Origin of the sequence: Cognatishimia sp. SS12, from assembly GCF_028369055.1 — a bacterium.
Taxonomy (GTDB): Bacteria; Pseudomonadota; Alphaproteobacteria; order Rhodobacterales; family Rhodobacteraceae; genus Cognatishimia.
In genome coordinates this window covers 224,704-278,058 of record NZ_JAQNCZ010000005.1, presented here as the reverse complement: position 1 = coordinate 278,058, position 53,355 = coordinate 224,704, and the positions used below count along the sequence as shown (strand labels likewise).

Below are 53,355 nucleotides of genomic sequence, written 5' to 3'. Positions count from 1 at the left end.
TAATTGCTGCCCAGATAGCGCACGATGACGTCGTGAAACGCATAGTTGGTGAAGGCCGCAAGCGAAAGCAACGCGCCTTTGATATTATTTGAAACTGCCATATGTGGCCTCATGTGGTGCTAGCGCTATCGGTCGGTCTAGCACAGCGCGTGATACAGGCAAGGCAGGCGCATGAATTATTTGTGAATTCTGGGTCATATCGGGCTGGCGCAGGGTCATATGCGCCAGCCCGAAAGCTTAGAGGGAGGCGTCGAGCGCAGCGATGATCGCGTCACCCATTTGGCTGGTGCTGACGGGCTGCGCGTCGTCGGCCTGCATCAGATCACCGGTGCGTACGCCATCTGCCAGAACCTGCTCAACCGCTTTTTCAAGACGGGTGGCTTCGTCGCCCTGATCAAAGCTGTAGCGCAGTGCCATGGCAAAGCTGAGGATACAGGCGCACGGGTTGGCTTTGCCCTGACCTGCGATATCCGGCGCAGAGCCGTGCACGGGCTCATAGAGCGCTTTGGGGCGGCCGCTTTCCATCGGCGCACCAAGAGAGGCCGAAGGCAGCATGCCAAGCGAGCCGGTCAGCATTGCCGCGCAGTCCGAGAGAATATCGCCAAAGAGGTTGTCGGTCAGGATGACGTCAAACTGCTTTGGCGCGCGCACCAGCTGCATCGCGCCGTTGTCAGCGTACATGTGGGACAGTTCGACATCCGCATAATCCGCGTCATGCACCCGCTGCACAACTTCGCGCCACAGAATGCCAGACTCCATCACGTTGGCTTTTTCCATCGACACAACTTTGTTGCCACGACGGCGCGCCAGTTCGAAGGCCGAACGCGCAACGCGGTCAATCTCGGCTTCGGTGTAGCGCTGGGTGTTGATGCCAACGCGCTGACCATCCTCTTCGAAGATGCCGCGCGGTTCACCAAAATACGAGCCGGAGGTCAGCTCGCGCACGATCATGATATCAAGGCCCGCAACGATGTCTTTTTTCAGGCTCGAAAAATCTGCCAGGGCGTCGAAACATTGCGCCGGGCGCAGGTTGGCAAAAAGGTCCATTTCCTTGCGCAGACGCAGCAGGCCGCGTTCTGGTTTCACTGCGAAATCCAGATCATCATAGGCCGGGCCACCCACCGCGCCGAGCAGAACAGCGTCCGCTTCTTGGGCCTTGGCCATCGTGTCGTCGTGCAGCGGCACGCCATGGACGTCATAGGCCGCGCCGCCAACGAGGTCCTCGCTGACGTCAAATTTCAGGCCGCGTTTGTCGCCGTACCAGTCGATGATACGGCGCACTTCGGTCATTACTTCCTTGCCGATGCCATCGCCGGGCAAGATCAGAAGCGACGGGTTGCTCATGATGTGGGATCCTTCGTGAATTTTCTTGCTGCTGCCTAGCGCTCCGCGCAAGAAAGATCAAGAAATGAAGGGGTATTCTTGCGCACTGCGCCCTAGGGGGCGGGTTCAAACGCCAGATCAAGCCAGATCAGAGCATGCGGGTGCGCCCGTAGGGGCGGCTGCGCTGGCGCGAGCGTTGATCGCCCGCCCGCCAGCACTTTGAGATCGGGGGAGGGCAACAGATAAGACAGGCGTAGATCACCTGTCGTGCTCTCAGGCCAGCGCGAGGTCACGCGATGAGACGGCGCGATGTTCCGCGCAGGATCGACAAAAGCTGGGCTGTCCAAAAGCCGCCGCATCGCGCCGTGCTGGCCCGCGCCGCGCCAAGGGTCTAGATTGGTCATGGCCGCCAAGATCAGCGGCGTAGGCGGCGGGGGGCCGAGCGTGCCATCCAATATATAGAGCCACAGCAGATTTTCGGCGGCATTGCGAAAGCCATTGCGATCCTCGGGGCCATCGAAAATCGGCGGCGTGGCGTGGTGCGTCAGCAGCGTCAGGCTTTTCCCATTGATACGTATCGGCACGGCCACATGCGCCACCGAACTGAGGCGCTGAACCTCTTGCGCATTATCTGTCAGCAGTCTGTCGAGAATGACACGTTGGGCAAATAGGTCGGCGACCTCTGCCCACAAATGATCCGTATATATCTGCGCCGCATCGCCGGCGATGGGGTAGGTGGACAGTATCGCCAGACCGCGCTGACCGGGGAAGCGCCCATAGCCCTGCGCATCCCGCGGGCCAAAGGCCGTGCCATCGCCATCCAGGTCCAGGCCCGTCGGCCAGCCGCTGTTGGGTTCGGGGGCATAGAGATAGCCCATCTCGTGCCCTTGTGTCGCAATAAGGTCGCGCAGCGCGGTCAGGCCATGATGCTCAAAATCATAGTCTATGTTTTGCAGCACAATCACATCTGGTTTGGCATCTGCGATCAGCGCCGCGACACGCATCGGGTGGGGCTGTTGCGCCAGGATATCGCGCAGCATAACGCCGGGGCCGGTGCCATGCAGGTTGGTGTTAAATGTGGCGACCCGAAAGCTGTCTGCGCCCGCGAAAGACGCCCAAAGGGCGATTAGACCGGCTGCAAGCCCTGCGCGACGGCATAGGCGCGCTTGCGGTTTTCGTCGATCATCGCGGCAATGCGGATCATGGCGACGCCGCGCATCACCAGCCCGGCCGGGAAAAACGCCCATAGGATCACTGTCCAGATCAGGGTCTGCGGATGGGTCAATTGCAGCGTATTGAATAGGTCCGAGATGGTGTGAATGAATGCTGGGAACAAAAATGGCAGCAGAAACCCTAAGGCAATGTTAAGACGGCCGTCGCGGTTAAGCCGCGGCAAGACATCGCCACCGGCGGTCGGGTCAAACAGTGGCAGGTTGACCCAAACGTTGAACGCGCCATTTCGGGCCGGCCATTCCAGCACGCGGACCATAAAGTAAAACAGCAGCAGGCTGAGCAGAGACAGCGCATAAGACAGGCCCGCGGCGGCGCGTACGAAACTGATCTCTGCTAGATCGGTCCCGGCGGGCAGCGTGGCCAGCACAAGCCGGACAGGCGAATAAGGAAAATCGAGCGCCGCGCCAACGAGCTGGCCGAGCGACGTCAAAAGGCCGGTCCATAGGCTTGGATCGGTGCCGTTGCGCGCAATCGAGGCGAGAACAAACACCGTCAGAAACACCGACGCATACCGCAGGCGGTTGAACGGCGGCGCATAACGAAATTCGATGATGCTGGGGTAGGTTGCGAAATATTCGATAAAAACCAGCGCGGCGGCAAAAAGCGAAATCAGCAATGCAATCTGCGCACTATCAGAGCTCACGCCCGGCAGAATCATGGCAGGCATCGCCACCAAAACAACCATTAAGATCGCGCGCGTGAATGCGCTGACAAATTGTGCGAGCACTGCTCTTTTCCCTTCAAACTGGACCGCCACGATTCGTTGCCGCGTGCTGTTTCCAACTTGATCCGCCCGATTTCTCAGGGCGGTCTGCCTCATTCTTGCCTTAATTCTGTCTGGGAACGAAAAAATGCTCAAGGTTTAGTTGCTGTCGCTGAAAAATTCCAAGGCGCGGGAATGAATGTGATGCCCGTTTGCATCAATTTCCGCGAAAAATCGTTTCGAAACCATGAATTTACCGGCGAGAGTTCATGCGAAAAATTTTGCAAAAACTCCACTTTTGGTAGATCTATCCGTGGTTCCGATGCCGCAAAAACCATACGGCGCGGGGAGTTCTTCGCCCGCGCCGTACAGAATAAATTGCAAATATGGCCAAATTCGGGCGGTGCGCCCGCTGGCCTGTTGCGTCACACCCAGGGGCGCACCGCAGAGGCTGTGGCCTCAAAGCTGTCGATCGCGGCAGCCTTTTCCATGGTCTGGCCGATGTCATCCAGCCCGTTCAGCAGGCAGTGCTTGCGGTGGCTGTCGACGTCAAAGGTGATGACCTCACCGTCCGAGGTGGTGATTTCCTGCGTTTCCAGGTCCACGGTCATACGCGCGTTTGCGCCTTTTTCCGCGTCTTTCATCAGCAATTCGACCTGCTCTTTGGGCAGAACGATTGGCAGAATGCCGTTCTTGAAGCAGTTGTTAAAGAAGATGTCGGCAAAGCTGGTAGAGACGATGCACTTGATGCCAAAGTCGGCAATGGCCCAAGGCGCGTGTTCCCGCGAAGAGCCGCAGCCAAAGTTGTCGCCGGCGATCAGGATCTGCGTTTCGCGGTATTGTGGCTGGTTCAGCACAAAGTCGGCAATCTCGTTGCCTTCGCGATCAAAGCGCATTTCGTCAAACAGATTGGCCCCAAGGCCAGAGCGCTTGATGGTTTTCAGGAAGTTCTTGGGGATGATCATATCGGTGTCGATATTCACGAGTGGCATCGGCGCTGCGATGCCGGTCAGGGTGGTAAACTTGTCCATAGTGTAAGCCTCCTTGCAAACTGGCTGGATATGGAATTCTCAATTCGGTTTCAGGTCTCGTGATGCCCGCAGGCGCTGTGCGATCGCGCGCGATAGGCTGGCCTGATGGCCGGACATCGGTTCTGGTTTTGGGATGCCCTCCAGCACCCAGCGATAGATCTGGCTGATCTGCTGGGCCTTGGCGGACCATGTGAAGTGTTCTTGCACGCTTTGACGCGCGGCTTGGCTTTTTGCCGTTAGCTGCGTGGGATCGGCGCAAATCTCTGTCAGCTTCTGCCGCAGGGCCTGCACGATACGGTCCCGAGGCCCCATCGCAATCTTATAGCCCGTGTGATCTGACACCAATTCTGCCGGGCCGGCATAATCGCAAATCACAGGCACCAATCCGAGGCTCATCGCTTCGAGCACCACGCCGCCGCCAAATTCCCGGATGGAGGGGAATGTGAACAGCTGTGCGCCTTTGGCGATGTCTTGAACTTTGGCATGATCGACCCAGCCATGAAACCGGATCGCGTCGCTGACCCCGGCTGCTGCCGCTTGCGCCTTGAGGGCGGGCAATTCAGGTCCGTCGCCAAGAATATCAAGCGCCAGCTTGCCGTCGGCGAGCAACGGCACCGCCGCCTCAATCAACATGTCCGCGCCTTTGTAGGGCACAAGCCGACCGATGAAACAGCTGCGCAATGGGCCGTCACCATAGGGCGCATTGCTGCCGTCAAACCGGGACGGGTCAATGGCGATCTCTGGCACAAAGAATGTCTTATCCTGATAGCGCGCCGGAATTTCGGACCGCGTTTGTTGCGATCCGGCAATGATGGCCTGGGCGTTTTTCAACGTCCGCCCTCGCGCTGGGTTCAGCTTGAAGGCGGCGCGCACAAAGGACAGGAACTCGCGCTCGCGCAGTTGCGCGCCCCGGAAGTCCCGGGGCCATGGCACGCCGCCATTCAGCGGCCCCATCACAAATGGCACACCGGCCCGCTTGCACTTGCCCGCGATCAGACTGTTGGCGGTTGGGGTCAGGGGCGTGACGCGATGCACGATGTCAAACTCCCCGGCTTTGATCCTTGCGCCAAACTTCTGCCAGACCTTGCGTTCAAAAAAGGGATACACAAGGCTTTCGATCAGCCGCACCGTTGTCCAGCCGCGGTTCTTGCCCATGCGCAGGCGTTCGGCCAGCTTATAGGCGAAAGCCGCGGTGGTTTCGGTGTCGATGACGGTGAAATCTTCGCCCTCTGTCAGCCCTGCCCGCAGGATCGCATCGGGATTGCGCACCTGTGTGACCAGATGCACATTCGCGACTTCGCGCAAGGCCTGCGCCAACGTCCAGCCAACCAGCGGAACGCTCACCCATTCAGGGTTCGCGGCTTCCGCCAGCACGAGGACACGGAGTCGTCGTTGGCTGGGCGTTGGCGTCATCTTCAGATCACCTCGCGCACGTCGGTCAAATGGCCGGTCAGGGCAGCGGCTGCTGCCATACCTGGGCTGACCAGGTGGGTGCGGCCTTTGTAGCCTTGGCGACCCTCAAAGTTGCGGTTGGAGGTTGCGGCACAGCGCTCGCCCGGGGCCAATTGGTCCGGGTTCATCGCCAGACACATGGAGCAGCCCGCAAGGCGCCATTCAAATCCGGCCTCTTTGAAGATGTCGGCCAGGCCTTCCTCTTCGGCTTGCGCACGCACCAGGCCAGAGCCCGGCACGACCATGGCCCGCAGACCATCCTTGATCTTCTTGCCTTTCAGGATCGCGGCCGCCGCACGCAAGTCTTCGATGCGCCCGTTGGTGCAGGAGCCGATAAAGACGGTGTCGATCTCGATATCTGTCAGTTTTTGGCCGGCGGTCAGGCCCATATAGTCGATGGCGCGCTTCACAGCGTCGACCTTGCCACCCTCGAAATCTTCGGGATGGGGCACGGTCGCGGTGATGGGCAGCACATCCTCAGGCGAGGTGCCCCAGGTCACAACCGGCTGAATGTCTTCGCCTTTGAGGGTGATCACCTTGTCAAAATGCGCGCCTTCATCGGTGAAGAGCGTTTTCCAGTATTCCAGTGCCTGTTCCCATTCTGCGCCTTTCGGGGCATGGGGGCGGCCCTTGCAATATTCAAAGGTCTTTTCGTCCGGGGCGATCAGGCCCGCGCGCGCGCCGCCTTCGATGGCCATATTGCAGACGGTCATGCGGCCTTCCATCGACAGATCGCGGATCGCTTCGCCGCAATATTCGATGACATAACCTGTCCCGCCGGCCGTTCCGGTTTCGCCGATCACCGCAAGCGTGATGTCCTTGGCGGTCACGCCCGCGTTCAACTTGCCGGTGACTTCCACCTTCATGTTCTTGGATTTCTTCTGGATCAGCGTCTGGGTGGCCAGAACATGCTCAACCTCAGAAGTGCCGATCCCGTGCGCCAATGCGCCAAACGCGCCGTGGGTCGCGGTATGGCTGTCACCACACACAACCGTCATGCCAGGCAGGGTCCAGCCTTGCTCTGGGCCAACGATATGCACGATGCCCTGACGGATGTCAGACACTGGGTAGTAATGCACGCCAAATTCCTTGGCGTTTTTGTCCAGCGCATCAACCTGAATGCGGCTTTCCTCGTTTTCGATACCTTTTTCACGGTCCAGCGTGGTTGGCACGTTGTGGTCAGGCACAGCGATGGTTTTTTCGGGCGCGCGCACTTTGCGGCCGGCCATGCGCAGACCTTCGAAGGCCTGCGGCGAGGTCACTTCGTGAACCAGGTGACGGTCGATATACAGCAGGCAGGTGCCGTCATCGGCCTCATGGGCGACATGGGCATCCCAGATTTTGTCATAGAGTGTTTTGGGGGACATGGGTCCTCTCCGTATTGTTTGAAATGGCGGTATGGCTGCAATACGGGCGCACAGAGGTGCGCCGCGCCCTTATAGGGCGGCGATGACAGTCTTGGACTGACCGTGAAAGCGCCAAGGCAGAAAGGCGCGGTCGTCAATGTCATGAATGCGTTTCATGCAGCCCAGATAGACGGAGTCGCGCGACAGAGCAAGGGAAATGGGTTGTTTCGTCCCGCGTGCCTGTGCCACCTTGATGAAAAGAAGGGGCGGGTATGACGGAACACACCTCGACATTGCCAGAGGATACGGCCGCCGCCACGAACACGGCGGACGCGCCAACGGTGCAAGATATATCCCTGAGCCTGTGGGAGCAGACCGAAGTCTTCCTTTCGGGGCTGATGCGTCCCTGGAATGCCTATCAACTGGCGATTGCCTTTGGCATCTTGGTCCTGTCCTTCCTGCTGTCACGCTATTTTGGGCCCAAATTGCGCGAGTGGATGCGCGAGCGCGAAGGATGGCCGAAATGGCGCTATCGCTACATGTTGCTGCTGCAGCGGCGCATGGCGCTGATATTCTTTGTCATCCTGATCTGGATCACCGTCGCAGTGATGCGCGAGCTGACCTGGCCCAGCCGATCTTATCTGCTGTCGATCTTTGGAAACCTGACAGCGGCCTGGCTGGTGATCGCCTTGGCCACACGGCTCATCCACAATTCCTTTTTGCGCTCGATGCTGCGGTACGGGGCCTGGGCCTGGGTCACTCTGGCGCTGATCGGCGTCGGCGAAGAGGTGCAGCAGCTATTGGATTCTGCTGCGCTTCAAATCGGATCGGTGCGCCTGTCTCTTTGGACCGTGCTGCAAGCGGCGGTGATGCTCGCCGTGACGCTGGCGATCGCGCGGTTTGTGGCGGGCACCTCTGCGGCGCGTATTCGCAGCAATGAAGATATCAGCCCCTCGATGCAGGTTCTGGCAATCAAGTTTTTGCAGGTGATCCTTTACGGTCTCGCCTTCTTTATCGGGCTGCGCATCGTTGGTGTAGATCTGACGGGGCTTGCGGTTCTGTCCGGTGCGATTGGTGTGGGCCTTGGTTTTGGTCTGCAAAAAGTGGTCTCAAACCTCGTGTCGGGTGTGATTATCTTGCTCGACAAGTCGATCAAACCCGGCGATGTGATTTCGCTGGGCGATACCTTCGGCTGGATCAATTCGCTGGGCGCACGCTATGTTTCGGTGGTGACGCGGGATGGGCGGGAATACCTGATCCCAAACGAAGATCTGATCACCGGACAGGTGGTGAATTGGTCGCATTCCAACGATTTCGTGCGGCTCGATATTTTCTTTGGGACTGCTTATGGCGACGATCCGCATCTGGTGCGCAAGGTCGCCATTGAGGCCGCGCAAAATGTGGAGAGGGTCCTAAGCACGCCCAAGGCCCCAGTCTGCCATATCGTCGGATTTGGCGACAGTTCGGTGGATTATATCCTGCGGTTCTGGATTTCCGATCCAACCGGCGGGCTGACCAATATTCGCGGCAATGTCTATCTGGCGCTGTGGGATGCCTTTAAGGATGCCGGCGTCAATTTCCCGTTCCCGCAGCGCGAAGTGCGCGTGCTCAACGAGGAACCAACCCGGATCGACCCTGAACAGACCCGGCAAGCGCGCAAAGCCGATGGCGTGGAAGACTAAGCATTTTTGGCCGCAACTGCAGCCGCCGGGCGCGAAATGTGATACTTATTACCGCAAATTTACCAATGCCAGCGGCATTTCGCTTGCGTTTCATTGGAAATTCATAGAACGGGTGCTATCTTAAAGTTAGGCCCAGTGCCGGGGCAATGCGGCACGTTGCTAAGGAGGGCAGATCTCTGTCTTTAAATATGGATGTGGCAACTGCCACGACTGGTGACAAAATCGCGGAGACACCGAACCCCGGTATGACCGCTTCCGAGCTGCTAGAGCTCATTCTTGATTCTCTTGAAAACGACAAGGCCGAAGACATCGTACAGGTGGACCTGCGCGGGCGTTCTTCGATTGGCGATTACATGGTGATCTGCTCCGGCCGTTCGTCGCGCCAAGTTGCGGCAATGTCCGAAAAACTGGTTGAGCGTATCAAGAAGGCAACCGGTCGCACCAGCAAGATCGAAGGTAAGGATACCGGCGATTGGGTGTTGATCGATACGGGCGATGTGATTGTGCATGTGTTCCGTCCGGAAGTGCGCGAGTTCTACCAGCTCGAAAAAATGTGGATGCAGGGCGGCACCGCCTAAGCACAACCAAGGGCAATGGCCCTGAAAGGCACTTGTGGCACTGCGACTGCATATCTGCGCAGTGGGCCGCCTGCGCGCAGGCCCAGAGCGGGATCTGATCGACGATTATCTGAAACGCTTTGACAAAGCGGGCCGGGCGCTGGGCCTCGGCCCTGTTCGTGTGCATGAGGTCGAGGATCGCAAGGGCGGCGGCATGAGTGCAGAGGCCGCATTGTTGTCAGACGCCATTCCCAAGGGGGCCGTGATCTGCACCTTGGATGAACGCGGCAAATTGATGAGTTCACCAGATTTTGCAAACGAGTTGGGCCGCCGCCGCGATTTAGGGGTGAGTGATCTGGCTTTTGTAATCGGGGGTGCGGATGGCATCGACCCGAGCCTACGCGCCCAAGCTGATTTTTCGCTGAGCTTTGGCAAGATGGTCTGGCCGCATATGCTGGCGCGCGTGATGCTGAGCGAGCAGATCTATCGCGCTGCCACGATCCTCGCCGGGTCCCCCTATCACCGGGTGTAATGCGGCGCAGACAGAGCCAGCGCAATCACCTCGGTGGCCCAGCCATCTACGTTGCAACGGGCCTGAATGCCGACTTCTGAAATACCGTCTGGCAGGACCACACCGCCGAGGCTGCGGGTAAACGGTTGCTCGTTGACATGCGGATGATAAAGGACGCGCAGCGCCAGTTCATTGCCATCCGGGTCCAAGATCCGCCAGCCATCTGCATAGTGTTCAGTTCCGGTATCCGGGTGGCTCAGCGTCACATCAAAGCGCCACGTAGTACCTTGCAGCGTGGCGCGCACCTCTTCGATCACCGGCGGATCGGCCAGCGCCGGCGCGGCCAGCATCGTGAGCAATGCGCTGATCAAAAGATGTCTCATAGACCAAGCTTAGGCGATTAAAGCGGGGATTGCATCAACGACAGGCGTGAGCGGCTGGCAAACTCGCGCCGCCAGACAATGAAAACCGTCAGCAGGCTGCCGACAATCAATGTCCAACCGCCGCCCAGCCAAGCCGCCGCCGCAAGACCAAAATAGACCGAGCGCAGGCCGCGATTATAACTGCGGGCCGCGGTAATGTTGATCTCTCCGGCTTTCTCTGCGCGGGGCAGGCATTGCGGATCTTTCGCGTCGACAGGCACGGCCGACATGATGACAGCCGCATAGCCAAACAGACGATGCGCCCAGACGAATTTCAAAAACGCATTGGCCACGAAGAACAGCATGACGATCAGTTTGATTTCCCAGACGATGGTCGGGGCGCTGACCAATGTCAGGTCGGTCGCAACGCCGGTCAGGCGCTCGGCATTGCCAATCAGCGCCAGCCCACCCCCGATGGCAATCATCGAGGCCGACGCGAAAAACGCCGTGCCTTGGCGCAGGTTGCCGAGTATCTGCGCATCGTAAATACGCGGATCGCGCAAAACAAATTGCCGCATCCATTCCTGGCGATAAAAAACCATCAGGCTTGAAACCGATGGACGGCCTTTCGGAGGGTTCTCGGTGAACCAGCCGACGATCAGCCAGCCGGATATCAACAGCGCCAGCCCAACAAAGTCGAGCGTTGAAAAAAGTGTAAGTCTATCAGCCCATTGCATGGGCGCACCCTAGCCAGCGGCCCGCAGCTTGTCATGGGAAATCATCAGGCAGGGCCGCGTATTCTTCGCCAGATGGCCCAAGAGGCGCCCCATTTTCGCCTTGTGGGCCCATCAAGGTTGGCACAATGAATTTTGGGGTCTTTATGCTGCGCGCCTTACTTACACTCTCCTTTGTCATCTCCGCCCTTGGCTGGGCACAGCCTGCCATGGCTGACGTGCAAGTGACCGAAGCGGCACTGGCCCCGACGGATGTTCCGGCGGTCGGGCGCATTGATCTTGCAGGACGGGGCTATTGTACCGGCACTTTGGTGGCGCCGGATTTGGTTCTGACGGCAGCCCATTGCTTGTATGACAAGGACACCGGCGCGGCCTTTGCGGCCCATCAGCTGGTGTTTCGCGCCGGGTATCGAAATGGCCGTGCGCTTGTGGATGCCCCCGCGGCACGTCTGGCCGTTGCCCCGGAATATGATCGCCTGCAACGGGCGCAGATTGGCACGCTGCGCCATGATGTGGCGCTCTTGCAGCTCAGCCATCCGATTTCCCGCAGTCTGGTGCCGCCGCTTGCGATGGGTCAGCCCGACCTAAGCGGTGCCACCGCCGGCGTGCTTTCTTATGGGGCGGGCAGTTCTGAACAATTGCAGCTGCAGCAGGGCTGCGATCTTGCCGCCCATCCGGAAGGGGTCTTTGTGACCCGCTGTCTTGCCAGCCATGGGGCCAGCGGGGCCCCGGTATTGCAATGGCAGCGCGGGCAATTGCAGATCGTCTCGCTGGTATCGGCGATGGCGCGGGCTGATGGTGCCCCGGTGGCGTTGACAGTTGCGCCTGCCACCCTGGTAGAGGGGCTGATCGCGCGGCTGGCATTGGGGGATACCTGATGCGGGGCCTGCGGCCCGCCCTTGTGATCGCGCTTTTGGCGCTGACCCCGGCAGTGGGACAGGGCGGATCCGCGCTCGAGAAATTGGACACGCGCGGCAAGCTGCTGGGCTGGGAGGCCGTGGGGCGCGTCGACCTCAAAGATGGCGGGTTCTGCACCGGCGTTCTGATTTCGGCGGATTTGGTGCTGACCGCAGCGCATTGTCTGATCGATACCCAAACAGGTCTGGCCCGTGATGCGCAAGACGCCGTGTTCCGCGCCGCCTATCTGGACGGCGCGGCCCTTAGTGAGCGGCGGGTGGACAAGCTTCTGCTGGCCGAGGGCTATGTGTACGAAGGGCCAAATGTCAGCGCACGCAGCATTCCGCATGACGTGGCGCTGCTGCGGCTTGAAAAGGCCATTCATAGCGCCGAAGCCAATCCGTTTCTCATCCATGAAACGCACGGCACGGAAAGCGATGTGCAGTTCCTGTCCTACGGCCGTGGGCGCGCCGAAGCGATGAGCTGGCAGCGCCAGTGTCGCCTGACCGGCCGCTATCAAGACATCTACAGCTTTGACTGTGACGGCACTTATGGCTCCTCCGGTGCCCCGGTTTTTGTGCGCCATGGCACGCGGGTGCGCATCCTGTCGCTGGTCTCTGGCGGGCACAAAACCGCAGAGGGTCGCACGGTGATGTACGGCATGGCACTTGGCCGTGTGGTTGATGATCTGCGTCGCCGCATGCGCGGGCAAAATGCGATCACGCAGCGGGTGGGGCAGGGCGCAAAGCGCATCCGCGTTGGCACACAGCCCGCAGGTGGGGGTGCGAAATTTTTGAAAGCGCCCGCGCATTAGACCTCTTGAATCCGGTTTTTTGCCGCATATCTAATTTGCACCGGACGCCAATCATGGGTCCGGCTGAACCGCCTGTCCCCTTTGGGAAGGCCTGAACATATGTTGTCGCTTAGAAAAGGATGACCCTATGCGTAGCTTTGATTTCGCACCCCTCTACCGCGCGTCGGTAGGTTTTGACCAAATCGCAGATCTGATGGATCGCGTGCTGACACAGGATGCCGCCGCATCCAGCTACCCTCCCTATAACATTGAGAAAACTGCAGATGATGCCTATCGCATTTCTCTGGCGGTTGCCGGCTTTTCTGCCGAGGACCTTGGCATCGAAGTCAAGGAAAACGCGCTGATCGTGACCGCGCGCAAATCCGAAGACGCTAAAGAGCGCAGCTTCCTGCACCGGGGCATCGCCACCCGCGCGTTTGAGCGCAAATTCCAGCTGGCGGACCATGTGCGCGTGACCGGCGCAAGCCATGAAGACGGCATGCTGCACATCGACCTGCTGCGCGAAGTGCCCGAAGCGCTGAAACCGCGCCGGATCGAAATTGCCAGCGGCTCCAAAAAACTGGAAGCCGATGTGGTCGACGCCAAAGCCGTCAACTGACCTGACGCGCTGAAATTTGACCGCTGAAAATGGCCCCGCTCTCGCATGAGAGCGGGGCTTTCTTTGGCGCTGAAGCCTGATCAATCAATCTGGCGAATGCGCAGCATCAAAAGATCGTCTTCAAGGATGCGATCTTGGTTCTTGAGCGCCGCATCAAGGTTGTCTTTGACATGGATGAACCGCCCACCGAATGCGTCAGCCTCCCCCATTGCAATGCGTTCAATCAATCGGGTGACGGTTTCGACCGGAAAGATCATGTCCTTGTCAAAACCGGTCCAGTCCGACCGCGTCTCTTTGAAGACCTGGTCAAAATGGTCAAGCATATCTGTTTCCACCACGCCAGGGCTGACGGCGATGGACAAAAGCCCCTGCGTGCCAATTTCAGAGGCAAGGCTTTCGTTGAACCGAAGCAGCGCGGTTTTTGAAACCGAGTAATCTGTGACCCCGGTGCCGGCAAGGTTGCCAGCATTTGACCCCATGTGAATGATCCGCCCACGTCCCCGTGCCAGCATGCCGGGCAGCACGGCTTTGGAAGCGAGCAGCACGCCCATGACATTGATCTCAAGCGTGCGCCACCAGGCCTGGGCATCAACATCGGCGATATTGCCCGGCGTGCCCGTCACGCCCGCATTGTTGACCAAGAGGTCTATGGGGCCAAAAGTTTCCTCCGTAGTTGCGACCGCAGATGCCAGGGCCGCGGCGTCGGTCACATCTGCCACGATCGGAAGCGCGTTTGCGCCGATGGCTTCTGCCGTTTCTCTGACCGAATTTTCCGTTCTGCCAAGCAGCGCAACCTTAGCGCCGCAGGCCGCCAGATGCGTTGATATCGCCGCACCAATCCCGCGACCGCCGCCCGTCACCAACGCGACCTGGCCGGAAAGTGTTTGTTTTTGCATGGTATCCTCATCCCTAAGAGCCGCAGCTAGGAAACTGCTACTGGCATCGATACCATAGACAATAATTTGGAAAGAGAAAGATATGGTGGAGCCTAGGGGGATCGAACCCCTGACCTCTTGCATGCCATGCAAGCGCTCTCCCAGCTGAGCTAAGGCCCCAAAGCGACAGTGTGTTGCTGTCTGTGCGCGCTTAATTAGGCGCTTCGTTGGGCGGGATCAAGTGCAAAATCCCGCCCGAAAACGATTAATTTTCGTCATCCTCAGAGGCGACATCAGCGATCTCGTCGAGAGACACATTCTCATCGTCATCTTCGTCCAGAACATCATCTTCCAGATCCAGATCGACGTCTTCTTCTTCCAGCACGTCGCCATCCTCTAGGTTGGCGGCCTTGGCTTTCAGTGTCGCGGCGTCTTCATTGTCGGCGGCAATCATGCGGCCTTTGTTCTCGTCAATCTCCACGACCTCGCCCGTATAGGGGCTGACGATCGGGTTCTTGTTCAGGTCATAAAATCGTTTGCCCGATGTCGGGCACAGGCGCTTGACGCCCCATTCTTCTTTGGGCATGGGAATCCCCCTAATCACGTGAGTCTTGTCGACAGTCCGGGCCAACTGCCATAAGTGATCGGGCAAGTCAAAGGGTATCGCGCAAAGGGGCGGCAGAGAGTGGTGGCGACAGAACATATCTTGCCGGGAAACCCTGAAATCCGGGTGTCGCTGCGGCAGAGCGCACGCGCTCGGCGCATCAGCCTGCGGGTGTCGCGCCTGGATGGGCGCGTGACCTTGACCATGCCGCGCGGGGTCCCTGTGGGCGAAGCGCTGGCCTTTGCGCAATCCAAACAGGACTGGCTGCGACAGCAGCTGGCGGCACGGCCTGAACCCGTTGCGATTGGCTTGGGGGCAGAGCTGCCGGTGCAGGGTGAACTGCGGACCGTGACCCGCGCGGAGGGGCGGGTCGGCCATATCGCTGAGGGGGCTTTGTATGTGCCTGAAAACCATCGCGCGGTGCCGCGATTGGTCGAAGAGGTGCTCAAGCGCGAAGCGCGCACGCGCCTGACCGATGCAGCCATGCGCTATAGCGCATCTCTGGGTCGCCCCTATGGGAGGCTCAGCCTGCGCGACACGCGCTCGCGCTGGGGCTCCTGCAGCTCTGAGGGCAATCTGATGTTCTCATGGCGGCTGATCATGGCCCCACGCGAGGTGCTGGAGTATGTCGCCGCGCATGAGGTTGCGCATTTGGCGCAGATGAACCACTCGCCCGCGTTCTGGGCGGTCGTGGACCGGCTTTATGGACCGCATGCGGCCGAGAGGCGCTGGCTCCGGCAGCATGGGGAAAAGTTGCACCGCTACCGGTTTGACACTGCGCAGAATGGTGATTGACGGCGCGGCGATTTGTGATCACATTCACGCCATGCTTTCGCAACCGCGCCCCACCGAATATGCCACATCTGCCCATGACCGGGTCTATCGCGGATTACGCTCGCGCATCATGCATGGTGAGATTGCCCCAGGGCAGGCGCTGACACTGCGGGGCATTGGCGCGGAATACGAGGTCTCGATGACCCCGGCGCGAGAAAGCGTGCGGCGGCTTGTCGCCGAGGGTGCGCTGACGCTCTCAAGCTCGGGCCGGGTGGCGACGCCAGAGCTCAGCAATGATCGAATCGAAGAGCTTGCGGCCCTGCGCGCCTTGATCGAGGTGGAGCTGGCCAGCCGGGCGCTGCCCCGCGCGCATATGGCGTTGATCGATCGGTTGCAGTCGATCAATAACGCTGTGGCCGATGCTGTCGCCCAACGCGATGCGGTGCGCTACATCCGTACCAATCTGGAATTTCACCGTACGCTCTATCTCAGGGCGCAGGCCCCGGCGATGTTGGCCATGGCAGAAACGGTCTGGCTGCAATTGGGGCCGACCATGCGGGCGCTTTACGGGCGTATGCGCAAGAACGAGCCGCCGCAATATCACCGGCTGATTCTGGCGGCGCTCAAGGCCGGAGATGAACCCGGCCTACGCCTTGCTGTGCGGGGGGATGTGACGCAGGGGTTACGTCACTTGGCGGTTTAGGCCGCCAGACCTTTGGAGCCCATTTTCAGGAATTTCTCGCGACGCGCCTTGATCAGCGCCTCACGGTCCATGCCGTCCATCTCAGCCAGCATGGCTTCGATCGCGTGGCCCACGCTGGCAATGGCAGCGGCGCGCCCCCGGTGAGCCCCGCCGGTGGGTTCCGTGATGCTGCGGTCCACAACGCCCAGCTGCAGCAGGTCATTTGCGGTCAGGCGCAGCGCTTCGGCCGCTTCGCGCATCTTGTCGGCGTTCTTCCAAAGGATCGAGGCACAGCCTTCCGGCGTGATGACCGAATAGACAGAATGTTCCAGCATCGCCAGTTTGTTGGCCGTCGCCAGCGCCACCGCGCCGCCAGAGCCGCCTTCGCCGATGATGACGGAAATGACGGGCACACCAACCTCAAGGCATTTTTCGGTGCTGCGCGCGATGGCTTCGGACTGGCCGCGCTCTTCGGCACCTTTGCCTGGATAGGCACCGGGAGTGTCCACAAGTGTCACAACCGGAATGTTGAATTTGTCAGCCAGCTCCATCAGGCGGATGGCCTTGCGATAGCCTTCGGGGCGCGCCATGCCAAAATTCCGCTCAATGCGGGATTTGGTGTCATTGCCCTTTTCTTGGCCGATCACCATCACCGGGCGGTCATTGAACCGCGCTAGGCCGCCCATCACCGCGTGGTCATCAGCAAAATTGCGGTCGCCCGCCAGGGGCGTGAATTCTGTGAACAGTGCATTGATATAATCCTGACAATGCGGCCGATCCGGGTGGCGGGCCACCTGACATTTGCGCCAAGGAGTCAGGTTCTGGTACAGCTCTTCCAGCAGTTCACCTGCTTTTCGGTCCAGCGCAGTAGCCTCGTCCGAAACATCCATTTCCTCATTTTGCCGGGCCATCGCCCGTAATTCTTCGGCTTTGCCTTCAATTTCGGCCAAAGGTTTTTCAAAATCGAGGTAATTCGTCATTTGTCACTCCGCGCACTGTGCGTCTGCGTATATGACCTTGCGTTCAGAGAAATGCAACTAATGCTGTGCGATTAGATGCCGGGAAATGTCAGCTCAGAAAGCTGGGCAGCAGCGACAGGATCAGCAGCGCGGCCATCGTCCAGTTGAACGCGCGCAGTCTGGATGCATTTGTCAGCACCCGCTGCATCTCTTGACCCAGCAGCGCCCAGGCGCTCACAGAGGGCAGGTTGACCGCCCCGAAGACGCCGGCAACCACCAAAACAGCAGTCCATTCGCGACCCGGCGCATAGAGCGTGATTGCGGTCAGGGCCATGGTCCAGGCCTTGGGATTGACCCATTGAAACAGCGCGGCCTGCAGAAAGCTCATTGGGCGCGCATTGCTGTTGCTGCGCTCTGGCGCACTGGCAGTGGCGATTTTCCACGCCAGCCAGACCAAATAGAGGGCGCTGACCGCTTTGAGAATATGATAGCTGGCAGGCCAAAGATCAAAAATCTGCATCAGCCCGCTGCCAACCAGCACAATCATGATGGTAAAGCCAATGCCAATCCCCAGCATATGCGGCACGCTGCGGCCAAATCCAAAGTTGGCCCCAGAGGCCAACAGCATCATGTTGTTTGGCCCCGGCGTGATGGAGCTGACAAAGGCAAAGAGCAAAAGGCCAAGCAGAATTTCATAGGTCATCTTGCAATAATGATCCATTCTTACGAAGGTGTTGTTGCAAAGTGCTGCGAATTTTTGGGAAAAATGCAATTAATGGGCAAGAGGGATCAAATATCCGAGCGAATATTGCAGGTGCTTTCGGATGAAGGCCGGATCAGCAATATTGAACTGGCTGAAAAAGTGGGGCTCTCGCCCTCGGCCTGCCTGCGCCGTGTGCAGGAGCTTGAGCGCAGCGGCGTCATCACCGGGTATCGCGCGGTGGTGGATCGCAGCAAACGCGGCATAGGGTTTGTCGCCTATGTGACTGTGGGGCTAAACCAGCACACCAAAGCCGCGCAGCAAGCGTTTGAAGTGGCGATTGCCGATGCGCCGGAAGTGGTGGAATGCCATAACATCACCGGCGCGGTTGAATATCTGCTGCGCGTGGAGGCGACGGATCTGGTCGCCTATAAGACTTTTCACACCGACGTTCTGGGCGTTCTGCCGCAAGTCAACGCCATTACGTCCTTTGTCGTGATGGGCAGCCCCAAGGACCTGCGGGCATAGCGCGCACAGCCCGAGCGATGGCCGGGGCTGTCCTGCCGATTCTCAAAATTAACTATTCGCTGCGATCAGCTCTGACTGGGCGACAATCACCTCTGCCTGCTTGATTGAGGCGATATCAACCAGACGACCCTTGTAGACAGTTGCGCCTTCGCCCTTGGCTTTGGCGTCCTCCATGGCAGCCAGAATTTCGCGCGCTTCGGCGAGGGCCTCCTCAGAGGGGGTAAAGACCGTGTTGGCCAATGCGATCTGTTTGGGGTGAATGGCCCATTTGCCGACCATCCCAAGTGTGGCCGAGCGCGCGGCCTGGGCGACATACCCTTCGTCATCCGAAAAATCACCAAAGGGTCCATCGACCGGCAAGACGCCATGCGTGCGGCAGGCGGCCACAATCTTGGCCTGTGCCCAGTGCCACGGATCAGACCAGTGTTTTTCGCCATTACGCAGCATGTAATAGTTTTCCTGCGTACCGCCGATGCCGGTTGTTTGCATGCCCATCGAGGCCGCAAAATCCGCAGCCCCAAGGCTCATCGCCTGCAGGCGCGGGGAGGCGGCGGCAATCTCTTCGGCATGGGCAATTCCAGCCGCCGACTCGATGATCACCTCAAAAGAGATTTTCTTTTGTCGCCCCTTCGCGGTTTCAATGGCGGTGACAAGCGCATCAACCGCATAGACGTCTTCGGCGCAGCCCACTTTGGGGATCATGATCTGATCAAGGCGCTCGCTGGCTTGTTCCAGCAGGTCAACCACATCGCGATACCAATAAGGCGTATCTAGCCCGTTGATGCGCACGGACATGTATTTGTTGCCCCAATCGACCGTGTTCAATGCCTCGATGATATTGGCGCGCGCACTGTCTTTGTCGGACGGGGCGACGCTGTCTTCCAGGTCAAGGTTGATGACATCAGCGGCAGAAGCAGCCATTTTTTCGAAAATCGCAGGGCGAGAGCCGGGGCCAAACAGTTGGCAGCGGTTCGGGCGGCTGGGCGCGGCGGGTTGAATGCGGAAGCTCATCAAATCCTCCAGGTAAGGAAATTTCAGATTTATGTTTGTTTGAGTTATTAAGTTGCGCCAGAGCCGCGCGCAATAACTTTTGCACGCGCGGCAAAATAACGCTGCGTTGCAGCGCCATTTCTGCTGCCGACGCGCAAGAATCCAGTGTTAGCGCATGACATTGCGGGATATTTCATCGAGAAGTGGGAAATGAGTCGAAGAAAATTCGAATTTGGCCCGGTTCTCATGTCATTTTGGTAAGAAATTCGGACCTTCTTCGCAGAGTCTTCGAATGACGCTGTAATTCTGCTTAGAAAGTGACTGCCATGATTGAGACCCCATATCTGCTGTTCCTCGGCGATGCGCCTGACATGCTGGCTGCGAAAGTTGCCATCGGCATTCGTGACTGGCGCCCGGAAAACGCGGTTGGCCAGATCAGCCTGCCAGATTGTGGTGCAGATCTGGGTCTGACCGAGATGACGCTGCAAGAAGGGTTGGATGCCGGGGCCAGAACCCTCGTGATTGGTGTGGCCAACCGGGGCGGTATCATCTCTGCGGCCTGGAAAGAGGTGCTCGTGCAGGCACTTGAGATGGGCTATGATATTGCCTCCGGGCTGCACAACCTGCTGCGGGACGAAGGCGAGCTGGTTGCCGCGGCACAAATGCATGGTCGCACCCTTCATGACGTGCGCGTACCGACCGTGGCTTACCCGATTGCGACCGGCGTGCCGCGCCGCGGCAAACGCTGCCTTGCTGTCGGCACCGATTGCTCTGCGGGTAAAATGTATACGGCCATGGCGATGGACGCCGAAATGCAGAAACGGGGTCTTAAATCGACCTTCCGCGCCACCGGCCAGACCGGCATTCTGATCACAGGCCAAGGGGTTCCACTGGACGCCGTGATCGCAGATTTCATGGCGGGTGCGGTTGAATATCTGACCCCGGACAATGACCCCGATCACTGGGATTTCATCGAAGGGCAGGGCTCTCTGTTTCATGTGTCCTATTCTGGTGTGACGCTTGCGCTGGTGCATGGTGGTCAGCCAGATGCGCTGATCCTCTGCCACGAGCCAACCCGAACCCACATGCGTGGCCTGCCGGGCTTTAAGTTGCCAAGCCTCGCGCAGCTGCGCGACACCGCGCTGACATTGGCCCGCGTGTCCAACCCGGACGTGGTTGTGGCCGGCATTTCGATCAACACCCAGCATCTCAGCGACGAAGAGGCGACAGCCTATTGCGCCCAAGTCGAAGAAGAAATGGGCCTGCCCACCGTGGACCCATACCGCCATGGCGCGGGCCGTCTGGTGGACGCGCTGGCTGCGATCTGATCTAAGCCGACACGAACAGAGATCGCGGCTTGTCGCGGTCTTTTTACATTGATCTTCCAACACCGCACTGGCTGGAGAACCGTTTTGAATATCACCGTGACGCATGATGTCTTCCGGCTTGCCCAAGTTTTCACCATTTCGCGCGGCTCTCGTACCGAAGCCAAGGTGGTGACGGTGCACATCTCGCGCGGGGGGAAAACCGGTCGCGGTGAATGCGTGCCCTACGCGCGGTATGACGAGAGCCTTGATAGCGTGACCGAGCAGATTCACGGCCTGCCCAAGGATTTCACGCGCGATGAGCTGCAGACCTTGCTGCCCGCCGGGGCCGCCCGCAACGCGGTGGATTGCGCGCTTTGGGATCTTGAGGCCAAGCTGGCTGGCAAGCCGGTCTGGGACCTCGCTGGTCTGCCCGCTCCGACACCAGAGATCACGGCCTATACGCTCTCGCTTGATACACCCGAAAACATGCAGGCGCAGGCCGCAGAAAACGCCCATCGCCCGCTCCTGAAAATCAAGCTGGGCACCCCCAATGATATGGAGCGGCTCGAGGCCGTGCGCGCCGGCGCGCCAAGCTCAAAAATCATTGTCGACGCCAACGAGGGCTGGAGCGCTGAGGTCTACGCAGAGCTTGCGCCACATCTGGTGCGTCTGGGGGTCGAGTTGGTAGAGCAGCCGCTGCCTGCGGGCGATGATGACGCCCTGATCGGCATGGAACGTCCGGTTCCGGTCTGCGCCGACGAAAGCTGCCATGACCGGGCGTCGTTGGCCTCGCTGAAGGGCAAATACGATGTCATCAACATCAAACTTGATAAGACCGGCGGGCTGACCGAGGCGCTGGAATTGCGCAAAGAAGCCTTGGCGCAGGGCTTTGACGTGATGGTGGGCTGTATGGTGGGCAGTTCTTTGGCAATGGCCCCTGCGACACTTGTCGCGCAGGGCGCATGTGTGACAGACCTTGACGGCCCGCTCCTTCTGGCCGAAGACCGCAAGGACGCATTGATTTTTGACGACCGTGGCGTGCATCCGCCCGAATCGGCCCTGTGGGGGTAAGGAGAGACAACATGACCCGTACCGTATATGTGAATGGCGACTATCTGCCCGAGACCGAAGCCAAGATTTCGATCTTTGACCGCGGGTTCCTGATGGCCGACGCGGTTTATGAAGTAACTTCGGTTCTGGACGGGAAGTTGGTGGATTTCGAAGGTCACGCCGTGCGGCTGGAACGGTCGCTGAAAGAACTCGACATGCGGGCCCCGTGCACAAACGAAGAGCTGCTGGAAATTCACCGGAAACTCGTCGCTGAAAATGATATTGTCGAAGGCCTGGTCTATTTGCAGGTGTCTCGGGGCTCTGATGGGGATCGCGATTTTGCCTTCCCGGACCCTGAAACCACCCAGCCATCTCTGGTCCTCTTTACGCAGAACAAGCCGGGGCTTGCTGATAGCGCCGCGTCCAGAAAAGGTGCCAAGATCATTTCCATTGACGACATCCGCTGGGGACGTCGCGACATCAAGACCGTGCAACTGCTGTACCCGTCGATGGGGAAAATGATGGCCAAAGCGGCAGGGGCAGATGATGCCTGGATGATCGAAGATGGCTATGTCACCGAAGGCACCAGCAACAACGCCTATTTCGTGAAGAACGGCAAGATCGTCACCCGCCCGCTGTCCACCGATATTCTGCATGGCATTACACGCGCGGCGGTACTGCGGCTGGCGGCCGAAAGCCAGATGGAAATCGAAGAGCGTCTGTTCACCATTGATGAGGCCAAGGAGGCTGACGAAGCTTTCACCACTTCTGCCTCTGCTTTTGTCATGCCCGTCATCGAGATTGATGGGGTCACTTTGGGTGACGGCACGCCGGGTCCGGTGGCAAAGCGTCTGCGCGAAATCTATCTGGAAGAGGCGCGCGCAAAGGCGATCTGATCGCCAACAGTGCAAAAAATACATGCAATGGGCGGGATCATCCCGCCCTTTTGCTTTTAGACCCCTGCGCGCCTAATCGGCTTTGGCCAAGTCATATTCTGCGCGTGAGGCGCGAATGTCGGTCTGATTGGCTTGTGCCCAGTCCGACAAAGTATCGATTGCGGCGCGCAATGACACACCACGCTGGGTCAGCGCGTATTCGACTTGCGGCGGCGAGGTCTCAAGCACCTGCCGCGTGACAAGACCGTCTCGTTCCAAATTTCTCAACGTGACAGCCAGCATGCGCTGTGAAATGCCATCCACCACGCGCCTCAGCGCATTGAACCGGCAAGCACCGCGGCTCAGCTCCATCAGGATCAATACGGTCCAGGCGTCGCCGATCCTGTCTAATACATCCCGGATCGGGCAATCGTATTCTTGTTTGCGATTGTTGGGCATTGGTTCCCCCAAAGTAACTATGTGACGAAAGAATGCCTCTTCCAAAGGCGATGCACCTCGACTACCTAGTTACCAAACGTAACCTGATTAACCCGGAGACACAATATGAAGATTCTCGTTCTAGGCGCCAGCGGCATGATCGGCAGCCGCATCGCCGCAGAGGCCGTGGCCCGTGGCCATGACGTAACAGGCACGGCGCGCAATCCTGAGAAAATCGAAACCGCGCAAAGCAAAACCGCGCTGACACTGGCAGATGTCGATAAGCTGGCCGAACTGGCGACAGCGGCCGACGTTGTGGTCAGTGCGATTTCGCCGCGCTCCTCCGGCGATGCCGAAGCGGATGCGCTGGCCGTGGCAAACGCGCTGAAATCCGCGGTTGGCCCAACCGGCACGCGGATTGTGCAAGTGGGTGGTGCGGGCTCCATGAACCTGCCAGATGGGACCCCTGTGGCCGAAATCGTGCCCGAGCTCTATCGCGCCGAAGCCAAAGCGATGCGGGTGGCCTATGAAACACTGGCGGCCAGTGATCTGGATTTCACCTTTATCGCGCCGGCCGCTTTGATTCAGCCGGGCGAGCGCACGGGTGAATATCGCACCAGCACCGATCGCACGATTCTTGCTGACAGCAAGATCAGCGCCGAAGACTATGCGGTTGCGCTGGTGGATGAAGTTGAATCCGCCGAACGTCGTGGCACCCTGTTCCAGGTTGCCAACTAAGCGGGTTCAAAACCAGCTATTGAAGAATAGGCAGGCGGGATGGTCCCGCCTGTTTTGCTTAGTCAAACGCGAATTGGCAGCGATAGTCGTAGGTCTCGCCCGGCCGCAAGATGGCGTTGGGGAAATGGTCAAAGCGCGGGGCGTTGGGCCAGTTTTGCGGCTCAAGCGCAAGCCCGGCGAAATCGCCGTAGCGCTGCCCCGCAAGACCTGTCGCCGGGGGGGCGAACTTGGGCGCATTATAGGCCTGTAGCCCCGGTTGATTGCTGCGCATTGTCAGGCGGGGGCCGCCAGCGGTCGAGGACAGATAGGCGACGTCGCGAAGCGGAACCACATTGTCTGACAGGCAGAAGTTGCCGTCAAACAACCCGTCTGCCATCCCCTTGGGGGCCTGATAATCACGGCGCGTGCCGGTGATATCTTCGATCTCGCCCGTCGCGATTGCCTCATCGTCATAGACCAGCGCGCGATACGTCGGCACCGTCAGCAGATGTTTGTCGATCGTTGGGCGGCCATCTAGGTTGAAATAACAATGCGAGGCCAGACCGCAGATGGTTGGCTTATCGGTTGTGGCTGTCAGAGTGAGATCCAGCGTGCCGCTGGATAGAATTTCATACACGCAGTTGATCGTGAGAGCGCCCGGATAGCCCATATGCCCATCGGGTAGGGTCACGGTCATCTCTGCGCGGCGGTCACTGCTGCTCAGCAGGGTCCAGTTCCAATACTGCAGCCCGTCGCGCCCACCGTGCAGGGCGTGTTTGCCAAGCCAGTTGGCATCGAGCGCAAAGTGCTCGGCGTCAATCGTGATTTGTGCATCGGCAATGCGATTGGCAAAGCGGCCGGCGATGGCCCCCATGCAGACCTGATTGTTGGCATAGGCGGCGATGTCCTGAAACCCGAGGATCAGCGGGTGCGCCACACCTTCGATGCGCAGATCTTGCAGGGCAGCGCCGAGCGTGACGATTTTGGCTGTCATTCCGAAGGCGGCCAGCGTTACCTGCTGCGCCTTGCGCCCATCCTCAAGGGTGACACAGTGCGTGACTGTCATCGCTCAGCTCTTTTTGGTGACGTTTTCGTCAAACGCAGTTTTGAAGGCGGCCTGCTGCTCGGCGTTTGCGTCTGTCTGATAGTTGGCCTTCCATTCGGCCATGGTCATGCCATAGAAAATCTCGCGCGCCTCATCCTTGCTCATCTCGATGCCCCGCGCGTTGGCCGCCTCTTGGTACCAGCGGCTCAGGCAGTTACGGCAAAAGCCGGCAAGGTTCATCATGTCGATGTTCTGCACATCGGTGCGTTGGGTCATCAAGTGATCACGCAGCGTGCGGAAGGCGGCTGCCTCAAGTTCGATCTGGGTTTGCTCATCCATTCGGCGTTTCCTTCTGTGGCGCGGGCGCGTTTAGTAGCCGCTGTCTTGCAGAGCGGCTTGTAGCACCGGGGCAAGTCGCGCGCCCCAATGCTGCTGGCCGGTTTCGTCTGAGATGAGATCCTGACGCACTTCGATCAAGGCGTTCAAGCGGTTTTTCTGCAGGGCAAGTCGGTCCACGCTGTCTCCGGGCAGGTGCCCGGCATAGGGTTCGTTGTCGCCCACGGTCAAAGACGGATCGCGTCGCAGGGCGTTGATCACATGTGGACCAAGGCTGCGCGGATCATGCGCGGCGTGCAAGATCGCCACTTCCCAAGGGCGCGGCGCACGGCCATTGAGGCGCGGTGAAAAACTGTGCATAGCGACGATCACCGGATCATCCCGCTGGCTGACCACATCCTCCAGCGCGGCGTGATAGGGCGCATAATAGGTCTCGATACGGCGGGCTTCTTCTGCGGCATCCACCTCGGCATTTGCCGGAATGATGGTCCCATCATAGAGCCGCATCACCAAGGTCGGGTCGATCACACCCCGATTGGGGTCAATAACCAATCGCGAGAAATTGCTCGCCACCACCGGCGCATCCAGCAGTTCGCCCATGACCATCGCAACACCCAACGCGCCGATGTCATAGGCGATGTGGCGCTGCATATCCCCTGCGGAGAGGCCCAAATCGCCGCCATTGATCTCTGCCGGGACGGTATTGCGCGCATGGTCAACGGTGATGACCCAGCGCGACGTCCGATCCGCCCCAAAAATGTGATAGGGTGAATGTGTCATATGCCTGTCGTTTCCTTTGGCTACCCCATAGGCGACATGCCCCGAAAAGGGAATTGCGTAAAATCGCATTCCGTTATAGTTAGCGGTAACATTCCCCTCAATAGGTGAGAAAATAGATGAGACGCCTGCGAAACGTTAAGATTGTTGCCACTCTTGGTCCAGCCTCCGAAACTTATGAAACTATCCGGGCGCTGCATGAAGCGGGCGCTGACGTTTTCCGGCTGAACATGAGCCACGGCAGCCACGACGAGATTGCCGAAAAACACGCCCATATTCGTAAAGTTGAAAAAGACCTGGGCAGCCCGATTGCAATTCTCGCGGACTTGCAGGGCCCAAAGCTGCGCGTCGGAGTATTCGCCAATGACGAGGGCGAAGATCTGGTCCCGGGTGCAAAGTTCCGCCTGGATCTGGACGATGCCCAGGGCGATGTGAATCGCGTGCAACTCCCACACAAAGAAATCTTTGAGGCGTTGAAACCCGGCGCGCACCTGCTGGTGAACGACGGCAAAATCCGCCTGCGCGTCGAAGCCTGCGGCGCGGATTTTGCGGATTGCATTGTTGTCACCGGCGGCCGTATCTCCAACCGCAAAGGTGTAAACGTGCCGGATGTGGTGCTGCCACTGGCGGCGCTGTCGGAAAAGGACAAGCGCGATCTGGAATTCGTTTGCGAGCTGGGTGTGGACTGGCTGGCGCTGTCGTTTGTGCAGCGTCCCGGTGACGTGCTGGAAGCGCGCGAAATGGTGCGTGGCCGCGCATCTGTCCTGTCCAAGATCGAAAAGCCGGCTGCGGTCGAAAACTTTGACTCCATCCTTGATGTCTCTGACGGCATCATGGTGGCGCGCGGTGATCTGGGCGTGGAATTGCCGGTTCAGAACGTCCCGCCGATCCAAAAGCGTCTTGTGCGTCGTTGCCGCCGCGCAGCAAAGCCGGTGATCGTCGCGACCCAGATGCTGGAAAGCATGATCGAAAGCCCGATGCCAACCCGCGCCGAAGTGTCCGATGTGGCCACGGCGATCTATGAAGGGTCTGACGCCATCATGCTGTCGGCAGAATCGGCGGCGGGTGACTACCCGATCGAAGCGGTCACAACGATGAACAATGTGGCCATCGAAGTGGAAGGCGACGCAACCTATCGCGAGGTCATCGAAGCGTCGCGCATGTCGGCGGGCGAAACCGTGGCGGATGCGATTGTGGCGGCGGCGCGCGAAATTGCGGAAAAGACCGAGATCAGCGCCATCTGCTGCTTTAGCCAAAGCGGGACCACCGCGCTGAAGACCGCGCGCGAACGTCCGCGCGTGCCAATTGTGGCGATGACCAGCCGCATGGGCACCGCCCGTCGCCTGGCGCTGACATGGGGCACGACCTGCGTTGTGACACCCGAGCTGGACCGCTTTAAATCCTGCGTGATTGCTGCGGTGGGCGCGGCCAAAAGGCTTGAGATCGCCACCGAAAAAGATCAGGTGGTTGTGACTGCGGGTCTGCCGTTCAACATGCCGGGCACCACCAACATCGTTCGTGTCGCCCCTTGCGATGAACGTTTGATTTTGGCCACCGAACCTGAGTAAATTCTTCGCAGAGCAATTGCGGAGAAATCAGTGCACGCAGATACCTTTCTGACGATCGGTCTGTTTTTGGCGATCTTTTCAGTGCCGGCATATTTGTCGGCGCTGGCGGATGGCCGACCCTTGCGCGCCGCCTCGCTGTGCATGATCTTGGCCGGGGGCAGTATTGTCTGGGCTCTGTCCAGCAAACCGGGCGGCTACCGGGCGCAGGAGATTCCCACCGTGGTGATTGAACAGATCGCCAAAGTGGTGAAATAACGCGATTTATCCCTTGCGGAATTCCAGAGGGGCGTGTACATCGCGCCATCTATCCGCGCGTCCGGCTGAGTGGCATGCCGAGTCGCGTTTGAACCGACGACTACAAAGGAGACGGAAATGCCTAAGATGAAGACTAAATCGAGCGCCAAAAAGCGCTTTAAGATGACGGCAAGCGGCAAGGTCAAAGCAGGCCAAGCAGGCAAGCGTCACGGCATGATCAAGCGGACAACCAAGTTTATCCGCGACGCACGCGGCACGACAACTCTGTCTGCGCCAGATGCGAAGATCGTTAAATCATACATGCCATACGCACGCTAAGGAGCTTTGAACTATGTCCCGCGTTAAAGGTGGTACCGTAACCCACGCCCGTCACAAGAAAATCGTCAAGCAAGCCAAAGGCTACTATGGTCGCCGCAAGAACACCTTCAAGGTGGCGTCCCAGGCCGTTGACAAAGCGAACCAATATGCAACCCGCGACCGTAAGAACCGCAAGCGCAATTTCCGCGCGCTGTGGATCCAGCGGATCAACGCTGCTGTGCGCGCGCATGACGAATCCCTGACATATTCCAAATTCATCAACGGCCTGAACCTGGCTGGCATCGAAGTGGACCGCAAGGTTCTGGCGGATCTCGCCGTACACGAGCCAGAAGCGTTCACCGCGATTGTTGAGCAGGCGCAAGGCGCGCTGGCCGCATAAGCCGTTTTGAATGATGAGATCTGAAAACGCCGTGGCCCAAAGCTGCGGCGTTTTTCTTTGTCTTGAACCCATGCGCTGATCCGGCTAGCAGGGGACAACGAATTTGGAGGCCCTGATGGACGATCTGAGAGACAAGTATATCGGCCTGATCGCAGATGCCGCGGACGAAGCTGCCATCGAAGATTTGCGCGTGCAGGCGGTTGGCAAAAAGGGCGAAGTGGCCCTGAAGATGCGCGAGTTGGGTAAAATGACCCCGGAAGAGCGCCAGATCATGGGGCCCAAGCTGAACGCCCTGAAGGATGAGATCAACTCTGCCCTGAGCGCGAAGAAAGCCGCGCTGGCGGATGCCGCCCTCGAAGAGCGCCTGCGCACCGAATGGCTGGATGTCACCCTGCCGGGGCGCGGACGCCGCCAAGGCACCATCCACCCGATCTCGCAAGTGACCGAAGAGGTGACAGCGATTTTTGCCGATATGGGCTTTGCTGTGGCCGAAGGGCCGCAGATTGAAACCGACTGGTATAACTTTGACGCGCTGAACATTCCCGGCCACCACCCGGCCCGCGCGGAAATGGACACGTTTTATACCCACCGCGCCGAGGGGGACAATCGCCCGCCGCATGTGCTGCGCACCCATACCTCGCCGGTGCAAATCCGCTCGATGGAAAAACAGGGCGCGCCGATCCGCATTATCTGCCCGGGCCGTGTGTACCGCGCGGATTACGATCAGACCCACACGCCAATGTTCCACCAGATCGAAGGTCTGGCCATCGACAAGGACATCTCGATGGCAAATCTGAAATGGGTGCTGGAAGAATTCTTCACGGCCTTCTTTGGCACCGAAGTGAAAACCCGTTTCCGTTCGTCCCACTTCCCGTTCGTTGAGCCGGGCGCCGAGGTCGATATTCAGTGCAAATGGGAAAATGGTTCTGTCAAAGTGGGCGAGGGCGATGATTGGCTCGAAGTGCTTGGCTCTGGCATGGTGCACCCGCATGTGTTGAAAGCGGGCGGTATTGATCCCGACGAATACCAAGGTTTTGCCTTCGGCATCGGCATCGACCGTCTGGCGATGCTGAAATACGGCATCCCGGACCTGCGCGCCTTCTTTGACAGCGACCTGCGTTGGCTGCGCCACTATGGCTTTGCAAGCTTGGATCAGCCGACGCTGCATGGCGGTTTGGTAAGATAGGCAAAGCCAAATCTTTGATTTGGCAGCGCCCGAACCGCCCCCGTCAAACCGAAGGTTTGCCTCTGGCAAAACGCGGGCGCTTTGCACCCACCCCTCGGTTCGGACGCGGGTGCGCTTCTGCAATGCCCTCATTACCAGCATATACCCTTCCCCCTTTGGCCCATATCCGGTAAAGCCAATTTGACCCGATTTTGACTGCGGAACAGACCGATGAAATTCACTCTCTCTTGGTTGAAAGACCACCTCGATACCGACGCGAGCCTAGATGACATCCTTTATGCCCTCACAGACCTTGGTCTTGAGGTCGAGGATGTTCAGAACCCGGCGGATCGCTTGAAGGAGTTTACCATCGCCAAGGTGCTGCACGCGGAAAAGCACCCGGATGCGGACAAGCTCAAGGTGTGCAACGTGCTGACCGATGAGGGCGAAAGTCAGATCGTCTGCGGCGCGCCCAATGCGCGCGAAGGCATCACCGTGGTTCTGTGCAAGCCGGGCAGCTATATTCCGGGTCTGGATATCACCATCAAGGTCGGCAATATCCGCGGCGTGGAAAGCCATGGCATGATGGCCTCTGAGCGCGAGCTTGAGCTGTCAGATGAGCACAACGGCATTATCGAATTGCCGTCTGGTGAGGTTGGTGAGAAATTTGTCGATTGGCTGGCAGACAACGATCCGGCCAAGGTGGACCCGGTGATTGAAATCGCCATCACCCCTAACCGGCCGGATGCTCTCGGCGTGCGCGGCATTGCACGCGATCTGGCCGCACGGGGTCTGGGCACGCTGAAACCGGCCAAGACCGCCGAAATTTCCGGCAGCTTTGCTTCGCCGATCACTGTGACCATTGACGAGGACACCCGCGAAAACGGCTGTCATATCTTTGCGGGCCGCGTGATCCGCGGTGTCAAAAACGGCCCATCGCCAGAATGGCTGCAAGCGCGGCTGAAGGCGATTGGCCTGCGCCCGATTTCGGCGCTGGTGGATATCACCAATTTCTTCACCTACGACCTTAACCGCCCGCTGCACGTCTTTGACGCCGACAAAGTGTCAGGTGATTTGCGTGTACATCGCGCAGCGGGTGGCGAGACCATGGTGGGGCTGGATGAGAAAACCTACGGCTTCTCGGGCGGCGAAGTCGTGATTTCTGACGCAAATGGCATCGAAAGCATCGGTGGCATCATGGGCGGTCTCGAAACCGGCTGCACCGAGGGCACCACCAATGTCTTCGTTGAGGCAGCGTTCTGGGACAACATCCAGATTGCGCTGACAGGCCGGGCCCTCAAGATCAATTCTGATGCGCGCTATCGCAATGAACGCGGCATTGATCCGGCCTTTAACAACGAGGCGCTGGACCTTGCGAGCGCAATGATCCTGGAGCTTTGCGGCGGTGAACCGTCCGAGCCGGTCGTTGCAGGTGCCGTACCCGACGTGAGCCGCGCTTACAAGCTGGACACAGATCGGGTGCAATCGCTGGTTGGGATGGAAATTCCCGCCGAAGAGCAGCGCCAGACACTGACCGCGCTGGGCTTTGAGCTCAAAGGCGACATGGCGCATGTGCCGTCTTGGCGCCCCGATGTGTTGGGTGAGGCGGATCTGGTGGAAGAGGTGGCGCGCGTGGCCTCCCTGACCAAACTCAAGGGCGTGCCGATGCCGCGCATGCAGGCCGGTGTACCGCAGCCGATCCTGACGCCGCTGCAAAAGCGCGAACAGATTGGCCGCCGCACCACAGCCGCGCTGGGGTACAACGAATGTGTGACCTACTCCTTCATCGACGAACGAGCGGCGCTGCTGTTTGGCGGTGGATCTGACGCGACAAAGCTGGAAAACCCGATCTCAAGCGAGATGAGCCATATGCGCCCTGCGCTGTTGCCTGGCCTTTTGCAAGCGGCAGCGCGCAATCAGGCGCGCGGTTTCATGGATCTGGCGCTCTTTGAAGCGGGGGCCGCCTTTCAGGGCGGCGAGCCGGGCGAACAGCATCTGCAAATCGCAGGTCTTTTGGTTGGCCGTACCATGGGCAAAGACGTGCATGGCGAAAGCCGTGGCGTGGATCTTTATGATGCCAAGGCGGATGTCGAAGCGGTGCTAAGCGCCCTGGGAGCCCCTGAAAAAGTGCAGGTCCTGCGCGGTGCTGAGGCGTGGTGGCATCCGGGCCGTCATGGCCGTATTTGCCTTGGCCCCAAGAAAACCCTCGCGGTGTTCGGCGAGTTGCATCCCAAAGTGCTAGCGGAATTGGATGTCAAAGGCCCAGCGGTCGCCTTTGTGATCTACCCCGAGGAAATCCCGCTGCCACGCAAAAAATCGGCGACCCGCCCCGCGCTTGAGCTGCGCGATTTGCAGGCTGTGGAGCGCGATTTCGCCTTTGTGGTTGATCAGACCGTCGAAGCGCTTTCACTTGTGAACGCGGCGCAGGGCGCAGATAAGGATTTGATTGAATCCGTGCGTGTCTTTGACGAATTCAGCGGTGACAAGGCCGAAGCACAGATGGGCGCTGGTAAGAAATCCATCGCCATGACCGTGCGCCTGCAGCCCACCGACAAAACGCTGAAAGAAAAAGACATCGAAGCGGTCGCGGCGAAGATCGTTGAAAAAGTCTCCAAAGCGACGGGCGGCACACTGCGCGGCTAAATGAACGACACCTCTAGAATGAAGGCCGGCGTTCCAGCGCCGGCCTTTTCATTTCAGTGCGCTCAGATGACGCGCCAGCGTGTCAAACACCAATCTGATCTTGCGACTGGTGTGCAACTCTCGGTGCGCGACCAGCCAGCCGGGGAAAATGATGGGCGGCTCATCTGGCAGGATCCGCACCAGTCCCGGCGTCCGCTCGGCGACCAGCGTGGACATGATCGCGACCCCAAAGCCGTCCTGACACAGTTTCCAGGACACCAGCCCGTTGTTGGACCCAACCGGGAAATTTGCCAGCGCCAACTCCACCCCCATCGGTCTGAGGTAATCGATCATTTCCTCCGCATCGCCAAAAGAGATTACTTCGTGGTCTGTCAGATCATTGATGGTTTCGGGCTGCCCTTTTCGGTCGACATAGCTTTGTGCTGCGTAAAATCCGGCCTCTGCTTCCATCACCAGCTTTGCAATCAGGTCCGGTTGTTCGGGTCGGACGTGGCGCAGCGCAATATCCGCCTCCCGGCGCATGAGGTCGCGAATGTCGTTTGCCGCCACGATATTGACGCGCAGGGCGGGGGCAGTTTCGCGTAGGTCTGTCAGGGCAGGCGTCAGAAAATAGGCCGAAAAGATATCTGCCGCAGTGATGCGGACCTCGCCTTCAATCGCTTGGCTTTGACCGGAGGCGGTCAAGGCGATCTTGCTCGCCGCTGCGCCCATTTCTTTCGTGTGATCAAGCAGTTCAAGGCCCGCTTGCGTCAATTCAAGACTGCGCCCGACCCGTTCAAACAGCAGCACGCCAAGGTTCTCTTCGAGCGCGGCGACCTGACGTGACAACGTGGGTTGCGTTAGGCCAAGGTCGATCGCGGCAGCCGAAAGTGAGCCATGTTCTGCGGTCGCCAGAAAGGCGCGGATGTGGTTCCAGTCAGGGCTGAGGCGTGGCTGTTTCATGCAATTTTGTATAAGTAAATTGCAAAAATATGCAATTCCTAATCGTATACGCATAGGTATATTGATCTCAACCGAAAGCGCAGGCCTGTTTAGTCTGCCAAAGGAGATCGACATGAAAGACGCACTGACATTCTGGGACGGTATCGCGCCCAAATACGCGACCACTCCGATATCGGATATGCAAGGGTATGAGGCGACTTTGGCGCGCACCCGCAGCTATCTCAAACAGGACGATCACGTGCTGGAAATCGGCTGCGGCACCGGTCGCACGGCACTGCAGCTCGCGCCAACAGTAGGCGAAATCGTCGCGACGGATCTGGCACCGGCTATGCTGGATGTCGGCCGCGAAGAGGCATGGAATGACGGCATCAAAAACATCCGCTTTGCCCAATGCGACGCGCTGAACCCGCCAGAAGGGCCTTATGACGTTGTTCTGGCCCACAATATCCTGCATTTGGTTGAGGACCTGCCCGGCGTTCTGCGGGCGTCGCATGCGGTGCTCAAGCCTGGTGGTTTGCTGATAAGCAAGACATTCGTGCGCCCGAGCGGGGGGATAAACTTCAAAGCGCGTGCCATGATGGCAATTTTGCCGGTACTGCAATGGCTGGGCAAAGCGCCTTTCGTAAAGGTGCACAGCCGCGCGAGTTTTGAAGCCAGCTTCCGCGCTGCAGGGTTTGAGATTGTCGAAACCGGCGGATATCCCGCGGGCGCAGACCGGCTCTACCTCGTTGCGCGCAAGATCTAGGCGCGCATTGGGGCTGGCCGCGCGCGCAGCCAGCCCCTTTTTGGTAACATGGTTAGGGGCGCGGTGGGATGTTTAGCCCTTTTTCAACCGCTGGTCGCGCTTTGAAACGCTCAAGATAAGCGGTGACATTCTTCAGCTCGGCGAGGCCCAGCTGCTCTTCAACCCCGTAAAAGGATAGCGCGCGCAGCCACGGCGCAATGGCGATGTCGGCGATGGAGTAGGATCCCGCGATCCAGTCCTGCCCCTCAAGCTCTTTCTCCAATACGGCCAGCAGGCGTTTGGCTTCGTTCAAATAGCGCTCGCGCGGGCGCGGATCTTCGATGTCAGCCCCGGCAAACTTCACAAAAAAGCCCATTTGCCCAAACATCGGGCCGATCCCGCCCATCTGGAACATCAGCCATTGGGTGATCTTGGCCTTTTCCGTTGCGCTGGACCCGATCAACTTGCCGGTTTTCTCAGCAAGATACAGCAGGATCGCACCGCTTTCGAACAGGCCGATTGGGGCCCCATCTGGCCCGTTTGGGTCGATGATTGCTGGGATTTTGTTGTTCGGGTTGAGCGATAGAAAAGCATCGCTTTTGACGTCGGCATCCGACAACGTGACCAGATGCGCTTCATAGGGCAAGCCCATCTCTTCCAGCGCAATGGAGATTTTCACGCCATTGGGGGTGGGAAAACTGTAAAGCTGCAATTTTTCAGGGTGCTGCGCCGGCCATCTTTGCGTGATGGCAAAATCGCTGAGGCGGGTGGGGGATGTCATGTCTGCTCCTGAATTATGTCGCTTTGGTTACAAGATAGGAATTATTCCCCTTGGTACGAGTCAAAAACACGTGCGAATTTGGCGTGCGACTGTGCAGAATAGCGCAGTGTCAACATTAGCATTCAGCGAGGGACAGGACATGCTAAAGGAATTTCAGGCTTTTATCGCCAAAGGCAACGTGATGGATATGGCCGTCGGGATCATCATCGGCGCGGCGTTCACAGCCATCGTCAAATCGGTGGTCTCTGATCTGATCAACCCGATCATCGGGCTATTTACCGGGGGTGTGGATTTCACCGACAAGTATTTTGTGCTCGCAGGGGAGGTCGCGTCCGGGGTCAGCCTTGAGGTCGCGCGCGAATCCGGGGCCGCGATTTTTGCCTATGGGGCCTTCCTGATGGCGGTGATCAATTTCCTTATCATCGCTTGGGTCGTGTTCATGCTGGTGCGCTATGTCAACAAGGTGAAAGACAACTTTAGCAAAGAAGAGGCCCCGGTGGCCGACGCGCCCAAAGGTCCGACCGAATTGGAAGTTTTGCTTGAAATTCGGGACTCTCTGAAGAAATAAGCACAGAACCGCAAAGCGGATGTGATTTGAACGGGCTGGGGATCCCCGGCCCCTTTGCTTATGGGGACACTATGGATTTGATCGTGGATTTTGCGCAGGACAATGCGCATGTGGTGGTGAATGCCGTCAAGGCGCTATTGGTTCTGATCGTTGGCTGGATTCTGGCCGGCGTGATCAGCCGGTTGATCCGCCGCAAGGTTTTGGCAAGCAAGCGCATTGACGATACGATTGGGGGGTTTGCTGCCTCGATCAGCCGTTGGCTTATTCTGATCGTGGTGGCGATCACGGTGCTCAGCATCTTTGGTATTCAGGCCACCAGCCTAGTTGCCATTCTTGGCGCGGCGACGCTGGCGATTGGGATGGCGCTGCAGGGCACGCTGGCGGATCTGGCGGCGGGCTTCATGTTGATCCTGTTTCGCCCGTATCGCATTGGTCAATACGTCGATATTGCCGGCACATCAGGCACCGTGAAAGACATCAACCTGTTTGTGACCGAACTTGCGACGCCAGATAATGTGCAGATCATCGTGCCGAATGGGCAGGCCTGGGGATCGGTGATCACCAACTTCTCGCATCACAGCACGCGCCGTGTGGATGTGACCTTTGGCATTGATTATGGCGATGACATCGAAAAAGCGAAGTCGATCATTCTGGCGGTTGCGGATGCGGATGCGCGCGTGATGAGCGATCCGGCCCCATGGGTGCGTGTCACCAACCTGGGCGATAGCTCTGTGGATGTGACCATGCGCGTCTGGAGCGCGGCAGAAGATTATTGGGACGTGAAATTTGCCCTGACCCAAGCGGTGAAAGAGAAATTTGACAGCGAAGGCATCTCGATCCCTTATCCACATGTGGTCGAGATCAAGCGCGAAGCATAAAGACAGCGCATTGACGCAATGGGGCGAAGGCAGCGCGCTTTCGCCCCATTTTTTGGCCAGCCTACATCAAGATGATGCGCGAGTCGGCGGCTTGGTTGCGCAGCGCGTGCACGTGCGCGATCTCTGGGTCGTTGATCCAGGCTTCGGCATGGGCGCGGTCGGGGAACTCCAGAATGACCGAGACATCGGGGGCCGCTTCGGTCCCTTCGATCACGCTGGCGGAATGGCTGACCGCCAAAGGGGTCGCCCCATGTTTGGCCATGGCGGGTCCTGCGAGCGTCCGATAGTTTTCAAAAATCTCCGGATCTTTCAGGTAGATGCTGACTTGGGCGTATGTGGGCATGATCTGTTCCTTTGCTTGGCATTTGATATGCCCCCAAGGTAGCTGCGCATGGAGTGCGCAAAAATGATCATTGTTGCGCCTGCTGTGTGCAATTATGATCAGATCTATGAATTGGGATGATCTGAAATACGTGCTCGAAACCGTGCGCCATGGCGGCACCAGCGGCGCGGCGCGTGCGCTGGGGGTCAATCACGCGACGGTCGCGCGGCGCATTGCGGCGGCAGAAGCGGCGCTGGGTGCGCGGCTGTTTGACCGATTGCCCGGCGGCTATGTCCCCACCGAGGCCGGGTTTGATGCGGTCGCGACGGCAGAAGAAATGGCGGCGCTTCAGCATCGGCTCGATCGTCGTATTGGCGCGCGCGACACGGCGCTGCAGGGCAGGCTGTGCATCACCGCGCCGGAACTGCTGTTTCAACGGATCCTCGCGCCGATCTGCGCCGATTTTATCGCGCAGCATCCCGAAATCGACCTGCAGTTGCTGGCCACCAATGAAAACGTGAACATGGCGCAGCGCACCGCAGATGTGGCGTTTCGCTTTTCTGCCAACCCGCCAGAGGCTTTGGTCGGGCGGCGCGTCTTGGCGACACAGGCGTCCGTTTATGCCCACCGGGATTTGATTGCCCAGGATCCGGGCGGCACCGCCCCGCTGGATTGGGTGCGTTTTGCGCATTGGCCCGGGCCGCCGCCCGAGGTCACAGAGGTGCGCCCGAACCTACGGCAGCGCTTCACCGTGGATGATATGACGGCCGCCATCGGTGCGGCGCGGGCCAAAATCGGGGCAACCCGCATGGCGTGTTTTCTGGGGGATACCGACCCGGTTCTGGCGCGGGTGCCCGGCATGCCGCTGTTTCCATTCCGGCCCCTCTGGGTGCTGACCCACGAGGATCTGCGGCAGGTGCCGCGTATTCGTGTTTTTATGGAGTTTGCCGTTCAGCGGCTGGTTGCGCTGCGCCCGCTTTTTGAGGGGCACAGCGCATCGTGATAAGGTGCGGCTTTATTGCTTGAGAGCCAGCGCAGGGGCCAGAACATCCATCCCGAGCGCCTTGCCGACCGCATAATATGTCAGCTGACCGTTGTGAACGTTCAGACCATTCAGCAGGTGCGGATCATCCTCGCAGGCCTGACGCCAGCCTTTGTCCGCCAGAGCCAACAGGAACGGCAGGGTGGCGTTGCCCAGAGCCTTGGTTGATGTGCGCGCGACCGCGCCTGGCATGTTGGCAACGCAGTAATGCATGATGCCATCCACATCATAGATCGGGTCAGCATGCGTGGTCGCTTTTGAGGTTTCAAAGCAGCCGCCTTGGTCGATTGCCACATCCACCAGCACGGCGCCCGGTTTCATTTCAGACAATTGCGCTCGGGAGATCAGCTTTGGGGCAGCCGCGCCCGGGATCAGAACGGCGCCAATGACCATATCCGCTTCGCGGATCAGTTCTGCGGTCGCGCCAGCGGTGGAATATTGGTTCTTGAAGGTGCCGCCAAAGACGTCATCAAGATATTTCAAGCGGTGCAGCGAGCGGTCCAGAACCGTGACATCCGCGCCCATGCCAGCGGCGATCTTGGCCGCGTGGGTGCCAACGACACCGCCGCCGATGACGATCACTTTGGCCGGGGCAACACCGGGCACGCCGCCCATCAGAACGCCGCGCCCACCATTGGCCTTTTGCAATGTATAGGCACCGACCTGCGGGGCCAGACGCCCGGCAACTTCGGACATTGGGGCCAGCAGCGGCAGACCACCGCGGTCATCGGTGACGGTTTCATAGGCAATTGCAGTACAGCCGCTTTCCAGCAGATCTTTGGTTTGCTCGGGATCGGGCGCAAGGTGCAGATAGGTGAACAGCAGCTGGCCTTCGCGCAGCATCTTGCGCTCAACCGCCTGCGGTTCTTTCACCTTGACGATCATGTCTGCGGTTTCAAAAATTTCCGCAGCCGTGCCAAGCAGGGTCGCACCAGCGTCGATATAATCTTGGTCGGTAAAGCCAGCGCCCATACCAGCGCCGGATTGAATGAACACCTCATGGCCGTGGTTCACGGCTTCACGGGCGGCGTCCGGCATCATGCCAACGCGGAATTCTTGGGGTTTGATTTCTGTGGGGCAACCGATTTTCATCGCCTCTTCCTCCTTGGACCTTTTCTTTAGGATCGTGGAAAAGCGGAAAAATGTGCTGTCGTTTTTCGTGCCCAAAACCCGTGCAATCCGAAGCTTCTTCGAATAAAGTCAAAAAAACTGCAAGGAGCTTCGAAGAACTTGACGCTTGATCAGATAGATCGTCGCATACTGGGGGTATTGCAACGCAAAGGCCGCATTTCGAATGCGGAATTGTCCGAGGCCGTCAACTTGTCGCCATCGGCCTGTCACCGGCGGGTGCAGCGGCTGGAAACCGATGGGTTCATTCGCGATTATGTCGCCCTGCTGGATGCACGCAAGCTGCGGGTGCCCACCACCGTGTTTGTGGAAATCACGCTGTCCGGCCAAGCAGATGAGGTGCTAGAGGCGTTTGAGAAATCTGTGGCGCGTATTCCGGACGTGCTGGAATGCCACCTCATGGCGGGCAGCGCCGATTATCTATTGAAAGTGGTGGCCGAGAATACCGAAGATTTTGCGCGCATTCACCGCCAGTATCTGGCGCGCCTGCCAGGCGTGGCGCAAATGCAAAGTTCTTTTGCCTTGCGCACGGTTTTTAAAACAACGGCATTGCCGGTCTAAGGTGGGCGCGCGCCCCTAACCAAGGGCGCGCCGCCGGGTTATTCTGCCGCAGAGAGCTTGTCCTGCGTCTTGGTCTCAAAATCGCTGGCGTCATGGCGTTCATGCAATTGCAGCTCCGGCTCGCCAAAGACACGGTTGACCTTGCGCCCACGTTGCGCCGCAGGGCGCTCGGCAATGGCCTTGGCCCACCGCTGCACGTTTTCATAGCTCTCGACATCCAGGAATTCGGCCGCGTTATAAAGGCGGCCAAGGGCCAATTGCCCGTACCACGCCCAGACCGCGATATCGGCAATGGTGTAGTCATCGCCGGTCAGATAGGTGTTTTCGGCAAGCTGTTTGTCCAGCACGTCAAGTTGACGCTTGGTCTCCATGGCAAACCGATCAATCGGATACTGCCATTTTTCCGGGGCGTAGGCGTAGAAATGGCCAAAGCCGCCGCCCAGATAGGGCGCGCTGCCCATTTGCCAGAACAGCCAGCTCAGCAATTCCGGGCGCTTGGCCGGATCTTTGGGCAGGAAGGCCCCGAATTTTTCGGCCAGATGCAGCAGGATCGCGCCGGATTCAAACACACGTGTCGGCGGCGTGGTGCTGTGATCCATCAAAGCAGGAATTTTCGAATTGGGGTTCACCTCGACAAAGCCGCTGCCAAATTGATCGCCATCGCCAATTCGGATCAACCACGCATCATATTCTGCATCGCGATGCCCCGCTGCCAACAGCTCTTCGAACATGACCGTGACTTTCACACCATTTGGCGTCGCCAAAGAATAGAGCTGAAAGGGATGCTCCCCGACGGGCAGCTCCTTGTCATGGGTGGCACCGGAAATCGGGCGGTTGATGCTGGCAAATTGGCCGCCGTTTTCTTGTTCCCAAGTCCACACTTTGGGTGGGGTATAGGTATCGGTCATGTGAAAGTCTTTCTGTAAAGCGTCTGGCAATATCTAAGCCAAACCAGGGGGCAGGCCAACGGTGATGAATTTTTTGTGATCTGTACCGCGCATGGGTTTCTGGACCCGGCAAAGACAAACCCCCGCGGCTGGGCCTCGGGGGTCGTCAATCTTTCAGTATCCAAAAGCTGGAGAGGCTGCTTAGAGCATACCTTCGCGCTGGGCTTTCTTGCGTGCCAGTTTACGGGCACGGCGGATCGCTTCAGCTTTCTCGCGCGCTTTTTTCTCGGATGGCTTCTCGAAATGTTGCTTGAGCTTCATTTCACGGAAGACACCTTCACGCTGCAGCTTTTTCTTCAGGGCACGAAGCGCCTGATCGACGTTGTTGTCGCGAACACTAACCTGCATGTGGTTTTCACCACCTTTCTAAGTTGAGTTGCAAGGATTTGCAGGAGTGGCCCCTATAGCAAAGGGCAGATGATCTGTCTAGTATGTCGCCAAAGAATGGAGTGACCGATGACCACGCCCCCCAATGAGACTGTTTCGCGGCTTGTGGATGCTGCGCTGGCCCATGTCGCCTTTGATGGCTGGAGCACGGAAACCTTTGAGGCCGCCGTGGCGGACAGCGGCATTGCCCCGGCTTTGGCGCAGGCGCTCTGTCCGCGCGGGGGCGTTGATTTGGCGGCGGCCTATCATCGGCTTGGCGATGCGAAACTGGCAGAAATGTTGGCGGAGGCCGACCTGAATGAGATGCGTTTTCGCGACCGAGTCGCGCATGCGGTCAAGCTGCGCCTACAGATCAGCGCAGACAAAGAAGTGGTGCGCCGCGGCACAACCTTGTTTGCCTTGCCGCAACATGCGGCGCAGGGGTCTGCCCTGATTTGGGGCACAGCCGACACCATCTGGAACAGCCTTGGGGACACATCACGCGACATCAATTGGTATTCCAAACGCGCCACGCTCAGTGCGGTCTACGGGGCGACGGTGCTCTATTGGCTGGGCGATGACAGCGACGCCCATGAGGCGACCTGGGCGTTTTTGGACCGGCGCATCTCCAATGTGATGCAAATCGAAAAGGCCAAGGCTACCTTCAAAGACAGCGCGCTTGGCAAGGTCCTTAAAGGGCCGCTTTCTGCGCTGTCCGCGATAAAAGCCCCCGCAGCGCGCGATGATCTGCCCGGCAGCTGATCTGCGAGAAAGGGCGCAAATAATTTTCAGGGATTTAAATGACACAAAATATGCACGCCATCGAAATTTCTGCGCCCGGCGGGCCAGAGGTATTGAAGCTGTCCACACAGCCCATTCCCGAAGCCGGGCCAGGCGAAGTGCTGATCAAGATCGCTTATGCAGGCGTCAATCGGCCCGATGCGCTGCAGCGCGCCGGAAACTACGCACCGCCGCCAACCGCCAGCCCGCTACCGGGGCTCGAAGCGTCCGGTACCATTGTTGCGATGGGCGCGGGTGTCACCGAATGGGCCATCGGGGATCAGGTCTGCGCGCTGTTCCCGGGGGGCGGCTATGCGGAATATGCGCTGACGCCGGCGGCGCATTGCCTGCGTGTTCCGACGGGCATGGGCCTGCGCGAAGCGGCGTGTTTGCCAGAAACCTTCTTTACGGTCTACAGCAACGTCTTTCAGCGGGGCGCGCTGCAGGCGGGCGAGAAATTTCTTGTGCACGGCGGCTCTTCGGGGATCGGCACCACCGCAATCCAGCTTGCCAGCGCCTTTGGCGCGCGGGTGTTCACCACGGCCGGATCCGAGGCTAAAGTGGCCGCCTGCAAGGCCTTGGGGGCCGAAGTGGCGATGAACTACCGGGAGCAGGATTTTGTCGAAGTTCTCAAGGCCGAAGGCGGTGCCAACCTGATTTTGGACATGGTGGGCGGGTCTTATTTGCCGCGCAATATCAAGGCGCTGGCCACCGAAGGGCGGCTGGTGCAGATCGCCTTTCTGCAGGGCCCAAAGGTCGAGTTGAATTTTGCGCAGATCATGAAACGGCGGCTGACCGTGACCGGGTCAACCCTTCGGCCACAAAGCGATTTTGCCAAGGCTGAGATTGCCAAGGCATTGCAGGCCAAGGTCTGGCCCTTGCTCGACGCTGGGCGCATCGCGCCGGTGATGGATCGCGAATACGCCCTTGCGGATGCTGCGGCGGCGCATGCCCGGATGGAGGGCGGCGATCACATTGGCAAAATTGTCCTTAAGGTGGCTTGATTGCCTTCGGCTGCTCAGCGAAGGGGGGAGAACTTGGCGTTGGGCAGGCTGCAATCGCGGCTGACATCGCGTCCGCAGCGTACGGGCGTCAGATCTTTGGACAGGCAGATGCGCGCTTCTTGAATGTGGCCGTCCTTGCAGGTGACGGTCAGCCCCTCGGCGCTCAGCCCCGGGTTCGCCGTCAGGAAGGCATCTTCGATCAGATGGGCGGGCAGGGTCACGGGCCGATCGAGCTTGCGGAACACCTCCGGGCGCTGGATGGTGCCGTAGGCGCGGCGGGACAGCGCATAATATTGCGCGGCGCTCAGCCCGGTACAGCTGCCGTGTTTCTTCCACTGGTGCCACGCGAGGCCTGCGGTGCCCATGATGTCCGCCATTTCTGCCGTCATGCGCCGCGACGGCGCGCGCGCGATGGTCGGGCAATAGCTGGGCCAGCCGAGATGATACTGTGGCCAAAGCCCGTGCAAGATCCAGCCGTGACCGGACTCGTCGGCGCATTGCGGCGAATTGCGGGCATCGCCTTCCAACGCGCACCAGTTGGGCGACCAGCTTAACGCCAGCACATAATAGTCAAATTCGCCCGCGCGTTCGCCCTCTGTCGCTGCAGAATGGCCAAACGTGAGCAGGCTGAGACAGAAGACCAGAAACCGCATTCACTCTTTCCTTTTCACACGAAGGGCACTATATCGGCTGCAAGTTCCCCTTCAATGGAAACCCGCATCCCCGCAAGGATGCCGCCAGACCCCGGGTCTGGCACCGGGAAAACTATGTTTCAGGAGGCCGATATGGCAAAACCGATTATGGCGAAGGCCACCGCTGTCTGGCTCGTCGACAACACCACGATCAGCTTCAAGCAGATCGCAGATTTCGTGGGTATGCACGAATTGGAAATTCAGGGTATCGCAGATGGCGACGTCGCCACCGGCGTCAAAGGCTTTGACCCGATTGCCAACAACCAGCTGACCCAGGAAGAGATTGACGCCGCGCAGTCCAACCCGATGCACAAGCTGAAACTGAAATTCAACGCTGCAGCCGTCGGTGAAGAAAAACGCCGGGGTCCGCGCTATACCCCGTTGTCCAAACGTCAGGACCGCCCTGCGTCGATCCTGTGGCTGGTGAAATTCCACCCAGAGCTGACCGATGGTCAAGTGTCCAAACTGGTGGGCACCACCAAGCCAACCATTCAGGCGATTCGTGAGCGCACGCACTGGAACATCGCCAACATTCAGCCGATCGATCCGGTGGCGCTGGGTCTGTGCAAACAGTCCGAGCTGGACGCTGCGGTTCAGAAAGCGGCGGCGAAAGCTGCGGCTGAGGGCAAAGTGATGAGCGACGATGAGCGCCGCAAGCTGGTCTCCACCGAGCAATCGCTTGAGATGGAAGCAGAGCCGCGCATTCCGTCGGCCATCGAAGGGCTGGAAGGCTTCACTTTGGGTGGCGGTGACAACGCAGCCGACGAGGACGACCGCAAAGACGAAGATTTCGCCGATGCGGACAGCTTCTTCAACCTGCCTGACAGTGATGAGGACGACGACAAGTCCTAAGCGGCCGCCAAGCCCGAAATCAAACAGCCCGCAGCCGAAAGCTGCGGGCTTTTTTGTATCTAATTTTGACTTGATCGGCCGGCGACGCGGCGCGTCACGACAGTGGCTTGCGTGCCTTAAGGGCGGCGGTAATCGTGCCCTCGTCCAGATAGTCGAGCTCGCCGCCAATGGGCACACCCTGCGCCAGCGACGACAGGCGCACCTGTCCTTCAAGCTGGTCGGCGATGTAATGCGCCGTGGTTTGCCCATCCACCGTGGCGTTGAGCGCCAGGATCACCTCGGTGATGTTTTCACTTGTGACGCGGTCCACCAGACGCGGGATCGAAAGATCTTCGGGCCCGACCCCATCCAGCGCCGATAGTGTGCCACCCAGCACGTGATACCGCCCCTGAAAAACGCCAGCGCGCTCCATCGCCCAGAGGTCGGCCACGTCCTCGACCACACAGATTTCGCCAGTGGCGCGCTTTTGGGACTCGCAGATGTCGCAGATATCGGCGGTGCCGACATTGCCGCAGTTCAGGCATTCGCGTGCCGTCAGCGCCACTGCCTGCATCGCGTCAGCCAGAGGCGTCAGCAGCAAGGCGCGTTTGCGAATAAGATGCAGCACCGCGCGGCGTGCAGAACGGGGGCCAAGCCCCGGCAGCCGCGCCATCAGGTCGATCAGGGTATCCAGATCACTGCTGCTCATCTCAGCTGGCCTTCGCTCCGATGTCTTGGATTTAGAATGGCATCTTGAAATCAGCAGGCAGGCCCAGCCCTTCGGTCAGTTTGCCCATTTCCTGCTGCGCGCGCTCGCCGGCTTTGGTCTGCGCTTCTTTGATGGCGGCAAGAATCAGATCCTCGACCACTTCTTTTTCCGAGGCCACAAAGATCGAGGGGTCAATTTCCAGGCCCTTCAGATCGCCCTTGGCCGTGGCGGTGGCCTTGACCAGCCCTGCGCCGCTTTCGCCGACCACCAGAATATCCTGCAGGTCGTCCTGCATCTGCGCCATTTTGGTCTGCATTTCTTGCGCTTGTTTCATCATCTTGGCCATATCGCCAATCTGGCCCAAACCTTTGAACATGGGGGTCTCCTGAAAGTAATGTCTTGCGTCTGTTAGATACGGTCTTGCCCCGGTCAGAACAAGGAGGGCAGTCCGGCGGAATCATTCCTGTTCGAATGGATCCCATTCATCTTCGACCTCGGGCAGGGCTTCGGCCAGCGCTTCGTTGGTCAATTCATTGCGGGTTTTGACATCGGTGATCTTGGCCTTTGGAAAGGCGGTGATCACCGCCTGCACCAGCGGATGGCTCATGGCCTCTGCCTTGATGGCATTTTCAGAGGCATTGCGCTTTTGCACGATTGTTTCCGCGCCGCCCTCGGCCACCAGACTGATGGCCCAGCGTTGCCCAGTCCAGGACTGCAGCCGCTGGCCCAAGCGCTGCGCCAGATCCGAAGGCGCGTTGGGCGTGGGTTGAAACTCGATCCGGCCGGGGCGATAGCTGACCAGCTGCACATCCGCCTCGACATCCATCAAAAGCTTGCCGTCGCGCTTTTCGCGGATCAGTTCGATCACGTGGTCAAATGTGGCATAGCGCGCCAGCGCGTTTTCCACCTGCGGGGCAAGCGCGGTCACCGTGCCGCCGGGGCCACCGGCCACCTGACCGTTGCCATAGGCCTGCGTGCTGCCCGACATTGCGCCGGAACGGCCGCCGCCACCACCTCCGCCGCCTTGCGGGGCGGGGGGAACGGGTGCGTTTTGCAGCTTGCGCACCAACTCTTCGGGGCTGGGCAGATCCGCCACATGCGTAAGGCGGATGATCGCCATTTCTGCGGCCATCATCGCGTTGGGCGCGGCCGACACTTCTTCAATCGCCTTGAGCAGCATCTGCCACATGCGGGTCATCACACGCATCGGCAGCTGCTCTGCCATGGCCTGACCGCGGGCGCGTTCATCCGGGCTGATGGTCGGATCGTCCGCCGCTTCGGGGGTGATCTTGACCACCGAGACCCAATGGGTGACTTCGGCCAGATCGCGCAGCACGGCCAGCGGGTCCGCGCCGTCGGCATATTGACCCGACAGTTCACTCATCGCGGCCCCCGCGTCGCCGCGCAAAATCATGTCATAAAGGTCAAGCACACGGCCGCGATCAGCCAACCCCAGCATGGCGCGCACCTGGTCGGCGTTGGTTTCACCGGCCCCATGCGAAATGGCCTGATCCAGCAAAGAGGTGGCATCCCGCGCGGAGCCTTCGGCGGCGCGGGTGATCAGCGCAAGTGCGTCATCGGTGATTTCGGCGTTTTCCGAGGTGGCGATCTTGCGCAGCAGCGCAATCATCACCTCAGGTTCGATCCGGCGCAAATCAAAGCGTTGGCACCGCGACAGCACCGTCACCGGAACTTTGCGAATCTCAGTTGTGGCGAAGATGAATTTGACGTGGGCAGGTGGCTCTTCCAGCGTTTTTAGCAGCGCGTTGAACGCGCTGGTGGAGAGCATGTGCACTTCGTCGATGATATAGATTTTGTACCGGGCCGAGGCCGCGCGATAATGCACCGAGTCAATGATTTCGCGGATGTCGCCCACGCCGGTGCGCGAAGCAGCGTCCATTTCCATCACGTCGACATGGCGGCCTTCCATGATCGCCACACAATGTTCGCAGCGTCCGCAAGGTTCGGTTGTCGGGCCGCCGGTGCCATCGGGCCCGATGCAATTCATGCCCTTGGCGATGATCCGGGCGGTGGTGGTTTTGCCCGTGCCGCGAATGCCGGTCATCACAAAGGCTTGGGCAATCCGGTCAGCGGCGAAGGCGTTTTTCAATGTGCGCACCATCGCGTCCTGACCGACCAGATCCGCAAAGGTTTCCGGGCGGTATTTGCGGGCAAGCACCTGATAGCCTTTGGAGTCGGACGCTTGGGTGCTGGTCTCGGGGATATCGCTCATCGTCAGCCTTTTGAATCGGGGTGCCGCCAAGTTACGCGGTGGCGCGCAGCGCGTCCACCGCATTGCCGCCACCTGCGCTCAATCAGCCGCCTTTGCGGAATTTGCTGGCTTTCACCGCGTTGTGGACCATCTTGCCAAAGGCCTTGTCGCGGGCACGTGCTTGCTGAATGGTTTCTGAGTTCAGTTCATTCTCGCGTTCAAGCTTGCGCCAGCGGGCCAGGCGCGGCGCATCAATTTCGCCCCGTTCCAGCGCGGCTTTGACAGCGCAGCCCGGCTCGCTTTCATGCGCGCAATCGTTGAATTTGCATTGCGCCGCCAGTGCGTGCAGGTCTTCAAAGACCGCCTCCAGCCCGTCCTGCGCATCAAATAGCTGCAATTCGCGCATGCCCGGCGTGTCGATCAGCCAACCGCCGTTGAGCATCGGTTTCAGGAACCGCGCTGTTGTGGTGTGTCGCCCGCGCGCGTCATCTTCGCGGATGTCCTGCGTGGCATCGTTGCCGCCAGTCATGGTATTGGCCAGGGTGGTTTTGCCCACACCGGAGGAGCCGACAAAGGCCGCTGTCTGCCCTTTGCGCACCCAGTTCATGATGGATTTGACTTCGGCTGTATCCTTGGCGTTCAGGCATTCTACCGAAGGTGCGTGGGGCAGGCGGGCGATCTGATCGCTGTAGACGCTCGGATCGTCGCATTGATCGGCCTTGGTCAAGAGCACAACAGGGTAGCAATCGGTCGAGCTGGCCAGTGCCAGATAGCGCTCCAGCCGTGCGATGTTGAAATCGGCGTTGCAGGAGCTGACGATAAACAGCGTATCGACATTGGCGGCAATCAGCTGACTGCGCACCTCATGGCCCGCAGCGCGCCGCTGCAGCAGGCTTTTGCGGTCGAGAATTTCTGTGACGCGGTGGTCGCTATCAGCAAGCACCCAATCGCCCACCGCACAGGCCCCGGTTTCGTGATCGGGGGTGCTGAGCGAGGAAGGCCCGTCAGGGCAAAGCGCGATCAATCGGTCGCGGTGCACTTCGGAGACGCGAAAGGGTTGCGAGGTTTCGTCTGTGTGTTGACGCGCGAAAAAGGAAGACCAACCGAGGTCTTGATAACTAAATGTCATGGATTTGCCTATGGATCGAGAAGCATGCGCCAGTGCCGTGTGGCATCTAGCGAAAGGAGATCAGGCAATCGCAGCCGGTCTATCAGGCTGCGGCCTGAAGGGCGGTGATGACAATCATAAAGTCCCTCCAGTCTTCTCGAATGCCCGGCGCTGGTTAGCGTCCGACGGGCGGTTAAAGCAAGGTGAGAGGCTGAACATCGACCCAAGCGGGGCTCGTTACGGCTGCTTCCTTCCGGATCTGACCGGGTTGGCGAGGCGCTTGCCCGCGCCAACCTCTCAAGGCTGGATATAGGCCGGAGTGTCAGGGATTGCAAGCGACTGCGTTGCTGTCTTTGATGACAAATCAAGCGGGTAGAGCGCAAAGCCCTCGGCGTCAAACGCGGCCGGATGCGGGGCCAGCGTGGGAAAGGCCGCAGCGTGGTGCGCCGCCGCCGGCCCCGTGCGATAAAGCGCCGATGTGCCGGGCAAGGCCGAAAACCGCCAAGGGCTTTGTGGGAGGTCCGCCGCCGAAACACCGCGCCTTATCGCGCGCTGCATGAGGCTGCGCAGCGCCGGTGCGGGCAGGGGCACACGTTCAAGCTGTCTGGCCCCCGGAATATTGCCGCCGCCCCCGGCACGATAGCCGCTGGTCAGCAGCAAAAACTCATCCGTATCCTCCACGGGCCGCCCGGCGTAACGTAGATCGCGCACCCGCGTCGCACCTAGGGGCTGCAGCCGCTCGCCAGAGGGGGCAAAACAAGCCGGTTGGCTGATGTCAAAGGCATAGGTCAGCCCGAAAATGCAATCAAAGGCATAACAGGGAAAGGCGAGGTCTTGCAGCACTGTGCCGCTGCTGCCGACCTGTATCTGGTTAAAGTTTGAGGCCGCCATGTCCAGCCAACGCCGCAATCCGGCCCCGGTGATACGCAGAACGCAAAGCGTATTTAGAAATGGGTAAAGCGAAAACAAATCCTGGAAACTGACAGAGCCGGGCGCAACATCGGTGAAAAAATGCGGCCCGGCCCGCCCACCACTGCGAAAGGCTGTGCCCACCGCCAAGACAGGCAGGTCGCGCGCGTCGGTTTGCGCCAGCAGAGGTTTGGCATAGTCCAGTGCAGCCAATGCGGTCAGCGCAGGGCAGGGATCGCCCGGAAGGCGCGAAAAATAGCTTTGGATCGGCGTGTCGATTCGCCCGATAATTTTTTCAGATTGCCGTTGGGCCCGGTTCAGGGCTGGGGCCAGCTTTGCCAGCAGGGCCGCATCCTCGGGGCGTTGGGACAGGCGCGGATCTGTTTTCACAGCGAGTGCTTCGCACGCAGGCTTTTCGATCTGCCAATCGCTGTCTGGGTCTTGGCGGGCAAGGGTCAGGCGAATTGCACCTAGGTGCGATCCGTTGAATCCTGGCATCACGGTTGGGGTGCCGCAGACCAGCCCACGGGTGTTGTCAACGCCGTCGATCATTGGGCCATCGGCGGGAAACACGCGGTGCGCATGGCCGCAGATCATAATGTCTACCTCCGGCAGCGCGGCGATGCCCAAACCGACATGCTCGCTTATGTCGCGGGCGCTTTCTTCGGTGGGCAACGCGGCAATGCCCGTATGTGCAAGCGCGATAATCAGATCGGCCCCTTGCGCCTTCAGGCTTTGGGCTGCGGCTTGCGCGGCGGCAAGCATCGGCTGGGCAGCGATGGCACCATCCAGCTGTTCGGCGTTCCAAGCGACTGTCTGCTGGGGAAGCACGGAAAACAGGCCGATTTTGAGCTGACAGCGACCGCCGCCCCGCAGGGGGAGCGTCTTGTGAATGATCAGCGTGCTGCGCCAGCCTTGATCCGGTGCTGTGACATTGCTGCAGAGAATAGGAAACGCCGCATCCGCCAGCGCTTTGCGCAGCACCGGCATCCCATAGTCAAATTCGTGGTTCCCAAGGCCAACCGCGTCATAGCCAAGGTGATTCATCGCTGTGATCATCGGGTGCGGCAGGTCCGGCTCCGGAACCGATGCGAGCACATCGCAAATGGCCGAGCCTTGCAGGAAATCCCCATTATCCAGCAGCAGCACATTCTCGCCAGCGTCGCGGCACGCGGTGACATAGCTGCCAATCTGCGCCAAGCTGCCCTGATCGCGGGGGGTAAAATGGTTGGCCTCAGAATGGGTGATCGCGCCATGAAGGTCTGCCGTCGCAAGGACGGTCAGATCCGTGATATCCCTATGGTCTTTGGGACGTGGCGCCATGAATAACCTTTTGGCAGAAAACAGAAAACTTGAATGGAGTAGTCTTAAAGTCGTGTGGCCTACCGTGTCATGCTATCTAGGGTTGTGTCAATCCTTTGCCGATCATTGTGTTTTTTGTAGATTTTCTGACGACAACACAGAGCCCGCTGCTTAGAAGGGCGAAAGATCCTGGGCGTAGTGGGATGACCGAAAAGTGGAAAGTGGTGCGGTATGGTTGATTTTGAAACAGTGACATTTGGTGGATCGGGCTTTGATCGCGCGGCCAATCTGCGCAAGGACAAGGACGCCCTGTCTGCGGCCATGACCGACCCGCAGAGCCAGATGATCCTGTTCTGGCGTGGCAAACCACTGTTCGTGCAAGGCGATGCGCCAACCCTCGCGCGCTTGGCAGCCACTGATAAGGTGGGCGCGACCGCGACAGAACCCGCCATCCTCCTGGGTCGGCAGGAAGATGGTGCACTGGTGTTTGCGCAGGACATTTCTGCCTGGGAACCCGCAGCTCAAACGCTGCCCGACGGCAGCTTTGCAGATCAAACGATCCAGACCCACCCTGATCTGCCGGGGACCATGGCGTTCATGGACCTGCGCCAGCAGATGGGCAAGCTTAGCGCGCGCGACGCTGAACTGTCTGCCATTGGCCGATCCCTTTTAAGCTGGCATCAGAGCCACCAGTTCTGTTCGGCTTGCGGCGTCAAAAGCGTGATGGTCGACGCCGGATGGCAGCGCAGTTGCCCGGCATGCAACACCCAACATTTTCCGCGCACAGACCCGGTGGTCATCATGCTTGTCACCCATGGCAATGATGTGCTGCTGGGGCGCAGTCCCGGTTGGCCGGAAGGGATGTTTTCGCTCTTGGCGGGGTTTGTAGAGCCGGGCGAGACGCCGGAGGCGGCCGTGCGCCGCGAGGTTCTTGAAGAAGTGGGCGTGCCAGTCGGAAAGGTGGACTATCTGGGCAGTCAGCCCTGGGCCTTTCCGTCCTCGCTGATGATCGGTTGCCGCGCAGAGGCGCTGGGGCGCGAGATGACCATTGATCCGGCCGAGATCGAGGAGGCGCTGTGGGTGAGCCGAGAAGAACTGATGACCATATATGCCGGCGCGCACCCGCGTATCCGCCCTGGGCGGAAAGGCGCAATTGCCAGCTTTATTCTAAGTAACTGGCTTGCGGATCGGCTTGATTGACGCAAGACTGTTCCTAATTCTTTTGGACATAACAAACAGAGCGGTACCATGGAATTTTCAGCCAAAGATGATCTGGACGTCCCGATCGAGGATGCTTTTGACCTCCTGTCGGAATACGATGTGTTTGAACGTATGGCGATGCGGCGCGGCATCGAGGTGCAGCGACACGACCGAGGCGAGAGCGTGAAAGTAGGCTCTGCGTGGACGGTCGATTTTGAATGGCGCGGCAAAGATATCCGTATGGATGCCAAGGTAACGCGCTTTGACCGGCCTGAGTATATCGAGCTGGAATCTATCATGCCCGGCCTGGACGTGGACGTAAAATTCGAACTCGTCGCCCTGTCCCGCAAGCGCACGCGGCTGCATTTGCATCTGGATGTGCGCGCCAAGACCTTGCCGATGCGTCTGTTGGTGCAATCGCTCAAGCTGGCGCGCGGCAATATTGACAAAAAGCTGCAAGAGCGCGTGAAAACACAGTGCCGCAATCTGGAAATGCGGCATGCGCAAAAGCTGGCGACCGGTACGGCTGGCTGACGTCAGTCCACGTGGCGGGTCTGCGCGGCTGGGTAGACCCCCAGAATGTCCACGGAATTGGTGAAATAATCCAATTCCTCTAGCGCGAGGCGCAGGTTCTGGTCCTCCGGGTGGCCCTCCACCTCAGCATAGAATTGCGTCGCGGTGAACCGCCCGTCGATCATGTAGCTTTCCAGTTTTGTCATGTTGACGCCATTGGTCGCAAATCCGCCCATCGCTTTGTAGAGCGCGGCCGGAATGTTGCGCACCTGAAAGACAAAGCTGGTGATCATGCCATGCCCGGTATCGCGGCGTTCGTGCTGCGCGTCGGGCGACATGATCAGAAAGCGGGTGGTGTTGGTGTCTTCATCCTCGATATGGCGGGCAAGCACGTCCAACTCATAGATTTCCCCGGCCAGTTCCGAGGCCAGCGCGGCGGCTTTCTTGTCCCCGGCTTCGGCAACTTCGCGCGCGGCGCGGGCATTGTCGGGGCTGACGCGGCCGCGAATCCCATGTGCGCTGAGGAATGTGGCACATTGCGGCAGCAACACGAGGTGCGAGAACGCCTCTTTGATGTCCTTGAGTTCCGCGCCCGGCACCGCCAGCAGGTTGATATGCACCCGCACAAATGCCTCATCGATGATATGCAGCCCGCTGCGGGGCAACAGCCGGTGAATATCGGCAACACGGCCATAGGTCGTGTTTTCAACGGGCAGCATGGCCAGCTCTGCCTGACCGGATTTGACCGCCTCAATGACATCTTCAAAGGTGGCGCAGGGCAGGGGCTCCATGTCGGGGCGTGCGTTGCGGCAGGCCTCATGTGAATAGGCGCCGGGCTCTCCTTGAAAGGCGATGCGGTTTGTCATTTCATTTTTTCCGTCATTTTCCCAAAAATGGGCGATTGGTCGCGGTAACTATACCTTGCGTTCAAGGGAAGGAAGCGGATAGATACGCCGCAAACGCCACGAGACGGAAAAACGTAGCATGTTTGACACGATGACAATGACAAAGATCCTTGGCGCATTCTGCGGTGCGCTGTTGGTTTACCTGCTGGGCGCATGGGCGGCAGAATCGCTCTATCACACCGGCGGTGGCCATGGTGAGGGTGATCACGCCAAAGCCGGTTATGTGATTGAGGTTGAAACCGCGTCGGCTGACGCCGTTGTGGAAGAAGGCCCCTCGCTCGAAGAGCTTCTGGCTGTTGCTGATGTCGACAAAGGCGCGAAAGTTTTCAGCAAATGTAAAGCGTGCCACAAATTGGAAGATGGCGCGAACGCGACCGGCCCGCATCTGGCAGGTATCGTAGGCCGCACTGTTGGTGGCGCGGATGGCTTTGGCTATTCTGGCGCGCTGGTTGCAGTGGCTGACGTTTGGTCCCCAGAAAACCTCGATGGTTTCCTGGAAAGCCCAAAAGGTTTTGCACCGGGCACCAAGATGAGCTTTGCTGGTCTGAAAAAACCAGCTGATCGCGCCAACCTGATCGCCTATCTTGGCCAGAACTGATCAGAGCCAAATTGAATTTCTTAAGGGCCACCGCAAGCGCGGTGGCCTTTTTTGTTGTCTGCTCTAGCTGATCCTTTGAATGCGCGGGAATGCGCTCTTGGTGGG

General features: G+C 59.2%; 61 protein-coding genes, 1 tRNA gene and 1 other RNA gene (1 of these 63 only partly in view). 30 read left to right on the top strand and 33 right to left on the bottom strand.

Features of this window, described 5'->3' with window-relative positions; all coding sequences use genetic code 11:
- The 7 genes from N6L24_RS13030 to leuC all read right to left on the bottom strand — a co-directional run.
- Positions 1 to 101: the beginning of a DMT family transporter gene (locus tag N6L24_RS13030; RefSeq protein WP_271845117.1), read on the bottom strand. It extends 850 nt beyond the left edge of the window; the window shows 101 of its 951 coding nt (coding positions 1–101); it begins with the start codon at positions 99 to 101; the stop codon falls past the left edge of the window.
- Positions 102 to 237: 136 nt separating this feature from the next.
- Positions 238 to 1,344, bottom strand: coding sequence for a 3-isopropylmalate dehydrogenase (leuB, locus tag N6L24_RS13025; protein ID WP_271845116.1), 1,107 nt, complete (start codon positions 1,342 to 1,344; stop codon positions 238 to 240).
- Positions 1,345 to 1,436: 92 nt separating this feature from the next.
- Positions 1,437 to 2,450 carry an endonuclease/exonuclease/phosphatase family protein gene (locus N6L24_RS13020; protein ID WP_271845207.1) on the bottom strand — a complete coding sequence of 338 codons (1,014 nt, stop codon included), beginning with the start codon at positions 2,448 to 2,450 and terminating at the stop codon, positions 1,437 to 1,439.
- Positions 2,450 to 3,283: a sortase B protein-sorting domain-containing protein gene (locus N6L24_RS13015; protein WP_271845115.1), complete on the bottom strand. Its 834-nt coding sequence runs from the start codon at positions 3,281 to 3,283 to the stop codon at positions 2,450 to 2,452. Before N6L24_RS13015 ends, N6L24_RS13020 begins: the two co-directional genes overlap by 1 nt.
- A 401-nt stretch (positions 3,284 to 3,684) precedes the next feature.
- The gene (gene leuD / locus N6L24_RS13010; RefSeq protein ID WP_271845114.1) at positions 3,685 to 4,290 is read right to left on the bottom strand and encodes a 3-isopropylmalate dehydratase small subunit; all 606 of its coding nucleotides are present in this window, start codon (positions 4,288 to 4,290) and stop codon (positions 3,685 to 3,687) included.
- A gap of 39 nt (positions 4,291 to 4,329) precedes the next feature.
- Positions 4,330 to 5,703: a glycosyltransferase family 4 protein gene (locus tag N6L24_RS13005; protein ID WP_271845113.1), complete on the bottom strand. Its 1,374-nt coding sequence runs from the start codon at positions 5,701 to 5,703 to the stop codon at positions 4,330 to 4,332.
- A 2-nt stretch (positions 5,704 to 5,705) separates the two neighbouring features.
- On the bottom strand, positions 5,706 to 7,109 hold the full coding sequence (gene leuC, locus N6L24_RS13000) for a 3-isopropylmalate dehydratase large subunit (RefSeq protein WP_271845112.1): 1,404 nt from the start codon (positions 7,107 to 7,109) through the stop codon (positions 5,706 to 5,708).
- Between the two features lie 251 nt (positions 7,110 to 7,360).
- Here leuC and N6L24_RS12995 point away from each other — a divergent pair, with 251 nt between their 5' ends.
- The 3 genes from N6L24_RS12995 (at position 7,361) to rlmH (ending at position 9,859) form a co-directional block, all read left to right on the top strand.
- Positions 7,361 to 8,770: a mechanosensitive ion channel family protein gene (locus tag N6L24_RS12995; RefSeq protein WP_271845111.1), complete on the top strand. Its 1,410-nt coding sequence runs from the start codon at positions 7,361 to 7,363 to the stop codon at positions 8,768 to 8,770.
- Positions 8,771 to 8,958: 188 nt separating this feature from the next.
- Positions 8,959 to 9,348 (top strand): ribosome silencing factor, encoded by a 390-nt coding sequence (gene rsfS, locus N6L24_RS12990; RefSeq protein ID WP_442872604.1) that lies wholly within the window; start codon positions 8,959 to 8,961, stop codon positions 9,346 to 9,348.
- A 40-nt stretch (positions 9,349 to 9,388) separates the two neighbouring features.
- On the top strand, positions 9,389 to 9,859 hold the full coding sequence (gene rlmH, locus N6L24_RS12985) for a 23S rRNA (pseudouridine(1915)-N(3))-methyltransferase RlmH (protein ID WP_271845206.1): 471 nt from the start codon (positions 9,389 to 9,391) through the stop codon (positions 9,857 to 9,859).
- Here the strand turns inward: rlmH and N6L24_RS12980 are convergent.
- The gene (locus N6L24_RS12980; RefSeq protein WP_271845109.1) at positions 9,847 to 10,221 is read right to left on the bottom strand and encodes a hypothetical protein; all 375 of its coding nucleotides are present in this window, start codon (positions 10,219 to 10,221) and stop codon (positions 9,847 to 9,849) included. The two genes, rlmH and N6L24_RS12980, sit on opposite strands and share 13 nt — an antisense overlap.
- Positions 10,222 to 10,238: 17 nt before the next feature.
- Positions 10,239 to 10,937 carry a DUF599 domain-containing protein gene (locus tag N6L24_RS12975; RefSeq protein ID WP_271845108.1) on the bottom strand — a complete coding sequence of 233 codons (699 nt, stop codon included), beginning with the start codon at positions 10,935 to 10,937 and terminating at the stop codon, positions 10,239 to 10,241.
- A 125-nt stretch (positions 10,938 to 11,062) separates the two neighbouring features.
- On the opposite strand from N6L24_RS12975, the gene N6L24_RS12970 reads away from it, so the two are divergent.
- The 3 genes from N6L24_RS12970 to N6L24_RS12960 all read left to right on the top strand — a co-directional run bounded on the left by N6L24_RS12970 (position 11,063) and on the right by N6L24_RS12960 (position 13,243).
- Positions 11,063 to 11,812 carry a trypsin-like serine peptidase gene (locus N6L24_RS12970; RefSeq protein ID WP_271845107.1) on the top strand — a complete coding sequence of 250 codons (750 nt, stop codon included), beginning with the start codon at positions 11,063 to 11,065 and terminating at the stop codon, positions 11,810 to 11,812.
- The gene (locus N6L24_RS12965; RefSeq protein ID WP_271845106.1) at positions 11,812 to 12,645 is read left to right on the top strand and encodes a trypsin-like serine peptidase; all 834 of its coding nucleotides are present in this window, start codon (positions 11,812 to 11,814) and stop codon (positions 12,643 to 12,645) included. Before N6L24_RS12970 ends, N6L24_RS12965 begins: the two co-directional genes overlap by 1 nt.
- 127 nt (positions 12,646 to 12,772) lie before the next feature.
- Complete coding sequence (locus N6L24_RS12960) at positions 12,773 to 13,243, top strand: Hsp20 family protein (protein WP_271845105.1); 471 nt, start codon at positions 12,773 to 12,775, stop codon at positions 13,241 to 13,243.
- An 80-nt stretch (positions 13,244 to 13,323) separates the two neighbouring features.
- Here the strand turns inward: N6L24_RS12960 and N6L24_RS12955 are convergent, their stop codons facing one another.
- From N6L24_RS12955 to N6L24_RS12945, 3 genes are all read right to left on the bottom strand, one after another.
- A complete protein-coding gene (locus N6L24_RS12955) occupies positions 13,324 to 14,139 on the bottom strand; it encodes an SDR family NAD(P)-dependent oxidoreductase (protein WP_271845104.1) in 816 nt (271 codons plus the stop codon).
- An 83-nt stretch (positions 14,140 to 14,222) separates the two neighbouring features.
- A tRNA-Ala gene (locus tag N6L24_RS12950) sits at positions 14,223 to 14,298 on the bottom strand.
- An 85-nt stretch (positions 14,299 to 14,383) separates the two neighbouring features.
- Positions 14,384 to 14,704, bottom strand: a complete 321-nt coding sequence (locus N6L24_RS12945; protein WP_271845103.1) for a TIGR02300 family protein — start codon at positions 14,702 to 14,704, stop codon at positions 14,384 to 14,386.
- Between the two features lie 99 nt (positions 14,705 to 14,803).
- On the opposite strand from N6L24_RS12945, the gene N6L24_RS12940 reads away from it, so the two are divergent.
- Both N6L24_RS12940 and N6L24_RS12935 read left to right on the top strand, forming a co-directional pair.
- A complete protein-coding gene (locus tag N6L24_RS12940; RefSeq protein WP_271845102.1) occupies positions 14,804 to 15,517 on the top strand; it encodes a M48 family metallopeptidase in 714 nt (237 codons plus the stop codon).
- 31 nt (positions 15,518 to 15,548) lie between these two features.
- Positions 15,549 to 16,199, top strand: coding sequence for a GntR family transcriptional regulator (locus N6L24_RS12935; protein ID WP_271845205.1), 651 nt, complete (start codon positions 15,549 to 15,551; stop codon positions 16,197 to 16,199).
- On the opposite strand, the gene N6L24_RS12930 is transcribed toward N6L24_RS12935, so the two are convergent.
- The gene (locus N6L24_RS12930; RefSeq protein WP_271845101.1) at positions 16,196 to 17,158 is read right to left on the bottom strand and encodes an acetyl-CoA carboxylase carboxyltransferase subunit alpha; all 963 of its coding nucleotides are present in this window, start codon (positions 17,156 to 17,158) and stop codon (positions 16,196 to 16,198) included. The genes N6L24_RS12935 and N6L24_RS12930 overlap by 4 nt on opposite strands.
- Before the next feature lie 88 nt (positions 17,159 to 17,246).
- Positions 17,247 to 17,840, bottom strand: a complete 594-nt coding sequence (locus N6L24_RS12925) for a LysE family translocator (RefSeq protein ID WP_271845100.1) — start codon at positions 17,838 to 17,840, stop codon at positions 17,247 to 17,249.
- Positions 17,841 to 17,912: 72 nt separating this feature from the next.
- Here N6L24_RS12925 and N6L24_RS12920 point away from each other — a divergent pair, with 72 nt between their 5' ends.
- A complete protein-coding gene (locus tag N6L24_RS12920) occupies positions 17,913 to 18,365 on the top strand; it encodes an Lrp/AsnC family transcriptional regulator (protein WP_271845099.1) in 453 nt (150 codons plus the stop codon).
- Positions 18,366 to 18,413: 48 nt separating this feature from the next.
- On the opposite strand, the gene N6L24_RS12915 is transcribed toward N6L24_RS12920, so the two are convergent.
- Positions 18,414 to 19,376 carry an L-malyl-CoA/beta-methylmalyl-CoA lyase gene (locus N6L24_RS12915; protein WP_271845098.1) on the bottom strand — a complete coding sequence of 321 codons (963 nt, stop codon included), beginning with the start codon at positions 19,374 to 19,376 and terminating at the stop codon, positions 18,414 to 18,416.
- 305 nt (positions 19,377 to 19,681) lie between these two features.
- Here N6L24_RS12915 and dgcN point away from each other — a divergent pair, with 305 nt between their 5' ends.
- The 3 genes from dgcN (at position 19,682) to N6L24_RS12900 (ending at position 22,608) form a co-directional block, all read left to right on the top strand.
- Positions 19,682 to 20,683 carry an N-acetyltransferase DgcN gene (gene dgcN / locus N6L24_RS12910; protein WP_271845097.1) on the top strand — a complete coding sequence of 334 codons (1,002 nt, stop codon included), beginning with the start codon at positions 19,682 to 19,684 and terminating at the stop codon, positions 20,681 to 20,683.
- A gap of 84 nt (positions 20,684 to 20,767) precedes the next feature.
- A complete protein-coding gene (dgcA, locus tag N6L24_RS12905) occupies positions 20,768 to 21,733 on the top strand; it encodes an N-acetyl-D-Glu racemase DgcA (protein ID WP_271845096.1) in 966 nt (321 codons plus the stop codon).
- A gap of 11 nt (positions 21,734 to 21,744) precedes the next feature.
- Positions 21,745 to 22,608: a D-amino-acid transaminase gene (locus N6L24_RS12900; protein WP_271845095.1), complete on the top strand. Its 864-nt coding sequence runs from the start codon at positions 21,745 to 21,747 to the stop codon at positions 22,606 to 22,608.
- Positions 22,609 to 22,680: 72 nt separating this feature from the next.
- On the opposite strand, the gene N6L24_RS12895 is transcribed toward N6L24_RS12900, so the two are convergent.
- Positions 22,681 to 23,046, bottom strand: coding sequence for a winged helix-turn-helix transcriptional regulator (locus N6L24_RS12895; protein ID WP_271845094.1), 366 nt, complete (start codon positions 23,044 to 23,046; stop codon positions 22,681 to 22,683).
- 105 nt (positions 23,047 to 23,151) lie between these two features.
- Here N6L24_RS12895 and N6L24_RS12890 point away from each other — a divergent pair, with 105 nt between their 5' ends.
- Entirely contained in the window at positions 23,152 to 23,763 is a 612-nt protein-coding gene (locus N6L24_RS12890; RefSeq protein WP_271845093.1) for an NAD(P)-dependent oxidoreductase, read from the top strand.
- Positions 23,764 to 23,821: 58 nt separating this feature from the next.
- Here the strand turns inward: N6L24_RS12890 and N6L24_RS12885 are convergent, their stop codons facing one another.
- Genes N6L24_RS12885 through N6L24_RS12875 form a run of 3 tightly spaced genes read right to left on the bottom strand, consistent with a single transcriptional unit; the run spans position 23,822 to position 25,903 of the window.
- Positions 23,822 to 24,808: an aldose epimerase family protein gene (locus N6L24_RS12885; RefSeq protein ID WP_271845092.1), complete on the bottom strand. Its 987-nt coding sequence runs from the start codon at positions 24,806 to 24,808 to the stop codon at positions 23,822 to 23,824.
- A 3-nt stretch (positions 24,809 to 24,811) separates the two neighbouring features.
- Positions 24,812 to 25,126, bottom strand: coding sequence for a DUF1244 domain-containing protein (locus N6L24_RS12880; protein ID WP_271845091.1), 315 nt, complete (start codon positions 25,124 to 25,126; stop codon positions 24,812 to 24,814).
- Between the two features lie 30 nt (positions 25,127 to 25,156).
- Entirely contained in the window at positions 25,157 to 25,903 is a 747-nt protein-coding gene (locus N6L24_RS12875; protein ID WP_271845090.1) for an N-formylglutamate amidohydrolase, read from the bottom strand.
- Between the two features lie 116 nt (positions 25,904 to 26,019).
- Here N6L24_RS12875 and pyk point away from each other — a divergent pair, with 116 nt between their 5' ends.
- From pyk to pheT, 6 genes are all read left to right on the top strand, one after another.
- Positions 26,020 to 27,468 (top strand): pyruvate kinase, encoded by a 1,449-nt coding sequence (pyk, locus tag N6L24_RS12870; protein WP_271845089.1) that lies wholly within the window; start codon positions 26,020 to 26,022, stop codon positions 27,466 to 27,468.
- Between the two features lie 30 nt (positions 27,469 to 27,498).
- Entirely contained in the window at positions 27,499 to 27,723 is a 225-nt protein-coding gene (locus N6L24_RS12865) for a hypothetical protein (RefSeq protein WP_271845088.1), read from the top strand.
- A gap of 117 nt (positions 27,724 to 27,840) precedes the next feature.
- Entirely contained in the window at positions 27,841 to 28,041 is a 201-nt protein-coding gene (rpmI, locus tag N6L24_RS12860; RefSeq protein WP_213675576.1) for a 50S ribosomal protein L35, read from the top strand.
- A 13-nt stretch (positions 28,042 to 28,054) separates the two neighbouring features.
- Positions 28,055 to 28,420, top strand: a complete 366-nt coding sequence (rplT, locus tag N6L24_RS12855) for a 50S ribosomal protein L20 (RefSeq protein WP_271845087.1) — start codon at positions 28,055 to 28,057, stop codon at positions 28,418 to 28,420.
- Positions 28,421 to 28,535: 115 nt separating this feature from the next.
- Complete coding sequence (gene pheS / locus N6L24_RS12850; protein ID WP_271845086.1) at positions 28,536 to 29,606, top strand: phenylalanine--tRNA ligase subunit alpha; 1,071 nt, start codon at positions 28,536 to 28,538, stop codon at positions 29,604 to 29,606.
- Between the two features lie 210 nt (positions 29,607 to 29,816).
- On the top strand, positions 29,817 to 32,228 hold the full coding sequence (gene pheT, locus N6L24_RS12845) for a phenylalanine--tRNA ligase subunit beta (protein WP_271845085.1): 2,412 nt from the start codon (positions 29,817 to 29,819) through the stop codon (positions 32,226 to 32,228).
- A 48-nt stretch (positions 32,229 to 32,276) separates the two neighbouring features.
- On the opposite strand, the gene N6L24_RS12840 is transcribed toward pheT, so the two are convergent.
- Positions 32,277 to 33,170 (bottom strand): LysR family transcriptional regulator, encoded by an 894-nt coding sequence (locus N6L24_RS12840; protein ID WP_271845084.1) that lies wholly within the window; start codon positions 33,168 to 33,170, stop codon positions 32,277 to 32,279.
- 112 nt (positions 33,171 to 33,282) lie between these two features.
- Here N6L24_RS12840 and N6L24_RS12835 point away from each other — a divergent pair, with 112 nt between their 5' ends.
- Complete coding sequence (locus tag N6L24_RS12835; RefSeq protein ID WP_271845083.1) at positions 33,283 to 33,915, top strand: class I SAM-dependent methyltransferase; 633 nt, start codon at positions 33,283 to 33,285, stop codon at positions 33,913 to 33,915.
- Positions 33,916 to 33,967: 52 nt separating this feature from the next.
- On the opposite strand, the gene N6L24_RS12830 is transcribed toward N6L24_RS12835, so the two are convergent.
- Entirely contained in the window at positions 33,968 to 34,675 is a 708-nt protein-coding gene (locus tag N6L24_RS12830) for a glutathione S-transferase family protein (RefSeq protein ID WP_271845082.1), read from the bottom strand.
- Between the two features lie 139 nt (positions 34,676 to 34,814).
- On the opposite strand from N6L24_RS12830, the gene mscL reads away from it, so the two are divergent.
- Positions 34,815 to 35,243, top strand: coding sequence for a large conductance mechanosensitive channel protein MscL (gene mscL, locus N6L24_RS12825; protein WP_271845081.1), 429 nt, complete (start codon positions 34,815 to 34,817; stop codon positions 35,241 to 35,243).
- Between the two features lie 71 nt (positions 35,244 to 35,314).
- Positions 35,315 to 36,121 carry a mechanosensitive ion channel family protein gene (locus tag N6L24_RS12820; protein ID WP_271845080.1) on the top strand — a complete coding sequence of 269 codons (807 nt, stop codon included), beginning with the start codon at positions 35,315 to 35,317 and terminating at the stop codon, positions 36,119 to 36,121.
- A gap of 61 nt (positions 36,122 to 36,182) precedes the next feature.
- On the opposite strand, the gene N6L24_RS12815 is transcribed toward N6L24_RS12820, so the two are convergent.
- Positions 36,183 to 36,464: a DUF1330 domain-containing protein gene (locus N6L24_RS12815; RefSeq protein WP_271845079.1), complete on the bottom strand. Its 282-nt coding sequence runs from the start codon at positions 36,462 to 36,464 to the stop codon at positions 36,183 to 36,185.
- 106 nt (positions 36,465 to 36,570) lie between these two features.
- Between N6L24_RS12815 and N6L24_RS12810 the strand changes: the two genes are divergently transcribed.
- Positions 36,571 to 37,446 (top strand): LysR family transcriptional regulator, encoded by an 876-nt coding sequence (locus N6L24_RS12810; protein WP_271845078.1) that lies wholly within the window; start codon positions 36,571 to 36,573, stop codon positions 37,444 to 37,446.
- A 12-nt stretch (positions 37,447 to 37,458) separates the two neighbouring features.
- Here N6L24_RS12810 and ald read toward each other — a convergent pair whose 3' ends face one another.
- Positions 37,459 to 38,577, bottom strand: a complete 1,119-nt coding sequence (ald, locus tag N6L24_RS12805) for an alanine dehydrogenase (protein ID WP_271845077.1) — start codon at positions 38,575 to 38,577, stop codon at positions 37,459 to 37,461.
- 138 nt (positions 38,578 to 38,715) lie between these two features.
- Between ald and N6L24_RS12800 the strand changes: the two genes are divergently transcribed.
- The gene (locus N6L24_RS12800; RefSeq protein WP_271845076.1) at positions 38,716 to 39,174 is read left to right on the top strand and encodes an Lrp/AsnC family transcriptional regulator; all 459 of its coding nucleotides are present in this window, start codon (positions 38,716 to 38,718) and stop codon (positions 39,172 to 39,174) included.
- A gap of 38 nt (positions 39,175 to 39,212) precedes the next feature.
- Here the strand turns inward: N6L24_RS12800 and yghU are convergent, their stop codons facing one another.
- A complete protein-coding gene (yghU, locus tag N6L24_RS12795) occupies positions 39,213 to 40,082 on the bottom strand; it encodes a glutathione-dependent disulfide-bond oxidoreductase (protein ID WP_271845075.1) in 870 nt (289 codons plus the stop codon).
- Positions 40,083 to 40,262: 180 nt separating this feature from the next.
- Complete coding sequence (gene rpsU / locus N6L24_RS12790) at positions 40,263 to 40,469, bottom strand: 30S ribosomal protein S21 (RefSeq protein ID WP_008207378.1); 207 nt, start codon at positions 40,467 to 40,469, stop codon at positions 40,263 to 40,265.
- Positions 40,470 to 40,577: 108 nt separating this feature from the next.
- On the opposite strand from rpsU, the gene N6L24_RS12785 reads away from it, so the two are divergent.
- Both N6L24_RS12785 and N6L24_RS12780 read left to right on the top strand, forming a co-directional pair.
- On the top strand, positions 40,578 to 41,249 hold the full coding sequence (locus N6L24_RS12785; RefSeq protein ID WP_271845074.1) for a COQ9 family protein: 672 nt from the start codon (positions 40,578 to 40,580) through the stop codon (positions 41,247 to 41,249).
- Between the two features lie 38 nt (positions 41,250 to 41,287).
- Entirely contained in the window at positions 41,288 to 42,271 is a 984-nt protein-coding gene (locus tag N6L24_RS12780; protein WP_271845073.1) for an NAD(P)H-quinone oxidoreductase, read from the top strand.
- A 14-nt stretch (positions 42,272 to 42,285) separates the two neighbouring features.
- Here the strand turns inward: N6L24_RS12780 and N6L24_RS12775 are convergent, their stop codons facing one another.
- On the bottom strand, positions 42,286 to 42,924 hold the full coding sequence (locus tag N6L24_RS12775) for a ribonuclease T2 (RefSeq protein WP_271845072.1): 639 nt from the start codon (positions 42,922 to 42,924) through the stop codon (positions 42,286 to 42,288).
- Positions 42,925 to 43,056: 132 nt separating this feature from the next.
- On the opposite strand from N6L24_RS12775, the gene N6L24_RS12770 reads away from it, so the two are divergent.
- On the top strand, positions 43,057 to 43,815 hold the full coding sequence (locus N6L24_RS12770) for a DUF1013 domain-containing protein (protein ID WP_271845071.1): 759 nt from the start codon (positions 43,057 to 43,059) through the stop codon (positions 43,813 to 43,815).
- A 94-nt stretch (positions 43,816 to 43,909) separates the two neighbouring features.
- Here the strand turns inward: N6L24_RS12770 and recR are convergent, their stop codons facing one another.
- From recR to N6L24_RS12740, 6 genes are all read right to left on the bottom strand, one after another.
- The gene (gene recR, locus N6L24_RS12765; RefSeq protein ID WP_271845070.1) at positions 43,910 to 44,503 is read right to left on the bottom strand and encodes a recombination mediator RecR; all 594 of its coding nucleotides are present in this window, start codon (positions 44,501 to 44,503) and stop codon (positions 43,910 to 43,912) included.
- Between the two features lie 31 nt (positions 44,504 to 44,534).
- Complete coding sequence (locus tag N6L24_RS12760; protein ID WP_271845069.1) at positions 44,535 to 44,879, bottom strand: YbaB/EbfC family nucleoid-associated protein; 345 nt, start codon at positions 44,877 to 44,879, stop codon at positions 44,535 to 44,537.
- Between the two features lie 81 nt (positions 44,880 to 44,960).
- Positions 44,961 to 46,736 carry a DNA polymerase III subunit gamma/tau gene (locus N6L24_RS12755; protein WP_271845068.1) on the bottom strand — a complete coding sequence of 592 codons (1,776 nt, stop codon included), beginning with the start codon at positions 46,734 to 46,736 and terminating at the stop codon, positions 44,961 to 44,963.
- Positions 46,737 to 46,818: 82 nt separating this feature from the next.
- Complete coding sequence (gene rsgA, locus N6L24_RS12750) at positions 46,819 to 47,844, bottom strand: ribosome small subunit-dependent GTPase A (RefSeq protein ID WP_271845067.1); 1,026 nt, start codon at positions 47,842 to 47,844, stop codon at positions 46,819 to 46,821.
- A 180-nt stretch (positions 47,845 to 48,024) separates the two neighbouring features.
- Positions 48,025 to 48,123, bottom strand: an RNA gene (gene ffs / locus N6L24_RS12745) — signal recognition particle sRNA small type.
- Complete coding sequence (locus N6L24_RS12740; protein ID WP_271845066.1) at positions 48,121 to 50,055, bottom strand: 5'-nucleotidase C-terminal domain-containing protein; 1,935 nt, start codon at positions 50,053 to 50,055, stop codon at positions 48,121 to 48,123. The genes ffs and N6L24_RS12740 overlap by 3 nt, the downstream gene beginning before the upstream one ends.
- Before the next feature lie 210 nt (positions 50,056 to 50,265).
- Here N6L24_RS12740 and nudC point away from each other — a divergent pair, with 210 nt between their 5' ends.
- Both nudC and N6L24_RS12730 read left to right on the top strand, forming a co-directional pair.
- Positions 50,266 to 51,234, top strand: coding sequence for an NAD(+) diphosphatase (gene nudC, locus N6L24_RS12735; protein WP_271845065.1), 969 nt, complete (start codon positions 50,266 to 50,268; stop codon positions 51,232 to 51,234).
- Between the two features lie 48 nt (positions 51,235 to 51,282).
- Entirely contained in the window at positions 51,283 to 51,768 is a 486-nt protein-coding gene (locus N6L24_RS12730; RefSeq protein WP_271845064.1) for an SRPBCC family protein, read from the top strand.
- Between the two features lie 2 nt (positions 51,769 to 51,770).
- Here the strand turns inward: N6L24_RS12730 and N6L24_RS12725 are convergent, their stop codons facing one another.
- Positions 51,771 to 52,613 carry a prephenate dehydratase gene (locus N6L24_RS12725; RefSeq protein ID WP_271845063.1) on the bottom strand — a complete coding sequence of 281 codons (843 nt, stop codon included), beginning with the start codon at positions 52,611 to 52,613 and terminating at the stop codon, positions 51,771 to 51,773.
- A 118-nt stretch (positions 52,614 to 52,731) separates the two neighbouring features.
- Here N6L24_RS12725 and N6L24_RS12720 point away from each other — a divergent pair, with 118 nt between their 5' ends.
- Complete coding sequence (locus N6L24_RS12720) at positions 52,732 to 53,250, top strand: c-type cytochrome (RefSeq protein ID WP_271845062.1); 519 nt, start codon at positions 52,732 to 52,734, stop codon at positions 53,248 to 53,250.
- The last annotated feature ends 105 nt before the right edge of the window (positions 53,251 to 53,355 follow it).

Excerpts from the sequence above, each read along its gene's own strand:
- pheS (WP_271845086.1), top strand. The coding sequence starts at position 28,536 with ATGGACGATCTGAGAGACAAGTATATCGGCCTGATCGCAGATGCCGCG.
- rpmI (WP_213675576.1), top strand. The coding sequence starts at position 27,841 with ATGCCTAAGATGAAGACTAAATCGAGCGCCAAAAAGCGCTTTAAGATG.
- N6L24_RS12935 (WP_271845205.1), top strand. The coding sequence starts at position 15,549 with ATGCTTTCGCAACCGCGCCCCACCGAATATGCCACATCTGCCCATGAC.
- N6L24_RS12840 (WP_271845084.1), bottom strand. The coding sequence starts at position 33,170 with ATGAAACAGCCACGCCTCAGCCCTGACTGGAACCACATCCGCGCCTTT.
- N6L24_RS12835 (WP_271845083.1), top strand. The coding sequence starts at position 33,283 with ATGAAAGACGCACTGACATTCTGGGACGGTATCGCGCCCAAATACGCG.
- N6L24_RS12930 (WP_271845101.1), bottom strand. The coding sequence starts at position 17,158 with ATGACGAATTACCTCGATTTTGAAAAACCTTTGGCCGAAATTGAAGGC.
- N6L24_RS12955 (WP_271845104.1), bottom strand. The coding sequence starts at position 14,139 with ATGCAAAAACAAACACTTTCCGGCCAGGTCGCGTTGGTGACGGGCGGC.
- leuC (WP_271845112.1), bottom strand. The coding sequence starts at position 7,109 with ATGTCCCCCAAAACACTCTATGACAAAATCTGGGATGCCCATGTCGCC.
- pyk (WP_271845089.1), top strand. The coding sequence starts at position 26,020 with ATGAGACGCCTGCGAAACGTTAAGATTGTTGCCACTCTTGGTCCAGCC.
- N6L24_RS12970 (WP_271845107.1), top strand. The coding sequence starts at position 11,063 with ATGAATTTTGGGGTCTTTATGCTGCGCGCCTTACTTACACTCTCCTTT.
- mscL (WP_271845081.1), top strand. The coding sequence starts at position 34,815 with ATGCTAAAGGAATTTCAGGCTTTTATCGCCAAAGGCAACGTGATGGAT.
- N6L24_RS12785 (WP_271845074.1), top strand. The coding sequence starts at position 40,578 with ATGACCACGCCCCCCAATGAGACTGTTTCGCGGCTTGTGGATGCTGCG.
- recR (WP_271845070.1), bottom strand. The coding sequence starts at position 44,503 with ATGAGCAGCAGTGATCTGGATACCCTGATCGACCTGATGGCGCGGCTG.
- nudC (WP_271845065.1), top strand. The coding sequence starts at position 50,266 with ATGGTTGATTTTGAAACAGTGACATTTGGTGGATCGGGCTTTGATCGC.
- N6L24_RS13005 (WP_271845113.1), bottom strand. The coding sequence starts at position 5,703 with ATGACGCCAACGCCCAGCCAACGACGACTCCGTGTCCTCGTGCTGGCG.
- N6L24_RS12770 (WP_271845071.1), top strand. The coding sequence starts at position 43,057 with ATGGCAAAACCGATTATGGCGAAGGCCACCGCTGTCTGGCTCGTCGAC.
- N6L24_RS12900 (WP_271845095.1), top strand. The coding sequence starts at position 21,745 with ATGACCCGTACCGTATATGTGAATGGCGACTATCTGCCCGAGACCGAA.
- N6L24_RS12920 (WP_271845099.1), top strand. The coding sequence starts at position 17,913 with ATGGGCAAGAGGGATCAAATATCCGAGCGAATATTGCAGGTGCTTTCG.
- N6L24_RS12725 (WP_271845063.1), bottom strand. The coding sequence starts at position 52,613 with ATGACAAACCGCATCGCCTTTCAAGGAGAGCCCGGCGCCTATTCACAT.
- N6L24_RS12975 (WP_271845108.1), bottom strand. The coding sequence starts at position 10,937 with ATGCAATGGGCTGATAGACTTACACTTTTTTCAACGCTCGACTTTGTT.
- rsgA (WP_271845067.1), bottom strand. The coding sequence starts at position 47,844 with ATGACATTTAGTTATCAAGACCTCGGTTGGTCTTCCTTTTTCGCGCGT.
- N6L24_RS12740 (WP_271845066.1), bottom strand. The coding sequence starts at position 50,055 with ATGGCGCCACGTCCCAAAGACCATAGGGATATCACGGATCTGACCGTC.
- N6L24_RS12830 (WP_271845082.1), bottom strand. The coding sequence starts at position 34,675 with ATGACATCCCCCACCCGCCTCAGCGATTTTGCCATCACGCAAAGATGG.
- dgcN (WP_271845097.1), top strand. The coding sequence starts at position 19,682 with ATGATTGAGACCCCATATCTGCTGTTCCTCGGCGATGCGCCTGACATG.
- leuD (WP_271845114.1), bottom strand. The coding sequence starts at position 4,290 with ATGGACAAGTTTACCACCCTGACCGGCATCGCAGCGCCGATGCCACTC.
- N6L24_RS12820 (WP_271845080.1), top strand. The coding sequence starts at position 35,315 with ATGGATTTGATCGTGGATTTTGCGCAGGACAATGCGCATGTGGTGGTG.
- N6L24_RS12960 (WP_271845105.1), top strand. The coding sequence starts at position 12,773 with ATGCGTAGCTTTGATTTCGCACCCCTCTACCGCGCGTCGGTAGGTTTT.
- rplT (WP_271845087.1), top strand. The coding sequence starts at position 28,055 with ATGTCCCGCGTTAAAGGTGGTACCGTAACCCACGCCCGTCACAAGAAA.
- yghU (WP_271845075.1), bottom strand. The coding sequence starts at position 40,082 with ATGACCGATACCTATACCCCACCCAAAGTGTGGACTTGGGAACAAGAA.
- N6L24_RS12810 (WP_271845078.1), top strand. The coding sequence starts at position 36,571 with ATGAATTGGGATGATCTGAAATACGTGCTCGAAACCGTGCGCCATGGC.
- rsfS (WP_442872604.1), top strand. The coding sequence starts at position 8,959 with ATGGATGTGGCAACTGCCACGACTGGTGACAAAATCGCGGAGACACCG.
- N6L24_RS12995 (WP_271845111.1), top strand. The coding sequence starts at position 7,361 with ATGACGGAACACACCTCGACATTGCCAGAGGATACGGCCGCCGCCACG.
- N6L24_RS12730 (WP_271845064.1), top strand. The coding sequence starts at position 51,283 with ATGGAATTTTCAGCCAAAGATGATCTGGACGTCCCGATCGAGGATGCT.
- ald (WP_271845077.1), bottom strand. The coding sequence starts at position 38,577 with ATGAAAATCGGTTGCCCCACAGAAATCAAACCCCAAGAATTCCGCGTT.
- N6L24_RS12780 (WP_271845073.1), top strand. The coding sequence starts at position 41,288 with ATGACACAAAATATGCACGCCATCGAAATTTCTGCGCCCGGCGGGCCA.
- N6L24_RS12880 (WP_271845091.1), bottom strand. The coding sequence starts at position 25,126 with ATGGATGAGCAAACCCAGATCGAACTTGAGGCAGCCGCCTTCCGCACG.
- N6L24_RS12885 (WP_271845092.1), bottom strand. The coding sequence starts at position 24,808 with ATGACAGTCACGCACTGTGTCACCCTTGAGGATGGGCGCAAGGCGCAG.
- N6L24_RS12915 (WP_271845098.1), bottom strand. The coding sequence starts at position 19,376 with ATGAGCTTCCGCATTCAACCCGCCGCGCCCAGCCGCCCGAACCGCTGC.
- N6L24_RS12965 (WP_271845106.1), top strand. The coding sequence starts at position 11,812 with ATGCGGGGCCTGCGGCCCGCCCTTGTGATCGCGCTTTTGGCGCTGACC.
- rpsU (WP_008207378.1), bottom strand. The coding sequence starts at position 40,469 with ATGCAGGTTAGTGTTCGCGACAACAACGTCGATCAGGCGCTTCGTGCC.
- N6L24_RS12925 (WP_271845100.1), bottom strand. The coding sequence starts at position 17,840 with ATGACCTATGAAATTCTGCTTGGCCTTTTGCTCTTTGCCTTTGTCAGC.
- N6L24_RS12980 (WP_271845109.1), bottom strand. The coding sequence starts at position 10,221 with ATGAGACATCTTTTGATCAGCGCATTGCTCACGATGCTGGCCGCGCCG.
- N6L24_RS12775 (WP_271845072.1), bottom strand. The coding sequence starts at position 42,924 with ATGCGGTTTCTGGTCTTCTGTCTCAGCCTGCTCACGTTTGGCCATTCT.
- N6L24_RS12755 (WP_271845068.1), bottom strand. The coding sequence starts at position 46,736 with ATGAGCGATATCCCCGAGACCAGCACCCAAGCGTCCGACTCCAAAGGC.
- N6L24_RS12720 (WP_271845062.1), top strand. The coding sequence starts at position 52,732 with ATGTTTGACACGATGACAATGACAAAGATCCTTGGCGCATTCTGCGGT.
- N6L24_RS12945 (WP_271845103.1), bottom strand. The coding sequence starts at position 14,704 with ATGCCCAAAGAAGAATGGGGCGTCAAGCGCCTGTGCCCGACATCGGGC.
- N6L24_RS12890 (WP_271845093.1), top strand. The coding sequence starts at position 23,152 with ATGAAGATTCTCGTTCTAGGCGCCAGCGGCATGATCGGCAGCCGCATC.
- N6L24_RS12895 (WP_271845094.1), bottom strand. The coding sequence starts at position 23,046 with ATGCCCAACAATCGCAAACAAGAATACGATTGCCCGATCCGGGATGTA.
- N6L24_RS12875 (WP_271845090.1), bottom strand. The coding sequence starts at position 25,903 with ATGACACATTCACCCTATCACATTTTTGGGGCGGATCGGACGTCGCGC.
- leuB (WP_271845116.1), bottom strand. The coding sequence starts at position 1,344 with ATGAGCAACCCGTCGCTTCTGATCTTGCCCGGCGATGGCATCGGCAAG.
- N6L24_RS12760 (WP_271845069.1), bottom strand. The coding sequence starts at position 44,879 with ATGTTCAAAGGTTTGGGCCAGATTGGCGATATGGCCAAGATGATGAAA.
- pheT (WP_271845085.1), top strand. The coding sequence starts at position 29,817 with ATGAAATTCACTCTCTCTTGGTTGAAAGACCACCTCGATACCGACGCG.
- N6L24_RS12815 (WP_271845079.1), bottom strand. The coding sequence starts at position 36,464 with ATGCCCACATACGCCCAAGTCAGCATCTACCTGAAAGATCCGGAGATT.